The following is a 57,105-nucleotide window of genomic DNA, read 5'->3' as shown; positions in this document are numbered from 1 at the left end:
AGCGCCGCGCGTTGCTCGGGCTGTACCAGTCGTAGTTGGTCACCACCGAGGTCTCTGGTCCCAGCTCCTCGCTCCAGAAGCACTTGATGAAGTTCCAGTACAAGAAGCGCTGGATGTCGTAGCGCCCCCCCTTGATGCCCAGCGCCGGGATGTCGGGGGCGTCGAAGCTCACCTTCAGCTCGGAGAGTCTCTTGCCCAGCTCGGTCAACTGCTCCGACATCGCCCACAGTTCGTCGCTAGCCATCTCCTTGCAGCGCAGCCGGAAGTGATCGTCCAGAAGCTCGCGCGGCAGCGCCTTCTTGCGGTAGAAGTAGCAGGCGAACTCCCCTCCCCCCTTCCTGGTGATCCGGGTCAGCTCGGCGAAGGTCAGGTCCGGGTTCTGGGTGTGCATGATGACCTGGTCGCAGCTCACGTAGTCGACCGAGCCGTCGGGAAAAGGGGTGGCGGCTATGTCGCCTCGGATGAAGAACAGGTTGGGCAGATGGCGGTAGTTCTGCGCCGCCTGCCTGGCCGCGTCGGAGAAGTCGATGCCGATCACCAGGGAGTGCGGCGCCAGCTCCGCGAACCAGGCCGCCTTGTAGCCCAGGCCACAGCCGGCGTCGAAGATCACCCCGCGTCCCTCCAGGAAGGAGGCGAGATCCTCTTCCCCGGAGAAGCCGTAGAGGTCGAGGTACCACTTTCTCTGCATCTCGTAGAGCCGCTGCTTCTCCTCGCTCTGGTCGTAGCGCCCCCACTTGTCCGAGAAGGCGTCGTTGGTCTGCGACTGCTCGGCTGCCTCGGCCGTCGCAGCCAGCGAGGCGAAGTTGGCGCCCGGCGCGAACACCACCTTGTCACCCAAAAGTGCCTGCAGTTTGCCGGCGAACTCTTCCCTTGTCATTGCCCCTCCGCGTATTGCTTGAGCCACTGCTCCACGTTCAAAAGCGACCAGATGAACAGGCGCCGGTTCTGCCTGCCGCTTAGGTGGTCGTCCACGAGCTCGTGCACCACCTTGCGGTCCAGGTACTGGTAGATGAGGGGGTTCCCCTCCAGGAGGTTGCGGCGCACGTAGTCGATGCTCTCCCCCTTGAACCAGGAGGCGTCCGGGGCCGAGAACCCCTGCTTCTCCGCTTTGGTCACGCTGTCGGGGATGTAGCGCTCCATCACCCGGCGCAGGATGATCTTGCCGTCGTTGGTCTTCTGGAAGTACTTCTGCTCCTTGCCCGGCTCGTTCTCGTCGATGCGCACCACCTCTTCCAGGCTGCGCAGCTTGAAGGAGACCGGGATCTTCTGGGCGAAGTCGACCAGGTCGTTGTCCAGGAACGGGACGCGGGTCTCCAGGCTGTGCGCCATGCTGATCTTGTCCTCGATCACCAGGAGCCCGTGCAGGAAGGTCTTCGCCTCGAAGTAGAGCGAGTGGTTGATGTAGTCGGCCGGCGTCGAGAGCCGGTGTTCGTGCTTCTTGAAGACATTCGAGAAGATGTCGCGCGTCTGCACCCCGCTCACGTCGTCCCAGATGGGCTGGAAGACGCGGGTGACGTCCCTGGCCGGGATGAGCCGCTTCCAGTAGCGGAAGTACTTGTCGACGTAGTCTTCGAAGTTGTCGTTGTTCACCGCCCGGTAATAGCGCCAGGGGTAGCCACCGAAGAGCTCGTCGCCGCCGGCGCCGGAGAGGACGACCTTGACGAACCGTGAGGCGAGCTTCGCGGCGTAGTAGTTGGGGTAGCTCTGCCCCACCCTCGGCTCCTCGAGATGGTAGGTGAGCGTCGGCAGGCAGCGCTCCATGTCCCCCGCCTTCAGGACCATCTCGTAGTGCTCCGTCTTGAAGAGGTAGGACATGTGCTCCGCGCGCTTGCGCTCATCGAAGCCAAGTTCCAGCCCCGAGGCGGAACTGAGGTCGAAGCCGCAGGTGAAGGTCTTGATGTAGGGTAGCTGCGACCCGGCCACCGCGGTGATGGAGCCGGAGTCCATGCCGCCGCTCAGGTAGCAGCCGACGTCGACGTCGCTGACCAGCTGTCGGTTCACGGCCTGGCAGAAGAGCCGGTTCAGCTCCTCCAGGTACTCCGCCTCGCTAAGGGGATGTTCCGGCTCACCGAAGTCGTAGTCCCAGTACTGCACCGGGGCGAGCTGCGCGGCCGGGCGGTCCAGGGCGACCTTGGCCCAAGAGCCCGGGGGGAACAGCTTCACCCCCTGCAGCAGGGTGCGGTCGGTGAAGATGTTCTGGAAGGTGAAGTACTCGACCAGCGCCTCGCGGTCCACGGCGGGATTGAGCTCCGGGTGGGCGAGCAGGGCCTTCTGCTCGGAGCCGAACAGGAGCCACCGCGATGACAGCGCGTAGTAGAGCGGCTTGATGCCGTAGCGGTCCCGGGCCAGGAACAGCTCGCGGCGGCGCTTGTCCCAGATGGCCAGGGCGAACATGCCGTTGAAGCGCTCGACGCAGCGCTCCCCCCAGGCGAGATAGGCGTGGATCACCACCTCGGTGTCGGTCTTGGAGTGGAACTGGTGCCCCAGCGACTCCAGCTCGACCTTCAGCTCCTTGAAGTTGTACACCTCGCCGTTGTAGCTGATGACGTAATCGCCGCTGGCCATGGGCTGCTGCCCGGCCGGGGATAGGTCGATGATGGCGAGGCGGCGGTGCCCAAGCCCGAGCGGCCCGTCGACGTAGTGCCCTTCGCCGTCCGGGCCGCGGTGGGCGATGGCGTCGGTCATCCGGCGCAGGATGACCGGGGAGACCGGGGCCCGGTCGAAGTTGAGGATGCCGGCTATGCCGCACATATCAGGCGATGTCCTTCAGCGCCTGCACCACGTAGGCGTAGTCCTCGGCGGACATGCGGTTGTGCAGCGGGATGGCCATGGTGTGCGCGTCGCAGTCGCGCGCCCCGGGGAATTCTTCCGGCTTCAGGCCGAGGCGGTCGCGGTAGTAGCCGAGCATGTGCACGGCGTGGGTCCCGGGACGGGTGGCGATGCCGCGCTGCTGCAGCCGGTCCATGATCTCATTCCTCGCGTAGGGCGCGCGCTCCGGGTCGACGTAGGTGACGTAGGCCTGCCAGGCGTGCTCGTACCCCTGCGGGACCTTGGGGGGGCGGATCCAGCCGATCTTCTCCAGCTCCTCGCGATACCAATCCGCCCAGCGGCGCCGCTCGGCGAGGAAACCGTCCAGCTTGCCCAGCTGCACCAGCCCCACCGCGCCCTGCAGGTCGGTCATCCGGTAGTTGAAGCCGAGCAGGTTGAATTCCGGCAAGAGGTAGGGACGCGGCCCGAGGTGGCGCTGTTCCTCGGAGAGGCTGGCGCCGTGGTTTCTGAGCATGTTGGCGATCTCGGCCAGCTCCGGGTCGTTGGTGGTCAGCATCCCCCCCTCGCCGGTGGTGATCGACTTGCGCGGGTGGAAGGAGAAGGCGGCGCAGTCGCCCAGCCCCCCGGCGGGGGTCCCCTGGTAGGAGGCACCCGAGGCGCAGGCGGCGTCCTCCACGATGCGCACCCCTTTAGGGAGCACGGCGCGCAGGGCGTCCATGTCGGCGGTCAGGCCGAACAGGTGCACCGGGATGATGGCCTTGGTGCGCGGGGTCAGGCGCCGCTTGACGTCCTCGACGTCGATGTTGTAGGTGTCGCGCCTCACGTCAGCGAAGACCGGGGTCGCGCCGCAGTAGAGCACGGCGTTGGCCGTGGCGATCCAGGTGAAGGCGGGGACGATCACCTCGTCGCCCGGGCCGATGCCGAGCGCGGCGAGGGCCAGGTGCAGTGCGGTGGTGCAGGACGTGGTGGCGAGGGCGTGCGTGACCCGGTGCCGCTCGGCAAACCCCTTCTCGAAGGCGGCCACCTGGGGCCCCTGGGTGAGCCAGCCGCTCTCCAGCGGTCCGCGGCAGGCCTGCCACTCCTCCTCGCCGGTGCAGGGGAGCGAGATCTGGATGGTGCGCTTATCGGTTGCCATGGGCGTCCCTCCAGGCGATCAGTTTCTTGAGCCCCTCGCGCAGGGACAGCTGGTAGGTGAAGCCGAGGTCGGCCTCGGCGTTCTTGGGGCAGCCGATGCGGTTCTGCACCAGGGCCCGGGCGTCGTCGGCGCTGTAGGGGCGGTACTGGACCTTGAGGTCGCTCTGCTTTAACTCGAGGATCAGGTCGCACAGCTCGCGGATCGAGGTCTGCACCCCGGTCCCCACGTTGTAGAAACGGTCGGTCGCCTCCGAGATCAGGGCCTTGACGTTGCAGCGGGCCACGTCCTCCACGTCGATGAAGTCGTAGGCCTGGGAACCGTCGCCGTTGATCACCGGCTGCTCGTTGGCGTCGATCTTGTTGAGCATGATCGGGATGACCCCGGTGTAGACCGCGGTCTGGTCCTGGTGCGGGCCGTAGACGTTCATGTAACGCAGGCCGACGTAGTTCAGGCCGTAGCGGTCGAAGTAGGCGCGGCACATCGCCTCGCCGGCGATCTTGGTGGCGCCGTAGAAGTTGCGGTTGTTGAAGGGATGATCCTCGGTCATGGGGACCTCGACCGCGTCGCCGTACACGGAAGCGGAGGAGGAGTAGACGAGCTTCTTCACCTGGTTGCGCACGCACGCCTCGAGGACGTTGAAGGTCCCCTCGATGTTGACGTGGAAGGCGGTGCGGGGAAAGTCCCGGCAGTGCAGAAGCCACATGGCGGCGAGATGGATCACGTAGTCCGCCCCCTTGAGGGCGTCGTCCAGAAGGTCCACGTCGCGCACGTCACCGCCGTGCGGGTAGATGGTGCAGCGGGGGTCGGCCAGGTGCGGGTCGAGATTGGACATTTTGCCCCGGGTGAAGTTGTCGTAGACGACGACGGAGCCGACCTCGGTCTTCAGCAGTTCGCCCACCACGTGGGAACCGATAAAACCGGCGCCGCCGATTACCACTACCCTGCTTCCTTTGATCTCGTTCAATGCCATCGTTTTCCTCTTTGGTTGAATTCGGTTTATCTGGTCAGGCGCAGCACGTGCTCCGTGATGAAGGCAAGCTGCTCCTCGGTCAGGTACGGATGCATGGGTAGGCTCATCACCCGCTCCCCGGCCGTCTCGGAAACCGGGAAGTCCCCCCTTTGGTACCCAAGCCCTGCGAAGACCGGTTGCAGGTGCAGGGGGATCGGGTAGTGCACCGCGGTGGGAATGCCCGCCTCGGCCAGCCCCTTTTGCAGCTCCTCACGGCGCTCGACCGCTACCGTGTACTGCGCGTAGACGGAGCTGTTGCCGTCAGCAAGGCGCGGGGTGCCGACACCCCCCTGCAGCAGTTCGCTGTAGCGCGCACCGATGCGCCCCCGGGCCGCCACCTCGTCCTCGAAGACCTCCAGCTTGGCGAGCACGATGGCGGCCTGGAGGGTGTCCATGCGGCCGTTGATCCCCAGGGTGGGGTGATGATACCTGCGGTCCTGCCCGTGCAGGCGCACCTGGCGCATCTTCACGGCCAGTACGTCGTCGTCGGTGAAGCAGGCTCCCCCGTCGCCGTAGCAGCCAAGCGGCTTGGACGGGAAGAAGCTGGTGCAGCCGATGCTGGAAAGGGCACAGGAGCGCCGGCCGCGATAGGTGGCGCCGAAGCTCTGGCAGGCGTCCTCGATCACCGGGAGGCCATGGGCCGCAGCGATCGCGTTGATGGCGTCGAAGTCGGCGCACTGGCCGTAGAGGCTCACCGGCATGATCGCCCTGGTGCGGGGGGTGATGGCGGCCTCTATGCGTGCGGGGTCGAGGTTGTAGGTGACCGGGTCGATGTCGACGAAGACCGGCGTCGCAGCGAGGAGCGCGATCATCTCACCGGTCGCGATGAAGGTGAAGGGCGAGGTGATCACCTCGTCGCCGCGTCCTATGCCCAGGGCCATCAGCGCCACCAGCAGGGCGTCGGTGCCGCTCGCCACCGTGATGCAGTGCCTGGTTCCTGCGTAGCGGGCCAGCTTCTCCTCTAATTCCGCCACCTCCGGCCCCATGATGTACTGCCCGTGGGCCAGCACCGCCTTCATGCGCCGCTCCAGCTCGGGCATGATGCGCTGCTGCTGGCTCTTCAGATCGATGAATTCGAGCTTGGTCACGGTCTAGGCGCCCCCTTTCAAGGCATCGTAGAAATCCTTCCCTACCGCCAGCTCGGGTGGCAGCGGGGCCTCCTCGTCCAGGTCGAGGCAGCGCAGCACCCCCGGCTCGACCTCGCGGTAGCGCAGCCCGCTCTCGGGGCAGGTCATCACCCCTTCCCGGTCCGGGTTCTTCAGCAGGTGCCCGTGACGGCTCATCCACCCCTTCTGGCGGGCGGGGACGCCGACCATGAGGGCGTAATCGGGGACGTCCTTGGCCACCACCGCCCCGGCCGCCACGAAGGCGTAGCGCCCGAGGGTGATGCCGCAGACCACGGTGGCGTTGGCCCCGATTGAACAGCCGCGCTTGAGCAGGGTCCTCTCGTAGAGGGCGCGGCGCAGCACCTGCGACCTCGGGTTGGTGACGTTGGTGAGCACGCAGGAGGGACCCAGGAAGACGTCGTCCTCGATCACGGTCCCCTCGTAGATGGAGACGTTGTTCTGCACCTTCACGTTGGAGCCGATCACGACCCCCGGGGAGACCACGCAGTTCTGGCCGAAGCTGCAGCGCTCGCCGATGGCGGCCCCGGACATGACGTGGCAGAAGTGCCAGATCTTGGTGCCGGCGCCGACCGTGGCCCCGTCATCGACAAAGGATGATTCATGTACGAAGTAGTCCATCTCTCCTCCTGAGAATGGGGAGCTATTACCGGCCTACAATCTCCAAAGCCGGATGCCCTGTTCTGCCAGTTGCTCGGGCTTAAAGATTCCTTTCACGTCGATGACGAGCGGCGAACCGTTCATCATCCCCTTGATCTGTTCCGGAGACAGCGCCCGGTACTCCTTGTGTGCTACGGCCACCACGACCGTCTCGGCGATCTGCAGCTTTTCGGCAGGGACGAGGGTGACGCCGTATTCGTGCGCGGCCTCCTCAGGGTCGGCCAGAGGATCGCAGACCTGGACCTCGAGGCCGTAGTCCTTAAGTTCGTGAATGATGTCGATCACCTTGGAGTTGCGCAAGTCGGGGCAGTCCTCCTTGAAGGTCAGGCCGAGCACGGTGACGCGGGAGCCAAGCACGTTGTGCCCGGACCGGATCATCTCCTTCACGGTGCGCTGCGCGATGAACTTGCCCATGCCGTCGTTGATGCGCCGGCCCGCCAGGATCACCTGCGGGATGTAGCCGAGCTTCTCTGCCTTGTGGGTCAGGTAGTAGGGGTCGACCCCGATGCAATGCCCCCCCACCAGGCCCGGCTGAAACTTCAGGAAGTTCCACTTGGTTCCTGCCGCCTCCAGCACGGAGTTGGTGTCGATTCCCATGCGGTCGAAGATGAGGGCCAGTTCGTTCATGAGGGCGATGTTGAGGTCGCGCTGGGTGTTCTCGATGACCTTGGCGGCCTCGGCGACCATGATGGAGGGGGCCCGGTGCACCCCGGCGGTGACCACCGACTCGTAGACCTGCGCGACGATCTCCAGGGTGGCGGCGTCCTGCCCGGATACCACCTTCTTGATCTTGGTGAAGGTGTGCTCCTTGTCGCCGGGGTTGATGCGCTCCGGGCTGTACCCCACGCAGAAGTCGGTGCCGCAGGCGAGGCCGGAGACCCGCTCCAGGATGGGGACGCATTCTTCCTCGGTCACCCCAGGGTAAACCGTCGACTCGTACACGACGATGTCCCCCTTCTTGAGGGCCTTCCCTACCGTCTCGGACGCGCGCAGCATCGGGGTCAGGTCGGGCTGATTGGCCGAGTCGACCGGGGTGGGGACGGCCACGATGTGGAAATCCGCCTCCCGCAATACATCGATGCTGTCGGTGAAGACGATGTGGGCCTCCCGAAGTTCGCCCGGGGTTACTTCCTCGGTACGGTCGTGCCCACTTTTAAGCTCTTCTATGCGTGCTGCATTGATATCGAACCCATACGTCTTTTGCACCTTGCCAAACGCGACCGCCACCGGCAGGCCTACGTAGCCCAAACCTATGACGGAAATAATACGATTGTGATTCATCTAAGATGGTCTCCCCAGCAGTGGATTTCACAACAAAATGGTCATTGAAGTACAGCCTGCACCTACGAGATTGCCCCCGGTCACCCGGGCGAGCCAGCCCCCGTATCCGAAACGACTTACTCCACAGCAGCTTTCATGCCGTGTTCCTATTCTCAGCGAAAAAAAAGAAGTCACAGGTACAGCACACGGATGAGAACTGTTTGAAGCAGCAGCTGTGTCCTATTTTTCATTGGTGCAGGCTCAGTTGGCGGGGGGACAGTGTATCAGAAAAAACTAACAAAGGACCAGTCTAAAAAGATCGGGAAGGGTCATAGGCAAGGGGAGTGAGGAGAGCGCGTCAAAAAAGCGAAGGGATGTCCAAATGTTGACATCCCTTCGTTTGAAGCAGGAGGATGAAGAATGTTCTAGCCCGGGGTTGTAACTTCATGGGCTGGTGGAAAAGAGCAACTAGTCCGTCGGAGGACGCTTCGACAATCTACCCAGAGTTACATTACATCTGCACGAATTGCAAAAGTATCTGTTGCTTGGGCGGTAGGATCTGTGGTTCAGACGTAATACCTGGAGGTCACGCTCTCCCAGGTTCCCTGTGCCTTGAGGATCAGGTCGCAGAGTTCGCGCACCGCCCCCCAGCCGCCGCGGTTTCTGGCAACGAAGTGGGCGAAAGGAAACACCTCCTGGACGGCATCGGCGGGTGCCGCGGCGAATCCGACCCGCTTCAGAAGCGGTATGTCGATGACGTCGTCGCCCATGAAGGCGACCTGCTCGTCGGAAAGACCGGTGGCCTCCAGCATCTGGCGGTACGGCACCAGCTTGTCCAGGGACTTCTGGTAGACCTGCCCGATACCAAGCTCCACGGCCCGGTTGTAGACCACCTGGGATTCCCGGCCGGAGATGATGCCGACCTCGATGCCGGAGCGCTGCAGCATCTTGATGCCGTGGCCGTCCTTCACGTTGAAGAACTTGCTTTCCACGCCGTTGGAATCAAAGATGATGCGCCCGTCGGTGAGGACGCCGTCCACGTCGAGTATCAAGAGCTTGATCTTTTTCAGTCTTTCTTCCATGAAAACCTCACACATTCAAACAGGGATCAAAGGGATCAAAGGGATAAATCAAAGCCTTTTTGAACGCAATGACGCAAAGAAATTCAGGCATCGTCCAAATACAGGAACATGAAGACTGAAGTAATCCCATGCCTACCGGTTTGTTTTTATGTTTTCTCTGCGCCTTTGCGGCTTTGCGTTAAATAAAAGGATTTTTGCCTGTATCCCCTGTATCCCTTTTACCCCTGTTGATTGTTTTGTCTAAGCGATGCCGGCCTTCAGCAGGTCGTGCAGATGCACGATGCCGACCGGGGCGATGGCGTCGTCGTCGGAGAAAACGAAAAGCGAGGTGATGGAGTACTGCTCCATCTGCTGCAGGGCGCGCGCCGCCAGTTCGTCGCGGCGAATGCGCTTGCCCCCCTTCTTCATCAGCGCCGATGCCGGCAAATTGATGATGTCGAGTCCCTGCCCCAGCGCCCGGCGCAGGTCGCCGTCGGTGATGACTCCCACGAGGGCGCCGTCCTCGGAGGTGACGCCGGTAATGCCCAGCCCCTTCGAGGTGATGGTGAAGAGCGCCTCGCGCATCAGGGTCCCGGAGGTGACCAGCGGCAACTCCTCGCCGGAGTGCATGATGTCCTCGACCTTCAGCAAGAGCCTCCGCCCCAGTGCGCCACCGGGGTGGAACATGGCGAAGTCCTCGGCCTTGAAGCCGCGACTCACCAGGAGCGCCACGGCAATGGCATCGCCCATGGCCAGCGTCACGGTGGTGGACGCGGTCGGGGCGAGCCCCAGCGGGCAGGCCTCCTCCTTCACGGAGATGTCGAGGAAGATGTCGCCGCTTTTGGCCAGCGTGGAGTTGGGGTTGCCGGCCATGGCGATCAGGGACGCGCCCAGACGCTTGATGATCGGAAGGATGCGCACCACCTCGTCAGTTTCGCCGGAGTTGGAGATGGCGATGACGACGTCCCCTTTCATGATCATGCCCAGGTCGCCGTGGATCCCTTCCGCCGGGTGCAGGAAAAAGGCCGGGGTGCCGGTGGAGGCCATGGTGGAGGCGATCTTCTGGCCGATGAGGCCCGACTTGCCCATGCCGGTGACGACGACGCGCCCGGTGGTGTTGAGTATCATCTCGACGGCCTTCTCGAAAGCCACGTCTATGGAGGCTTCCAGGTGCAAAAGCGCCTCGGCCTCGACTCTAATTACCCGCTTTGCTTCTTCTAAAATCAAGATCAACTCCTTAAACCTATTAAACAGGGATAAAAGGGATAAAATGGATAAAACCAAAACAAAAGATTCTGGTTTAAACCAAAAGCCCGGCGTTTTGATCCTACTCTTTGCGTCCTTGCGGCTTTGCGTTAAGATCGCTTTTCCGCCGTTATCCCTTTTATCCCCTTTATCCCTGTTCGAATCGGTTTTATGCCTGTTTCACGATGGCATCGATGGCCTTCAGCTTGTTCAAAAGTGCCGGCAGGTCGTCCAGACGCACGGAGTTCGGGCCGTCGCACAGGGCGCGCTCCGGGTCCTCATGCACCTCCATGAAGATGCCGTCGATGCCGGCTGCGACTGCCGCGCGGGAGAGGAATTCCACGTACTCGCGCTGGCCGCCCGACGAGGTCCCCTCCCCTCCCGGGAGCTGGACGCTGTGGGTGGCGTCGAAGATGACCGGATAGCCGGTGGAGCGCATGATGGGGAAGCTGCGCATGTCCACGACGAGGTTGTTGTAGCCGAAGGAGGCGCCGCGCTCGGTGAGGATGATGTTCTCGTTCTCGCAGGAGCGGATCTTGCCGACCACGTTCTTCATGTCCCACGGCGCCAGGAACTGTCCCTTCTTCACGTTGATGACCTTGCCGGTCTTCGCGGCGGCGACCAGGAGGTCGGTCTGGCGGCACAGGAACGCCGGAATCTGCAGCACGTCGAGCACGTCTGCGGCCGGTTCCACCTGCTCGATGGAATGGATGTCGGAGAGCACGGGCACGCCCAGCGCTTCCTTGACCTTGGCCAGGATCCTGAGCCCCTCTTCCATGCCCGGACCGCGGAAAGCGGTGACCGAGGTGCGGTTCGCCTTGTCGTAGGAGGCTTTGAAGATGAGCGGGATGCCGACGCCGTTGCAGATGCTCATCAGGCGCTCCGCGTGACGCAGCGTCGCCGTTTCGTTCTCTATCACGCACGGCCCCGCGACCAGCACGAGCGGCCTGTTCCCGCCAATCTTTATGTTACCTACAGAGACCTCATGGACCATGATCTACTCCTTTTTTATCGTCTCACGCTCTTTAACTTCGCTCACCAAAGCGGCAAAGACGCAAAGTGAAGCAAAGCAAACCGTTTAACAGGGATGAAGCGGATAAAACAGGATAAAACGAAAAAAGATTTTGGGTCAAACAATAATCTGTATTTCGCTTTTATCCCTGTTATCCCTTTTATCCCTGTTCAGTGATTTGTTCTGCGGCTTTGCGTCTTTGCGTGAGACAGTTTGCTTAGCCTTTCCTCGCCTTGGTGGCGCCGATAAACGCCTTGAAGAGCGGGTGCGGGTTGAGCGGCTTGGACTTGAACTCCGGATGGAACTGGCAACCCAGGAACCACGGGTGGTCGGCGAGCTCGACGATTTCCACCAGGTTTCCTTCCTTGTAGATGCCGGAGATGATCAGCCCTTTCTCCTCGAGTGCGGCGCGGAAGGCGTTGTTGAACTCGTAGCGGTGACGGTGGCGCTCGGAGATCTCGGTGGCACCGTAGGCTTTCTGCGCGAAGGTCCCCTTGGTCAGCGAGCAGGGGTACGCGCCCAGACGCATGGTGCCCCCCTTCTTGTCGACACCCTTCTGCTCCTCCATCAGGTGGATCACCGGGCTGGTGCAGGCGGGTTTGAACTCGCTGGAGAAGGCCTCCGGGAGCCGGCACACGTTGCGCGCGAACTCGACGGCAGCCATCTGCATGCCGAGGCAGATGCCGAAGAAGGGAACCTTGTTGACGCGGGCATACTCGATGGCCTTGATCTTGCCCTCGGTGCCGCGCTCGCCGAAGCCGCCCGGAACCAGGATGCCGTCCACGTCGGCGAGGTACTTGTCAGCGCCTTCCTCCTCGATCTTCTCGGAGTCGAGGTAGACGAGGGTGACGCGGCAGTCGTTGGCGATGCCGCCGTGGGTGAGCGCCTCGGAGAGCGACTTGTAGGATTCCTTGAGGTCGACGTACTTGCCGACCACCGCGATACGGACCTCGCCGCAGCCCGGGTTGGTCAGCTTGGAGACCACCTGCTGCCAGTGGGAGAGGTCCGGCGCCTTGGTCCAGATGTTGAGCTTTTCGACCACCTGGTCGTCGAGCCCTTCCAGGTTCAGCGCCAGCGGCACCGCGTAGATGTGCTCGGCGTCGCGGGAGGTGATGACCGCCTTCTCCTCCACGTTGCAGAAGAGTGCGATCTTCGCCTTCATGTCCTGGGGGAGTTCCTGCTCGCAGCGGCACAAGAGGATGTCGGGCTGGATACCGATCTCGCGCAGCTCCTTGACCGAGTGCTGGGTCGGCTTGGTCTTCAGCTCGCCTGCGGTCCTGATGTAGGGGACCAGGGTGACGTGCAGGTAGAGCACGTTCCCCGCGCCGCGGTCGCTTTTCAGCTGGCGGATCGCCTCGAGGAACGGCAGCGACTCGATGTCGCCCACGGTGCCGCCGATCTCGACGATGGCGATGTCGCTACCCTTGGCGTTCTCGAGGATGTTGGCCTTGATCTGGTCGGTGATGTGCGGGATGACCTGCACGGTGCCGCCCAGGTAGTCGCCGCGGCGCTCCTTCTCGATGACCGAGAAGTAGACCTGCCCCGTGGTGAAGTTGCTCTTCTTGGAGAGCTTGCTGGAGGTGTAGCGCTCGTAGTGGCCAAGATCCAGGTCGGTCTCGGCGCCGTCGTCGGTGACGAACACCTCGCCGTGCTGGAACGGGGACATGGTGCCCGGATCGACGTTGATGTACGGATCCAGTTTCTGGATGGTGACCCGAAGCCCCCGTGCCTCCAGCAGAGCGCCCAAAGAAGCGGCGGCGAGTCCCTTACCTATGGAGGAGACAACGCCGCCGGTAACAAAGATGAATTTTGTCTTCACTGAAAAAACCTCCGAAATAGAAACCGTTCAACGTTCAAGGTTCAACGTTCGAGAGACTGCTGGTAAAACTCCAGCAGCACCGTGACGCGATCCTTCAGCGAAGAACCTGATACAGAAAACAGCGACAGCCAAAAACGTTGAACGTTGAACGTTGAACGGTTTAGCCTTTTAATTTTGCCAGCACCTTCTCCAGGTCGGCCGGGGTGTCCACCCCTATCGACTCGCACTCGGTCTCGACGATCTTGATGCGGTAACCGTTCTCCAGCACCCGCAACTGCTCGAGCTTTTCCGCCATCTCCAGGTAGCTCGGCGGCAGCGCGGCGAAAACGGGGAGGAACTCGCGGCGGTAGACGTAGAGCCCCACGTGCTTGTAGCACAAGAGCTTGCCGCAGCAGAAGGCGTCGTCCTTCAGGTCGTTCCACTTGTCGCGGAAAAACGGCAGCGGCGAACGGGAGAAATAGAGCACGTTCCCGCTGGGGTCGGAAACCACCTTCACCACGTTGGGCGAAAGGAAGTCGTGCAGCGTCTTGATGCGGCACTTGAGGGTCGCCATCGGGATGGACGGGTCTTCCAGCATCGGCGCGATGGCCTGGTCGATCATGGCCGGGTCGATGAGCGGTTCGTCACCCTGCACGTTGACGATGATGTCGGCATCGAGCCTTGCCGCCACTTCGGCGAGCCGGTCAGTCCCGGTCTCGTGGTCCACCGAGGTCATCTCCACACGACCGCCGAAGGCGCGCACCGCGGCGGCGATCCGCTCGTCGTCGGTCGCCACGATCACCTCGGAAACGAGGCTGGCCTTAGAAGCACGTTCATATACATGCTGCACCATGGGTTTCCCCATGATGTCCGCCAATGCCTTAGCCTCAAAACGCGTAGAAGCATACCTGGCGGGAATTACCGCGGTTATTTTCATTTGGCGTCTCAGTACGACCCGCACCGGTTCAGCGCCGGCATCGAGTCCTGGTTGCGGTTGTGGTTTGGTGATTTTTAGTGGCTGGCTTTTGCTGCGATTTTAGCCGGTGGAGCGCAGCCTGAACTGCGGGCTCCGTCCCTTGTCTGGCGGGACGAAACAAGTTACATCAAAAGAAAGGTTCGTGTCAAGGAGTGAAATTAGAGGGATGCACTCAGCTTGTCGGCCCACGAGAAGGTCTCCAGCTGCGCGGAAAGAAGCTGGTCCAGTTCCAGTTCGCAGATATCCAACTGCTCGCTCACGGCAGGGAAATCAGCCTGCTCCAGCAGTTCGGCCAACACGAGGAGTTCCCCCAGGTCCCCCTCGTGGTGCAAGAGCGCGCTCTTCACGTTCTCCACCAGGTTCAGCTTGCCGACCAGTTCGGCCATGGGGTCTTCAAACAGCACGTCGATGAGCGAGAGGATGCCAACCATGAAGCCCTGGTCGGCGAGTTCGGAAGCCCCCCGCCCCCGGGAGGCGATGATGAGCAGTTCCATCAGCTTGCCGCGCGTGGCCGCCATCTCCAAAAGCGGGCTTTGCACGCCGTTTTGATCGTTGCTGGCGTAAAGGGCCAGGGTGATCCAGCGCTTGAGCTGCTCCAGCCCGAGCACGGTGAGGGCGTGGCGCAGGGTCTTGATGCGCACACGAAGCCCGATGGCGACCGAGTTGACCAGGCGCAGCAGGTTGTAGGTGAGCCCCGGGTTCTGTTTGAAGGTCTCCTCGATCTCGCTCCACTCGGCATCAGCCATCACCTGCTTCATAAGCTGCATCATGGTGATCTTGCCGATGTCGATCTTGTTCTGCCGGAGCACCACCGGGCGGGCGAAATAGTATCCCTGGAACAGGTCGAAACCGAGTTGCGCGCAGAACTTGTAGTGTTCGGCGTTCTCGACCTTTTCGGCCAACAGGGTGAGACGCCACTTCCTGAGCTTTTCGACGATCTCCGGCAGCGACGCTGCCGGCGTTTCCAGCACGTCGACCTTCACGATGTCGACCAGCGGATAGATGTCGTGGAAGGCGGGAGAGTAGACGTGGTCGTCCAGGGCGAGGCTGAAACCGAGTTTCTTCAGGCAGCGGCAACGCTCGAAGACCTCCGCGTCGGCAACGATGCTTTCCAGCAGTTCGATGACCACGCGGTCCTTGGGGAGAAGTTCCACCGCGTCGCTCATCAGCACTTCGCGGGTCACGTTGAAGAAGCCCTTGTGCCGCCCGAGGACGTCCTGGATGCCGAACTGGGTCAGCGCGTTGACGATGACGCTGGCGCTGGCCATCTGCACGTCCAGAATATTGGCCGCGTTCAGGCTCTCCGGCGAGCGGAACAGGAGCTCGAACCCCATGATCTGCTGGGTCCGGTCCAGTATGGGCTGGCGCCCCAGAAAGAACTTTTCTTCAACCATGACAAACCCCAAAAGCGAAACACGTTCAAGGTTCAACGTTCAACGTTCGAGAAGGATCACTTCTTCGGCCTACCATACTGTGACTGCAACGATACTCACACGACGGGAAGACGTGGGCCACTCCACAACAGCCCAACGTCGAACGTTGAACGTTGAACGGCGGTTCGGCGGTTAATTGCACAGTTTGATCACCTCGCGGCTGATGGCGTCCAGGGGGCGGATGTAGTCGACGCCTCCCAGCTTGATCGCCTCGTTGGGCATGCCGAAGACGATGCAGCTTGCCTCGTCCTGGGCGATGTTGAGGGCGCCGGCCTGCTTCATCTCCAGCATGCCGTGCGCGCCGTCGTCCCCCATGCCGGTCATGATCACCCCTACCGCATTCTTCCCGGCATAGCGTGCGGCGGAACGGAACAGGACGTCCACCGAGGGACGGTGGCGCGACACCAGCGGGCCGTCCTTGACCTCGACGTAGTAGCGCGCACCGCTGCGCTTCAACAGCAGGTGGTGGTTACCCGGCGCGATCAGCGCCCGGCCGCGCACCACGGTGTCGTTGTTCTCCGCCTCCTTGACCGTGATCCGGCACAGCCCGTCCAGCCGCTGCGAAAAGGCGCGGGTGAACCCCTCGGGCATGTGCTGCACGATGACGATGCCCGGGCAGTCGGCCGGCAGCGACTCCAGGAACGTCCGCAGCGCCTCGGTCCCCCCGGTCGACGCGCCGACCACCACCACTTTCTCGGTGGTCTGCATCATCGCCTGGCTCTTGGGTTTTTCCATGATCACGTCGGCGGTCAGCTTGGGAGCCACCTGGTGGGGCACCGCGGAGACCCGCCTGAGCCTTGCCTGGCTCGCCGCCTTCACCGCGTCGCAGATCCTCACCCGGGACTCCTCCAGGAACGCCTTGGTCCCCAGGCGCGGCTTCTGGATGATCTCCACCGCCCCGTACTCCAGCGCCTTCAGGGCGGTCTCCGACCCCTTCTCCGTCAGGCTGGAGCACATCACCACCGGGATGGGATGCTGGCTCATGATCTTGTGCAGGAAGGTGATGCCGTCCATCCTGGGCATCTCGACGTCGAGGGTGATCACGTCGGGAACCTCCTGCCGGATGCGCTCCGCCGCGATGAAAGGGTCGCCGGCGGTGGACATCACCTCGATCTGCGGATCGGAGGAGAGGATCTCCACCATGGTCTGGCGCACCACGGCCGAATCGTCAACTATCAGTACCTTTACCTTCTTGGGCATCTAACAACCCCCTGTTTTCCTCATCCGTTTCAGAAGCACCTCTCCGGTGTGGGAGTGGAAGATGATCTTCCTGCCGAGTTCCCCTCCCAGGTCCTGCTTGGCCACCCGCACCGACTCGTGCGCCAGGATCCTGAGCGCCATCTCCGAATTCTGCCGCCCCACGCTGCGCAGCCTGCCGCGGGCATCGAACATGTCGGCACCGCCGAAGACCTTGGCCTCCAGTTCCCCGCGCAGCGCCCCCCGCTGCAGCAAGCGCTCCAGCATGGTCCTGATGGCGCTGTCGACGTACTTGCCGTGCGGCCCGTCCTGCAACCCGTCGAAGAGGTCGCCGGTGCCGGGAAGCTGGGCGTGGCAGATGGCCCCCATCCGGAGCCGGTAGTTGAAGAGGGTGACCGCGACGCAGGAACCGAGCAGGGTGGTGACCAGCACAGGCTCAGAGCTTACCATTATCTGGCCCGGTTTCAGGTAGACGACCTGTCCCTGCGTCTGCGGGATCATCTCGGCCGGCGGTACACCGTCGGGTAGACACTCACCAACGGCACGTCGAGGCCGCTCAACGTCTCCGAGTGCCCCATGAAGATGAAGGCGCCCGGCTTCATGTAGCGGTGGAAGCGCTGCAAGAGCCTTTCCTGGGTGGGGCGGTCGAAATAGATGATGACGTTGCGGCAGAAAATGATGTCCAGATGATCGCGCATGCCGAAGTCTTCGTCCATGAAGTTGAGGCGACGAAAGCGCACCTTCTCGCGCAACTCAGGGACGATGCGCACCACGCCGCTGGAGCGGTCCTTGCTGCGCAGCAGGTACTTTTTCTTGAGTTCCAGGGCGACCGGCTCGACCTGGCTCTCGGTGTAGATCGCCGTCTTCGCTTTATCCAGCACCCGAGTGGAGATGTCGGTCGCCAGGATCTTGAAATCGAACCCAGGGTTGCGCTGGGCGAACTCGGAGAGCACCATGCACAGGGTATAGGGCTCCTCGCCGGAGGAGCATCCCGCGCTCCAGACGGAAAGCGCGGCACCGGGATGCCGCTTGACCCACTCGGGAAGCACCGTGTGGGTCAGGTAGTTGAAATGGTCCGGCTCGCGGAAGAAGTCGGTCTTGTTGGTGGTGACCATGTCCAGCATCTGCACCAGTTCTTTCTCCATCCCCTCCGCGGAGAAGAGAAAGTCGCAGTAATCAGTGAAGCTGTGCATGCCGAGGCTTCTCAGCCGCTTCTGCAGGCGCGCCTCCAGCATGGTTTTCTTCACCTCCGGCATCTTGATGCCGCAGGTGTCGTAGATAAACCGGCTCAATCTGCCGAAGTCGCGCGCCGACAGGTTGGCGCTGTGCTCGATGACACCTGGTTCTGCCATGTTAACGGCCCTCGCTGCTTGCATAGGCGCTACGCCCCCCTACCCGTCAGTTCTGTTCCACCTCGGCCGCCTGCACCAGTTGCGGGACATCGAGGATCAGCGCCACGGAGCCGTCCCCAAGGATGGTCGCCCCGGAGATCCCCTCGGTGTCCTTATAGGCACGCCCGAGCGACTTGATCACCGTCTGGTGCTCGCCGATGACATGGTCCACCACGAACCCTACCCGTATCCCGTTCACCTGGGTGATCACGATCTGCTCGATCTCCGGCGGCTCACCGGTGATACGGAAATGCTGCCTGAGCGGAATGTACGGGACCAGGTGCTCGCGCACGTGGGCCAGGTTCCTGCCGTGGGAGCGCGCCACGTCTTCGCGGGTCAGTTCCACGCATTCGTCGACCAGTGCCAGCGGCAGCATGAAGGCATCGTTGCCGATCTTCACCAGCAGGCTCTCGATGATGGCCAGTGTGAGCGGGATCTTCACCGTGATGCGGGTCCCCTGGCCGCGCACGCTGGTGATGTCGATGCTGCCGCGCAAGGCCTCGATGGCCCGCTTCACGACGTCCATGCCCACGCCACGTCCCGAGATGGAGGAGACGGTCTTGGCGGTGGAGAAGCCCGGTGCGAAGATGAGGTTGAAAAGCTCTTTCTCGGAGAGTTCGGCGCTGGCGGAGATGATGCCCCGCTCGATCCCCTTGGTGCGGATCGCCTCCTTGTCCAGCCCGCCCCCGTCGTCGGCGATGGTGATGAGCACGCTGTCGCCGGAGTGGACCGCGGCCAGGTGCACCGTGCCGCGTGCCGGCTTGCCGGCCGCCTCGCGCGCCTCGGGCAGCTCGATGCCGTGATCGATGCTGTTCCTGATCAGGTGCACCAGCGGGTCGTTCAACTTCTCGATCACCGTCTTGTCCAGTTCGGTCTCTTCCCCTTCCGTGGTCATCTCGATCTGCTTGCCCAGCTCCGCGGAAAGGTCGCGCACCAGGCGCTTGAACTTGCTGAAGGTGCTGCCGATTGGGAGCATGCGGATGTTGAGGGCGCTGTCGCGCAGCTCGGCGGTCAGGCGCTCCACCTCTTCGGCTATGGCCATCAGTTCCGCGTCGTCACGCTGCGCCGCGGTCTGCGACAGGCGCGCCTGCACCGTGACCATCTCTCCCACCAGGTTCACCAGGAGGTCGAGCCGCTCGGCCGGGACCCGGATGCTGGAGGATGCGTCCGCGACCTGCTTCTCCTGGCGCACCTCTTTGACGTGCTTTTGTTCCGCCAGTGCGGAGTTGACCTTCCCTTCCGGAAGGATCCCCTCGGAGACGGCCAACTCGCCGAAACGCTTTTGCCGGGACAACACGGCCTTCATCTCGTCTGGCGTAATGTCCCCGCGCTCCAGCAGGATCTCGCCCAGCTTCTTGTAGTCCTGCTGTTCGTCGTAGCGGCTGTGCTCGGCCACCACTTCGATCTTCAGGTCGCAGTCGTCTTCCACGAAGATGAAGACGTCGCGCACCGCGTTCTCCCCCTGGTCCGTGGTGAGGATTATGTCCCAATAGACGTAGCATCCCTCGGGGTCCATCTCCTCCAGCGGCGGAAAGCCGTCGGTCTGCGCCACCACGGTGCAGGTTCCCAGTTCCTTCATCTCGGCCAGCAGGTTCAGCGGGTTGGTGCCGGTGACGAAGATGTCCCGGGAGGGTACGAAGCGGATCCGGTAGGTGACCGGGTCTTTTTTCTGCGGCGCCGCCTCCTCGTGGCGCTCGGGCGCAGCCTGGTCGCCGCCGCCGAAGCCGGCCAGTTCCCGCAGCCCCACGATGATGGCGGCGCTCGCCTGCAGGTCGGTGTCCGCACCGCTGTCGGCGGCATCGAGCATGGCCCGGATCTGGTCCCGGGCGGCCAAGGTCAGGTTCACCAGGCGGCTGGTGACGCTGAGCTTGCCGTTTCTCACCATGTCGAAGACGGTTTCCACCTCGTGGGTGAAGCTCGCGATGTCGTCGAACCCGAACATGGATCCGGAGCCCTTGATGGTGTGCATGGCGCGGAAGACCCGGCCGATCAGGTCCTGGTCATCGGGGCGCTCCTCAAGCTCCAGCAGCGAAGACTCCAGTTCCGTCAGGAGTTCGTATGCCTCTTCCTTGAATGCCTGCCGATGAAGGTCGATCATCCCAGCACCTTCTTCACAACGGCCATCAGTTGTTCAGGCTTGAAAGGCTTCACGATCCAGCCGGTAGCACCGGCAGCCTTTCCTTCCTGCTTTTTGGAATCCTGGGACTCGGTGGTCAGCATGACGATGGGGATGAACTTACAGCTGGCCAAGGCCCTCGCCCCCTTGATCAGCCCGATACCGTCCAGGTTGGGCATGTTCAGGTCGGTGATCAGCATGTCGACCTTGGTGTTGGCAAGCTTTTGCAGCGCGTCCTTGCCATCCACTGCCTCCACCACGTCGTAACCGCCTTGTTTCAGGGTGAAGGTCACCATCTGCCTTACGCTGGCAGAATCATCCGCTGTCATTATCACTTTGGCCATTAGCTCTCTCCTTCTACCCAGATGCAACTGCAAGCTCGATCTTGCGGACACCCGGTGTGCCTTTGAAATCCGGCGCCGTTCGCCGCTTCCCGGAAGGTGGCGTTGCCGCCGTCATAGACATGCAGGTTCTTGCCCCGGCGCAGCGCACTCTGGTGCGCCGAGCACAATAGCTGCAAACCGGTCAGATCGATCCCGGAAATAGCGGAGACATCGACCCGCACCTCCGACACCTCCTCGAGTGTCGCCAAGAGTGCGTCGCGGAAATCCCGCGCCTCGCAGATCGTGACGCTGCCGGTAACCATGAGTGTCTCCGTTGCCCCTTGCGGGTCTTTTACCCGTTCCAACTTCACCTCGTCCATATGGTCCTCGTCTCCGATCTAGAAAAGTTCCACGTTGCCGCCCAGTTCGTCCTCGTCGGCCGCCGGTGGCGGGGGCGCGGACAGGGTAGGCGTCCTCCCCCCGGTGGCGGGCCCGCTCAGCGACTCGTGGATCCTGCGTTCGCTCTGCATGGTGTAGCGCTGGGCCAGTTGGTCCAGGTTCCCCGCCACGCCGGCCGGAGCCAGCCTGCGTGCTTCGGTTGCAACGCCGGAGATGGCCCTGATCGACTCTTCCAGCACCTGGGCCACCTTGCGGTGCACCGTGATACCCGACACCACCTGCTCGATGTCGCTGGAGAGGCGGGTGACCGATTCGTCCATCTCGTGCAGCGAGTGCTGCAGCGTGTCGTTCACCTGCCTCAGGGTCTGCACCAGGTCGGACAGGGTCTGCACCATGCCGTGCACCTCGCCCTCCAGCCCGGTGGTCTCGACGTTCACCCCCTGGCTGAGCCGGTCGGTAACCCCGATGATCCCTTGCAGCGTTCCCGAGACCGCCCCGGTGTGATCGATGGCATCGATGGAAAGGCGCTGGATCGCCTCGGCAAGCACCCCGAGCGCCGCCCCCTCGTCACCGGTGTAGGCCGACTTGATCTGAGCGTTCAGGGCGATCAGCTTGATCTCTTCGCCGATCTTCTCGATGTCTCCTACGAAGGTGGCGATCTCCCCCACCGTCTCCGCCACGGTCCCCATGGCCAGGCACAGCGCCTGGTTCACCTTTGAGCTCTCCAAAAGCGCGTCGGAGACCACCGAGATGTCCCGTTCCATCCCCGTGAAGAAGCTTCCCCCGGCCTGGTCGGCGATGCCGGACATGCCGCTGGTCTGGGCGGAGAGGCCGGACTGCTTCCTGGCCACCTCACGCAGGCTCTCGATGATGATGCGCACCGCGCCGTCCAGTTCGTCGGAGGCGTGCCGCAACTGCGCCATCTGCAGTTCGCAGATGGTGGCCGTCGCATCCGCACCGCAGCTGCCGGCGTCCAGCCCCTGCTTCACCTCGTCCAGCGCCTCATGAACATGTTCGATCTGCTGGCGCACGATGTCGTGGGCCTGCATGGACATCACCACGTCGCCGATGGAGCGGTACACCTCGTCGGAGACGGCGGAGACCAGTGCCACCGAACTGGAACAGCGCGAGTTGATGTCGGTGAGCGACTGCAGGCTCTTCTTGGTCCGCGCCAGCACCTCGATGACCTTGTCATGCTGTTTCGCGCCAGCCTCCAGGACCCCGCTCAGGGTCTGCTCGATCTCCCGGGCCAGGTCGTCCTTTCTCTTCATGATGAAGGCGGCCTTGTCGTTGACCTGTACCGACAGTTCGCCGACGTCGCTGGCCAGGGTGTCGAACCCGGCGGCGCTTTGCCCCAGCCGGGCGCTCTCGATCTTGGTCGAGATCCCCAGCATGCGCAGCACCTTGTTCACCTTCTTGAACCCGGAGAGGGGATCGCCGACCTTTTCCAGGAGGCCGAGAATCTCGCGCAGCGTCTGCGCGCTCCCTTCGATCTCGTTCTGGGCCCGGTCCACGTAGTGCCCCATGTGGTCGAGCATCTCCCCGAGGCGGTCCATGGCGCCGGTGACGTGATCGCCGGCGACCTCACCCACCATGTCCGACGCAAGCCCTGAGATACCCAGGCCGCGCTGGTAGAAATCCTGCAGTCTGCCCCCGATCGCCAGGAACTCATCCTCCGTGGTCCCTGCAATCACGGCCAGTTCCACCGCAGTCCTGGCCAGGATCCCGGACCATCCCGGCGCCAGGGCCCTGACTTCCGAATCCCGGGTGCTGCTATCGTTGCCGCCAGCTATCATAGCGTTCCTTGTACTCTGTGAGGGTGGTCAACCACGGCCGTACGGGGCTTTCCCCCGACCGGTCCGGTTGAGTTATTTTATCGACAGCCGCGCAGAGATCTTGAAGCCTTTTTCTCATGTAATTCAAAACTTCCGCAATTTAATGGGGAAGTGTGCGCCCTCATTGGTGTTCTTCCCAGCGTCATCCCGCCCCGCCCCGCGGTAAAACGCCACATTACCTGTAATGTCGGGCACTTTAGACCACCAAAAAGCTGCTACGCAAAGGACGCAAGGTGTCAGCAGAAGGGACTGGCTCCGTTTAGGTGCCTGTCCCTTTAGCGGAACGCTCCATTCCGCCCAGCTACCTTACCCAAGCCTGATTCATGCCCTCTCCCTCCGGGAGAGGGTGCCCGAAGGGCGGGTGAGGGAGGTGCCACGAAGCGGGATCATTGCCTATTGCAGCGCCCTCACCCCAGCCCTCTCCCCGAGGGAGAGGGGGATGGGAAGATCGTCGCTAGTCAGGAAATAAAAAGGGCGCCCCCGATGAAGGGACGCCCTTGTTTGCTGCATGTGCGGTTGGGGCGGTCTAGCGCCGGACGAAGATCTCGCGCGCCATGGCGGAATCGATGGCGAATTCGGAGAAGCCGACCCTGAAGATGTAGGAAGGGAAGGCCTGCAACAAGGAGATCCGGTTGCCCGGGAGCACCCCCATCGCCATCAGCTTCTGCATCTTCTTGCTGTCCTCGGTCTGGATGTAGGCGATGTCGCCGTCGTCGCCGGGCTTCAACTCGGTGAGCGGCACCACGCCCAGGTCGCCGCTTTTGCGCGCCTCTTCGCAGCAGTCACCCGGCGGGATCGGCTTGCCGTGCGGGCAGGTGGCCGGGTGGTTCAGCATGGTGCAGACCTTGCTGTCCACCCCCTCGTTCAGGAGGTGTTCGAACTGGCAGGCCTTGACGTCACCGCTTTCGCCCCTGATGTTCAACACGTCCATCATCAGCCTTTCGGCCAGGCGGTGCCGCCTGATGGTCATGCGCCCTTCCTCGCGCCCCTCCGGGCGGAAGTAGATGCGCCCGTCCCTGATCTCGACCAGGGCCTGCGCGGAGAGTTCGTGATAGGCGGGGTCGCAGGCATCGATCTCCATCCGGTCCAGTTCGGCGTAGCCGGTCCCCCTCTCCTCCGACTCGATCCAGAGCGCCTCCAGTATCTCTTCCGCTTTGTCGCTAAGCTTCATGACTTCTCCTTTACCCTCACTCGGGGTCATCTAATTGCGGCCCACGGGCGCTATTCCCGGTCCTTCTTACTGAATATCTTCTTGAGTCCCTTAACGAGAGCCGGCTCGGGCGGATTCTCATAATTGCAGCGGGGACATTTTACCATCTTGCAGCCGGATGACATCGGGCAATTTTTGCACCCCACGTTTCCTTCGCTCTCCGCGAACTCATGTCCGCAAAATCCGCACCTCATGGGAACCTCAAAACCTGTTCAACGTTCTATGTTCGACGTTCTACGTTAAGCTTCCTGCCGCTCGCACACTTGTGCGGGCGCCCCACTCCTTCTGTTGGAAGCTAGACCAGGTGGGTCAGGAGCAGGAAGCGGTTCAACAGCCAGCCGGTGCCGAAGGCAAAGGTGGAGACGAACAGGCCGATACCGATGGCGACCTTCCAGCCCCGCTCCTTCTTCATGATCAGGAACTGCGCCACGCACGGGATGAACAGGGTCAGGGTAACAGCGGCGACGGTCAACTGGCGCGCGTCCATCAGCCCCTTGCTCTGCAGGTCGTACAGGCCGGCGGCACCGTAGTCGCGACGGAAGAAACCGAAGATGAAGGCAACGGCACTCTCCTTGGGAAGCCCCAGCGAAGCCATCACCGGGGTCATCGCCTCGATCATCTTCTCGAAGAAATGGGTGACCTTGCCCAGCCACAACAGCACCGAGGCCAGGATGAACAGCGGCAGGATCTCCATGAAGTACCACTGCATGCGGGTGTAGGTCTTGGTCAGGACGTTGGAGAACTGCGGCAGCCGCATGGGCGGGATCTCCATGTAGAACATCGGGGTGTCGCCCGGGAGCACCTTGGAAGCGAGCAGACCGACCAGCAGGAAGATCCCGAACAGGCACAGCCCCCAGACCAGGAGCGCACCGGGGGTCTTGGACAGAAGCGACATGATCACGCCCAGCTGCGCCGAGCACGGGATCGCCAGCGCCAGCAGCACCGTCGCGATGACGCGCTCACGCACCGTCTCCAGGGTCCGGGTCACCATGGTGGCCATGGTGTCGCAGCCGAAGCCGAGCACCATCGGGATGACGGCGCGGCCGGTGAGTCCCATGGTCTTGAAAACCCGGTCCACCAGGAGCGCCAGGCGCGGGAAATAGCCGCTGTCCTCCAGAACCGAGAAGAAGAGGAAGAAGGTGGCCACGATGGGGAGGATGATGCCGACGGCGTAGCGGAAGCCCAGGGTGATGATGCCGTACTCGCCGACGAAAAGTTCCTGGATGACGGGCCAGGGGACGTTACCCTTGACGACAGCAGTGATCCAGGGGTTGAAGAACTCCTCGAACCCCTTCCCTTCCAGGAAGTCAACCAGGGTCCCGGCGCCGAAGACACCCACGAACTGGTACAGGCCGAAGTAGAGCACGACGAGGAGCAGCGGCACCCCGGTGCTCGGACGCACGGTCAGGCGGGAAATGCGCTCGGCAAGCGTCACCACCCGCTTCTGCGGTGTCCGGAAAGCACCGTCCAGCACCTTCTTGACGATCGCCTTGCGCTCCATGGAGAGATCGAGGTGGAAGGACTCCCTGCGCTCGAAGCGCTTCTCCCTCACCGTGGCCTCGACCTGGGCAAATCCCTCCCCCTCGCTGTCGCGCACCAGATCGGCGACCTCGGTGTCGCCCTGCAACAGGAGCAGCGCCAGCGACTTCTTGGAGAGGATGTAGTCAGCCTTGAGGCAGCCGGCGATCCCGGCGATGTCGGTTTCCATGAGCCGGGAATATCCGAAGGGGGCGATGGTGCTCGCGCTGGAGCCGGCGATGGCGGCGCGGATTTCGGGAACGCCGACCTTTTTGGCGGTGGCAGCGCCGATGACGGGGATGCCCAGGCGCTGGGACAGCAGGGGGATGTCGATCTCCAGCCCCATGCGCGCCGCCTCGTCCATGATGTTCACCACCAGCACCACCGGCAGTTCCGCCTCGATCAGCTGCAGCGTCATGGGGAGCATGCGCTCCAGGTTGCGCGCGTCGAGCACGTGCAGCACCAGGTGCGGCCGCTCGGTAAGCAGGATCTCGCGGGCGACCCGCTCCTCCTCGGTGATGGGGAGGATGGAGTACATGCCCGGGGTGTCGATGACCTCGAACTCCTCGCCGTTGATGGTAGTGGTGCCGCGGGAGACCTCCACGGAGGTGCCGGGATAGTTAGAGACGGTGACGTAAGCGCCGGTCAGCGCGTTGAAGAGCACGCTTTTCCCGACGTTGGGATTCCCTACCAGGGCCACTTTCTTGGCGCCGGTACTGCTGACGGTTGGAGTTTCGTGACAGGAACCCTTCTTACCAAAAAATGACATGACTCTACCTACCCCTTTTTAACGTTCGTTTGCCAATGAAATGTCAATGAATGTCACTTTCATGATGGCGGGAATTTGCTTCCACAAAAGACAATTAACAGGGACAAAGGGGATAAAAGGTTTTTCATCCCTGGTATCCCTGTTAAACGCCTTTGTTACTTTCTGCAGTTGGCGCAGAGGCCGTAAATCTCGAGGCGATGCCGCTCGATGAGGAAGCCGCGGCTGTCGGCCACCTCGTCCTGCAGTTTCTCGATGGTTTCGTTTTCGAATTCTTCGATGTGGCCGCACCGGGTACAGACCAGGTGGTCGTGATGCTCCCCTTCGCTCACGTGCTCGTAGCGGGTCTGGCCGTCGCCGAACTGCATTTCGCGGGCAATGCCCGCCTCGGCGAAGAGCTTGAGGGTGCGGTACACGGTGGCGTAGCCGATGTTCGGGTGCTTGGACCTGAGCTTGAGGTACAGCTCCTCGATGCTCAGATGCCTGTCGCTGGAGAGGAAACAGTCGAGGATGATGTCGCGCTGTTTGGTCGACTTCAACCCCTTCTGGGACATGAAGTCAGCGAAAACTTTTTTCTTGGCTCGTTTCATGAGGACCCCAATTGAAAGTGGATGTCATGATAGCGAGCGGTACAGTTACTGTCAACTCTTTTTTCCGGGACTGAAGAAAGTGGGGAGGAGTCTGTGTCAGACAGATGGAGGGAGAAGCACAAGAGAGAAATGGCCCCCACCAGCCGGAGTCGCACGGGGGCCGGACAGAGATTGATTCGATTAACCTGGTTCCGGTTAGACAGAGTGCTGTACCGGGGAGCAGTTACGGGCCGGCAGTGAGTATAGCCGACGGCGTCAGGCTACAGCATCCCTGGCCGGCGTTCACTCAGGTGCAGGCTTGTTGGTGATCTCGGGAGGAATGTCCTCGGGGAGCGGCTGCACCGGGCGGCCGCACTTGCGGCAGCACTCCTCGCAGCCGGTTTCTTTGCCGGTGTCCTGTTCCAGGTGCGGCTTGATATCCTTCTTGGCCGCCCTGCACTTCTGGCAGCAGTCGCAGGCGTTCTCCTGGGTCGGACTTACCTCGACATCGCTCTGATCAGGGAGAAACTTGCCGTTGCCGCGGTGCACCAGTTCATCACCCGCCCCGAACGACCAGCAGGCCTGGGACAAAAGCAGCAACACGATGGCGATCGGCGTCTTGTTCATGGCGGCTCCTCCGATTTGAGGCAGGATGCGAGACCGGTCAACATTAACATCAGCCAACAAAGTGTCAAACGCCGCTTTGAAAAGGACCACCATGAAAAATGCAGGCATAACGCCACAGATGCTTTTCTCTGGTATACTCGCCGGATGAAAAAACTCTAACAGGAGGTGTCACATGCAGAGGCGTTTGGTGGCAACAATGGCAATCTTGGCACTGGTAACCGGCGGCGTGATGGGCTGCAAGAAGAAGAGCGAGGAACAGGCTCAACCTCCACAGAGCGTGATGTCGACGTCCAAGGCGGCAACGTCAGCCGCCCCACCGGCGCCATCGGCGACCGGTCTCACCGGTGAGCAACTCTTCAAGCAACACTGCGCGGTCTGCCACCCCAATGGCGGCAACACCATCACCCCTTCCAAGACCTTGAGCGCCAAGGCCATGGCCGACCGGAGCAAGATCACCAAGCCCGAGGACATCGTCAAGATCATGCGCCACCCCGGCCCGGGCATGAACAAGTTTGACGAGGGGATGATCTCCAACGATGACGCCAAGAAGATCGGCCAATACATCCTGGCCACCTTCCCGTAAGCCGCAGCTCCGGTGGGGGCGCTCCCGCCCCCGCCGACTTGCACCCCTCGCCCTCCGGGAGTGGGCTGGGGGTGAGGGAACGTCCCGCTTTGTGACCCAGTTCACCTGCCCCGGAACACTAATGTAGTAAGGTGCCTGCATGACCTTTCTTCCGGCGCTTAAATCCCTGTACGCAGTGAACGGTTTTGTCGCGGTCCTGTTGTACCTGCCCCAAATAATGAAGGCATGGAGCGACCGCAACCATGCCCTTTCCCTTTCACCGCTCACCTTCGGTGGCTGGTGCATCGGCTCCCTCATCACAGCGCTCTACGCCTCCCTGTTGGTGCACGATCACATCTTCACCGCGGTCAGCCTCGGCAACGCCCTCGGCTCCGGCGCCCTTTTCCTCATCGTCCTTGCCAGCCGTATCGCCTCGCGGCGGGAATCCTCGCCATGCTGACCATCCTCCCCGCCGCTAGCGGCAGGGAACGAAGCGCACCGACTCGGCGGTCTCGCGCAGCAATTTAACCAGGCACGACAGCACGTAGTCGATATCTTGAGCGCTGTTGGACCACCCCAGCGAGAAGCGCACCGAACAGTGCGCCTGCTGAGGCGTGAGCCCCATGGCGATGAGCGCGTGGGACGGATCGGGATTGCCGGACTTGCAGGCCGAGCCGGACGAAAGCGCAATCCCCAGCCGGTCCAGGTGCAACACCAGCGACTCCCCGCGGAAGCCGGGGAGCTCCATGTTGAGCGTGTTGGGGAGGCACAGCAGCGCCGGCCCGTTGCGGCGCGCGCCCGGCAGCAGCTCGAGGATGCCCTGTTCCAGTCGGTCCCGCAGGTGGACCAACCGCGCCGCCTCGCCGGCGTGCAGTCTCTGCAGGGCCAGTTCCACCGCCTTGGCGAAGCCGACGATGCCCGGGACGTTCTCGGTGCCGGCGCGCAAGCCACGCTCCTGTCCCCCCCCGGTAATGATCGGCTCCAGCCGCACCTCCCGCCCGACGTAGAGCGCCCCTACCCCTTTAGGACCGTGCACCTTGTGCGCGGAGAGCGTCAGGAGATCCACCCCCAACTGTTCGACGTCGAGCTCCACTTTCCCCAGGGCCTGAACCGCATCACAGTGAAAGAGCGCGCCGTAGCGGTGTGCGATGGCCGCCAGTTCCGGCACCGGCTGCAGCGCCCCGGTCTCATTGTTGGCCAGCATCACGGAGACGAGCAGCGTGTCCGGACGCAGGGCCCGCTCCAGGGTCTCCGGCCGCAACACGCCCTCGGCATCCACCGGCAGCACAGTGAGCTGGTAACCGCTTCGCTCCAGCGCCCGGCAGGTGTTGAGGACGGCGGGGTGCTCGACGCTGCTGGTAACCAGGTGGCGCCGGGCACCGTCGCCGGCCAGGGCCGCACCGCGGATGGCGAGGTTGTCCGCCTCGGAGCCGCCGCCGGTAAAGACGATGCGGCGCGCGGTGCAGTTCAGGGCCTGGGCCAGGGCGCGCCGGGCCGCGTCGAGGGCGCTCCTGGCCCGGCTCCCCGCACCGTGGATGCTGGAGGGATTGCCGAAGTCATCGGTGAGCAGGGGGAGCATCGCATCGCGCACCTCCGGGTGCACCGGGGTGGTGGCGTTGTGGTCCAGGTAGACCAGGCGCTGCGGCGCGGACTCGAGGCGCCGGGGGGGGATGACCTCACAGGCACCACTGTTCACCTCTGCTTTCGGTATCAGCTGCCCCCCCTCCGCGCCGGCCTTGACGATACGGCACAGCAGGGTCTTGTAGACCGGGAACCCGGAGATGGGGTCGAAGCGGTTGGGGTCGGTGAGCTGGTTCACGTTGCACTGCTGCCATGCCTTCGGCCCTAGCGGCCCTCCCCCGCCCATGGCCGCGTCGATGCAGCCCGGCGCGATATCTTCAGTCACCTGGGCGCGGTACAGCGCCCTCCCCCGCGGCGTCTCCAACCAGACCCGCTCGCCGTCCGTCACACCGAGATCCGCCGCGTCCCGGGCGTTCAGCGTAACCGGCGGTTCCGGGAGCGGGTCGGAGAGGTCGGCCACGCCGTGGTGCTGGCTGCGAAAGTCGTGCAGGTTGCGCGCGCCGGAGTTGAATACCAGCGGATAGTCGCGCGCCAGCACCGGATCGGCCAACGGCCCCTCGCCGGGCTCGGTGTAGACCGGCAGCGCCGGGTAGCCGTGCTCGGCCAGGATGGATGAGGCAATCTCGAACTTGCCGCTGGGGGTGTTGAAACCGGGCTGCCCGTCGGGTCGCAGCAGCCCCTTTTCCCACTTCTTGTACTGCATCATTACCGTCGGCACCCGCGCCTCCCCTCCCGCGGCCCGAACCTCTTCGAGGGTAAACCCCGAACCGGCCAGCGCATAGCGGAGCAGGTCTTCTTCGTTTTGCGGGTACTGCTCGCCGTAGCCCAGTCGCCGGGCCAGTTCGGCCTGGATGAAGAAGTCGTTTCTCGCCTCCCCCTGCGGCGCGACCAGGCGCTCCCTCACCTTGAACAGCGGGCCGTAACGCATGTAGGAAACGTTCTCGTAGTAGGTGGTGGCGGGGAGGACGATGTCGGCATAGGCGGAATCGGCGCTGTGGTAGCGGTTGATGGTGACCAGGAAATCGAGCGACCCCAAGGTCCGGCGCCAAAGGTCCGGGTCGGGCCACGCCGTGATCAGCGAGCCGCCCAGGACAATCAGGGCACGGATCGGGTACGGTTTCCCCTCCAGCACCGCCTCGGGAAGCACCGAGGCGTGTGATTCGCCGCGATAGGAGCTGTAAACCGGGAAGCGGTCCCGCCCCAGCGCGCGCTTCAGGTCGGGGTTGGCGATGAGGTGGGAGCGGTTCTGGGGAAAGATGTTCTCCTTCATGCGGAACAGGAGCCCCCCCGGAACGTCCAGCTGCCCGGCCAGGGCGAACAGGGTGAAGACGGCGCGGATGGCCTGGACGCCGCTGTCGGAGTACTCGAGGCCGGTGTACATCACCGGCACGGCGCCCCGGGTCGCCGCCAGCTGCCGCGCCAGTTGCCGGATAGTGTCGGCGGGGACGCCGGTGATCTGCTGCGCCGCCTCGGGGCGGTAGTGCTGCACCAGGGCGCACAGTTCCTCAAAGCCCACCGTCCACTCCTTGGCGAAGCGCTCGTCGAATAGCTCCTCCTCCACCAGGACCTCGATCAGGGACAGTGCCAGCGCGCCATCGGTGCCGGGGCGGATCGGGATCCAGAGCGCCTGCGCCTCGCGCGCCGTCTCACCGCGGCGCGGGTCTATGGCCACGACCCTGGCGCCGCGCTGCCGCGCCTGGAGGATCTGCCGATGCGCCAGCGGCGGCGAATCGGTGGCCGGGTTCGCCCCCCATAGGACGATCAGCTCCGCCTGTTCCAGATCGGTCTCCATGGTGATCAGCATCTCGCCCATGGTCACGTGCGGGGCGATCATGGCGAAGGAAACGTAGCAGAGAGCGCCTACGCCGAGCGTGTTGGGGGAACCGAAAGGAAAAAGGACGCTGGAGGCGGAGGAGACCGCGGCGTCGGCAGGCTGGAACAGGTCGCACAGGGCCATATCGAAGCTGCCCCGGCCGGTGTAGATCGCCGCCGCTTCCGGGCCGCGCTCCTCTTTCAGCTCCTGGAGCCGGGTTACGATGGTGTCGAAGGCCTCGTCCCAGGTGACCCGCTCGAAGTCGTAGCCACCCTTGGCGCCACGGCGGCGCAGCGGATAGAGCAGCCGGTCCGGGTCGTGGACGATCTGCGGCGAATGTTGCCCGATGCGGCACAGCATGCCCAGCGGCGTCCCCGCCTGCGGTTCCACGCCGGTCAACCGTCCATCCCGCAGCGTTGCGGTGACGAAGCACCCGGCCGGACAGATACCGCACAAGCCGTCTCGTTTCTCCACGCCCTCCCCGCTCACAACGACCTCCTCCAGCCCCGACGCGGCGAGTATAGCGGCCGGCGGCGCAACAAGAGCAGTGCGAACCAGCCCTGGTCGTCGGTAAAGACCCGTTCGGCGGCAAAGCCGCATCCCTCCAGTTCCGGCATCACCCGTTCCAGTCGAAACTTCCGGCTGATCTCGGTGCGCACCAACTCCCCCTGCCCAATGGTGATCACCCGTCCCGGCGGCGTCAGCCGGAACGTCTGCTCCCGCGTAAAGCGTGCCGAGATCTCGACCAGTTCCTGGTCCTGGCGATACCAGGCCGCGTGCTCGATGGCGTCCAGATCGATGCCGGCGCCAAGTTCCCTGTTCATCCGGGCGAAGAGATTACGGGTGAAACGCGCGCTGACCCCGGCCTGGTCGTTGTAAGCGCCCTCCAGGATTGAGCGCTCCTTGACCAGGTCCAACCCGAGCAAGAAAAAGTCCCCCGGGCGCAGCGCCGCGGCCAGGGCGCGGACGAAGGCAAGCGTCTCCTGCGGGGTGAAGTTGCCGATGCTGCTCCCCAGAAAGGCAACCAGCACCGGGGAGAGCTGCGCCAGCACGGGGAAAGCCTCGCGGTACTGGCACTGAACGCCCACCACCTCCACCGTCGGAAACCTGGACCTGATACCGGCGCAGGCGGAGGAAAGCGCCGCGGCGCTGACGTCAACGGGGTAGTAGCGGGTGGGTCCGCCCTGCTCCAGCCAGGCCCTCAACAGGTGATCCGTCTTCTGGGCACTTCCCGATCCCAATTCCAGGATCCGCGTCGGTCCGGTCAACTCCCGGATCTCGGCGGCATGCGCGGCCAGGATCGCGGCTTCGGTGCGGGTTAGGTAGTATTCAGGCTGCCGGGTGATCTCTTCGAACAGCGCGCTCCCTTCTTCGTCGTAGAGAAAACGGCTTTCCATGCTGCGGGGATCGGCGTAGAACCCGCGCACGCAGGAGCGCGCGAAATCAATGAGCGGATCAAGATTTGGCTGAGACTGTACGATGGCGGGGGTGCGCTTCAGGCAGGCATCGCGCAAATTTCGGCACAGATGCGGCTCGGGCGAGGCAAAAAATGCATCCATGGTTCCCTCCTGGCTCATTGCCACTTGCAAAAAGATCAAAAGATTATAAATAACTAATCTTCTGCGTCAATGAACAGCTGACGACCAAGGGCTTTTGCAACTGGGCCCGACAACCGCTATGTAACCGGGAGCGCCGATTGATCAAGGGAGCCGACATGCACAGAGAAGAAAATGTCACTTTGGCGGGAGAGATCATGCTGGATTTCGCCGCGCTGACCGGGGTATCCAGGGAGGAGAAGCCGCAGCGCCGCTACCTCTGGACCGACGCCTTCGCGGTGTGCAATTTTCTGGAGCTGTACCACCGTACCCAGGATGAGCAGTGGCTGTTGCTGGCGCTGCGTCTGGTGGACCAGGTGCATCAGACCCTGGGGCGGCACCGGCCGGACTCCGCGAAAAGCGGGTGGCTCAGCGGTCTCGGCGCAGAGGAAGGGGAACGCCATCCCACCCGTGGCGGGCTGCGCATCGGCAAGAAGATGGAAGAGCGCGCACCCGACGAGCCGATGGACGAGCGCCTGGAATGGGAGCGGGATGGTCAATACTTCCACTACCTGACCAAGTGGATGCGGGCGTTGACCCGCACCAGCCGGGTCACCGGGGACGCCTGCTACCTGCGTTGGGGGATGGAACTGGCGCAGACGGCACACCGGGCCTTCCGCTTCAGCGGCCCGGACGGGGAGTTGGGACTGCATTGGAAGATGAGCGGCGACCTCCGGCGCTCCCTGGTCCCCTCGGTCGGTCAGCACGACCCGCTGGACGGCCTGGTCACCTGCTGCGAGATGCTCTGCGCTGCGCGACATTTTCCCGACCAGGAACTGCCCGACCTGGAGCAGGAGATCGGGGAGTTGACGCAGATGTGCCGCGGCAGGGACTTCAGCACCAGCGACAGCCTCGGCATCGGCGGCATCCTGGTCGATGCCTGCCGGACCGGCCAACTAATCGTCAACGAGGCATTCCAGGACCTCGCCCTGTTCCAGCGCATGGTGCACGACGCCATTTCGTCACTGGAAGATACGGGCAGCGGCTTTTTGGATCAGCCGGCCAAATACCGGCTGGCGTTTCGCGAGCTCGGTCTCTCCATCGGGCTGAAAGGAGCGGCGCGGCTTTTGCGGCTCTTTGAGGAATATCCGGACGTGCGCGGGGGCGAACTGGCAGAGTGGCTGCAGCCCCGGCTCGAAGAGATGCTGTGGTTTCACAAACTGTCGGGAAGGATCGAAGAGTTCTGGATCGAGGAAATGAGAAAGAGGACGGAGCACTGGAGGTCCCACGGGGACATCAACATGGTCATGCTAGCCACCAGCCTGGCGCCGGGGCAGTTCCTCCGGACCGACTGACCCAGCCAGCGCATCACAGTTGGTAGGTGGTGCCATCCTGCAACAGTTCCAGTCCCGGGATAGCAAGTGACTCTAGTTCGCTGCTGATAATCTCCTGGTACTGCGGCTTCAGGTGGGTGATCAGGACCCGGCGCGGAGGGCGCGCAAGCTTGGCCAGTTCTTTGGCCAGCAGGGCCGGGGTGAGATGACCGGTCAACAGGGCGATTTCCTCCATGGCACTCGGGAAGGAAACCTCCACCACCAGCGCGGCCAACTCGCCGGCCAACTCCCAGATGCGCTCCGTCGGTCCGGTGTCCCCGGTGTACAGCAGCGAGATGCCGTCCCGGGTGACGCGGTAGCCCAGCGCCGGAACCGGATGATTGACCCGGCACGCGAGCACCGCATAGTCGCCCACCTGAAACTCCTGTTCCACCGGGACTTCCCGGTAACGCAGTACCGGCTCCTGCGGCGTCGGAATCCTGGTGAAATCGGGCCAGATCAGCCCGTTCATGACATGGGTGCCGATGGCGGCGATAACTTCGGCGCTGCCGAGCACCTGCACCTTCTGAGATGAGCCCGATACCACGATATTGTCGGCAAGGAAGGGTATGCCGCGGACGTGGTCCATGTGGCAATGAGTTACCAGGATGTGCTCGATACTGCGCTGCTCCTCCTGGTCGAGCGCGGCCCCCACCGTGCCGGCGTCCAGCAGCAGGCAGCCGTCGATCAGGAACCCCGATGGGCTATGCCCGGGAAACTCGGCACCGGAACAACCTAGTACGCGTAACTTCACGGTCTCTCCTCTATTTGCCCCCCAGCGCGGCCAGCCTCTCCTGCGCCTGTTTCGCCACCGGGCTGTCCGGATACTTGGCCACGATTTCCTGGTACAGCTGTTTCGCATGCTCCCTGTTGTTCTGCTTCTCTTCGAATTGTGCCGTGTCGAAGAGCTCCTTCCCCTTGTCCCCGGCGCAACCACAAAGTGCTGCCACAAGCAGCGCACCCAGTACCACTCTCTTCATGCTGACCTCCTCCGGTTTCATCGCTGCGACAATCTATTCACACAGCTCCAACAGGAGGCACCATTACCATTAAGACAAGACCATGTAAATATCTTTTCCTGCCCGAGTGTCATCCCCTATTCCTGTCGGCTCCTCGCCTGCGAACTTGAGAGAATAAGGCACCGGCATCGCAACAGTTTCTCCCTCACCCCCGTTCCCCGTCCGTCACCGCACGCTGCGGGTAACTGCACTAACGGTGACGCCGGTCACAATCACCCAAAACATTAGATGGATATAATTCAAATGCCCAAAGGCCCTCATCACCACAACCGTGACAACGACCTCGGCCGCTGCGGCAGAGGCACAACCAGCTGTACGTGGAGGTGGCTATGAACATGATTGAGTTGAAAAATTTGCCCAAGGCAGTATGCACCGCTCTGCTGTTGGCCCTGGTGGCCGCCTGTGGTGGCGGTGGGGGTGGTGGTGACCAGCCGGTAGACCACTCCAAGTACACCGGCCAGACCGCCAGGGCGAGCATCACCACCGGTAACGCCGTCGCCTTCACCACCGATGCCTGGGCAGCCGGCAGTATCGGCTCATCCGCCAACGTCATCGGCGTCATGGTGCAAAACGACGCCAGTCCCGGCGGTAAGCTGATCACCCTCCCCGAGATCGCCGCCACCGTCCAAGGAAGCATCCCACAAGCCTTGGCGCGCGTGAAACAGGCCGCCCCGCTTCCCGGCGTGGCCGCCAGCAGCACGGTCTACGGTGCGGTCGGCGGATCGGCAGCGGTCAGCATGAACCTCAACGAGACGACCGGCAACTTCACCGGGAGCATGACCTTCAACAAGTACCAGAACCTCAGCAACGGCCCGACCATCACGGGGAGCGTCACCATGACCGGCATTTACAACCCGGCCACCGGCAGCTACGACTCCATCACGATGGATTTTGCCCCGCTTTCCGCCAACACCGCCAAGGGAACGGCCACCATGTACGGCTCCTTCGCCTTCAGTGCCACCGCCACCAGTGAGACGCTCAGGATGTCCTGCACGCTGAGCGTCAACTCCAGCCCCAACTACTGGATCAAGGACTGGACCTATACCTTCTCCAGAAACACGCTTGCCATCACCGGGGTCTACTTTCATCCGAGCTACGGATACGTAGAGGTGACAACACCGACACCGTTATCGGTAAGCTCATTCTCGGATGTGCCTATCGCGGGTGTATTCCAGGCAGCAGGCGCACATTGCACGAAAGCCAGGCTCACCTTCAGCTCGGCTGGCACCACAGTCACCGCCCTCACCAACGAGAGCAGTGAGTGGCAACTCTGTACCGAGTAGCCCGCACAGCATCACGGCCGCACCTCATAGAGCCCCCTTCCCCACGCTGGAGGAAGGGGGCTTCGCTTTTCAGCAGCTGCGCATTTATCTGCAGCAACGCCCCGCCTTGAACAAACTCCCTTTGTAGCCTAAAGTCATAGCTATGCCGCCATCCGCATTGAGACATTTCCACCCGCTGATCCAGCAATGGTTCATCGAGAACGTGGGTGATCCCACAGACGTCCAGTTGCGTGCCTGGGATGAGATCAGTCGACAGCGCCACGTCCTGGTCACCGCGCCGACCGGCAGCGGCAAGACCCTGGCCGCCTTTTTGTGGGCCATCAACCAACTGGTCACCGGCGCCTGGCCCCGCGGCGAAACGAAGGTGCTCTACGTCTCGCCCCTCAAGGCGCTCAACAACGATGTGCGCCGTAACCTGCTCGCCCCGCTAAACCAGCTGCGCGAGTTTTTCGCGGTCCGCGGGGAGAAGTTCCCCGCCATCGCCGTCCAGACCCGGAGCGGTGACACCCCGGGCGACGAACGGCGCAGGATGCTGCGTCACCCCCCTGAGATCCTTATCACCACACCGGAGAGCCTCAACATCCTGGTCACCTCCAAGGGGAGCAGGGCCACCCTCACCGGCGTGGCCACCGTAATCCTGGATGAGATCCATGCCGTCGCCGGCGACAAGCGCGGCACCCACCTGATCACCGCCGTGGAAAGGCTCACGCTGTTAAGCGGCGAGTTCCAGCGCATCGCACTGTCGGCCACGGTGCGCCCGCTGGAAACAATCGCCGACTTCGTGGCAGGCCTGCGCCTGGTCGGCCAGCGCCACCAGCCGCGCCCGATCTCGCTGGTCCGCGGCGAGCAGGAGAAGCGTTTCGAGTTGGAGATCAGCGCCCCATCGGCCGTGCTCTCCGGGGCGGATGAAGAATTCTGGCCCGCGCTGGTGGAACGCTTCACCGACATCATCACCAGGCACCGTTCCACACTCTTCTTTGCCAACAGCAGGAGGACCACGGAAAAGGTGACCCGGCTCATCAATGAGCTTTCCGGGGAGGAGCTTGCCTACTCGCACCACGGCTCGCTGTCCCGCGAGATCCGCCTCGCGGTCGAGGAGCGCCTGAAACGCGGTGAACTGAAGGCGATCGTCGCCACCAACTCGTTGGAACTGGGCATCGACATCGGCAAGCTGGACAGCGTGGTCCTGATCCAGACGCCGCGCTCCATCTCCTCCGCCATCCAGCGCATCGGCCGTTCCGGTCACGGCGTGGGCGAGGTCAGTAGCGGTATGCTCTTTCCCACCTACGGCATGGACTTTGTCTGCGCCGCCGTCATCGCGCGCGCCATTGCCGAAGGGGAGATCGAGGAACTGCACCCGGTCGAAGCCCCCCTGGACCTGCTGGCCCAGATCATGCTCGCCATGGGACTCCCCGAGTTGTGGCACCTGGACGAGCTCTACGATTTCCTCCGCTGCAGCTACCCATACCGTAACCTGTCCCGACAGCAGTTCGATCTCGTCGTCGGGATGCTGGAGGGGAAGTACGCCGATTCGCACGTACCGGAGCTGCGCCCCCGCGTCACGGTGGATCGGCTGGAAGAGACCATCGTCACCCGCCCAGCCCTCTCCATGCTGGTCTACCTGGAAGGAGGGACCATACCGGAGCGGGGCTACTTCGAGTTGCGCCTGAAGGAGAGCGGAGCCAAGATCGGCGAACTGGACGAGGAATTCGTCTGGGAGAGAAGGCTCGGCGACACCTTTGCGCTCGGGGCACAGGTCTGGCAGATCACCGAGATAAGTCACAGCACGGTTTTGGTGGTCCCGGCCCGCAAGTCCCAGCAGATCATCCCCTTCTGGCGCGCAGAGGAACTGGATCGCGACATCTTCTACTCCGAGAAGATCTCCTCCTTCCTGGAATCCTGCAATGAACGGCTGGGCCGGCAGGACCTGGTCGAAGAGCTGATGCGGCGCCACTTCATGGATGAGGGTGCAGCCAAGGCACTGGAGAGTTATCTCGAACTGCAAAGGGAAGCGACGGGCGCTCCCCTGCCCCACCGCCACCACCTGTTGGTGGAGCACTTCCGCGACCCGGTCGGCGGGGCCGAAACGGAGCAGATCATCCTGCACACCCTGTGGGGCAACACCGTCAACCGCCCGTTCACCTTCGCGCTGGTCGCCGCCTGGGAGCGGCGCTACGGCTACCCGCTGCAAGCCTTCTACAACAACGACGGCATCGCGCTGCTGCTCCCCCACGAAATGGAGCAACTGGACGAAATCCTCGAGTTGGTCACACCGGATAACATCGAATCCCTGCTCAGGGAATCGCTGGAAGGGACCGGCTACTTCGGCGCCCGGTTCCGCGAGAATGCCGGGCGGGCGCTGCTCCTGTCCCGGAGCAATTTCAAAAGAAGGATGCCGCTTTGGCTGAACCGGCTCCGCTCCAAGAAGCTCCTTGCCTCGGTGCTGCGCTACCGTGACTTCCCGGTGCTGCTGGAAACCTGGCGCTCCGCCCTCAAGGACGATTTCGACTTGGCCAACCTGAGGCGGGTATTGGAGGAGATCCAGGACGGCACCATCGAGGTCAGCCGGGTGCACACCAAGCAAGCGTCTCCCTTTGCCAAGGGGCTGATCTGGCAGCAGACCAACAAGTACGTGTACGAGGACGAAACCTTGGGGGGCGGCCGGAAGTCGGCCATCGGCAGCGATTTCTTGAAGGAACTCGCACTCTCACCGCACCTGCGCCCGCATCTTCCCCCCGAACTGGTGCGCCAGTTCCAGGAGAAACGGCAGCGGCTGGCGCCGGGATACGCCCCGGACTCGGCACGTGAGTTGATCGACTGGGTCAAGGAAAGATTGCTGGTTCCACTCCGGGAATGGCCGGATCTGTTGCGGTCGGTAGCCCGTGATGGCGGCCCGGGCGAAGAGGAGTCGCTGCTGCAGGTCGCGCAGCGGCTGGTCCTTGTGGAATTCCCCGGTGCGGAGGCCCCAATGGTCTCGGCGCTGGAGATGATCCCGGAAGTTGCTGAAGGGCTCGGGTGCAGCAGGGACGAAATAACCATCGCGCCGCTGATTGCCGTTCCGGATTTATCCGGCCTGCTGCAGCAGTCGCTCGACAGGCTGTGGCAACGCACGACGGCTGCGGCGGAGATTGGGGACGAAGAAGAACCCGGCGCGGCGAGAATTGTCGGGCGGTGGCTTGGCTACTACGGCCCCATGGAGTTGGCCGTGCTGCAGCGTACCCTGGGGCTTGAAGAGGGCCTGCTGCGCGACGCGCTGCAAAGCCTGGAGGAAACTGGCAGCGTGCTGGTGGACCGGTTCACCGGGGGGGGGGAAGAGCCGCAGGTATGCGATGCGGTGAACCTGGAGGCGCTGCTACGGATGCTGCGCAGGTCGAGAAGACCCGCCTTCGAGGCGCTGGACCTCGCCCAGCTCCCGCTGTTCCTGGCGCAGTTCCAGGGGATCGTGCAACAGGGGAGCACCCCCGACGACCTGCGGGACCGGCTCGAGCAACTGCTCGGCGCACCTCTTCCGGTGGGACTCTGGGAGGAGGACGTCCTTCCCGCCCGCCTGGCTCCCTATCTTGGCGCATGGCTGGACAGCCTGATGCAGAGCAGTGACCTGCTTTGGTTCGGCTGCGGCCCCAGACGGCTCTCCTTTGCTTTCCCGGAAGACCTCGACCTGTTTCAAGAGCAGGATGACAGCGGGACCGGGGCAACGGAACCGGAGCACCCGGCACTTATTCCGGATGACCGGGGTCACTACAACCTGAGCGCGATCTGCTCCATAGCGGGAGTCACGGCGGCAACGGCAACGACGGAACTTTGGCAGGCAGCCTGGAAGGGAGCGGTGAGCAACGATTCCTTCGCCGCCGTGCGCAAGGGAATCCTGAACCGTTTCGAGTTGCCGCAGGGGGATGCGGGGCACCGGCATCCAGTGCACGGACGGCATCCGCGACGGCTCCCCGGTAGTCGCTGGAACCGCGCCCAGGAAGGTCCGGGCAACTGGTTCGTGCTCCCCGAACCGCAAACGGAAATAGATGTGTTGGAAAAGGAGGAAAGAACCAAGGATCGCGTGCGGGTGCTGCTGGAGCGCTACGGCATCCTGTTCAGGGAGCTTTTGACGCGGGAACTCCCCGCCCTGCAGTGGAGCCGCCTGTTCAGGACGCTGCGCATCATGGAGATGTCCGGCGAACTCATCTCCGGCAACTTCTTCGACGGTATTCCCGGGCTGCAGTTCGTCTCGCAGGAGGCGTACCGATTGCTGGAGCGTGGCCTGCTCCAGGATGAGATCTTCTGGGTCAATGCCGCCGACCCCGCCTCCCTGTGCGGCAGCGGCCTGGAAGGCCTGCGCGAGGCGCTCCCTTCCCGCATCCCGTCGACCCACCTGGTCTACCACGGGTCGCACCTGGTCCTCATCTCACGACGTTACGGCAAGGAACTGGAGTTCAGAACCGGGGCGGACGACTCACGGTTGGAGAGCTACCTTGCCTTATTCAGGACCCTGGTCAGCCGCGACTTCAACCCGTTGAAACGCATCACCGTCGAACGTATCAACGGCGATCCCGCCAAGGAATCAGAGTACGCCGAGGCACTCAGGCGCTTCGGCTTCCAGGAATCGTACTCCGGGTTGGAATACTGGCGCCAGTACCCCTAACGTCCATATCTCCCCCCCCTCGCCCTCCGGGAGAGGGGGCCCGCAGGGCGGGTGAGGGAGATGCCACGAAGGGAGTTGGTTGCCATTGGCAACGCCCTCACCCCTGCCCCTCTCCCAGAGGGCGAGGGGGGAACCTTCCGGGGAGTCCCCTCCCGTTCCGACGATCTTGCTTACGAGGTCATCGCCGCTGTGAAGCCGCCCCCATCCGCCGGCACCAGCTCCATGCTGTTCTCGATGCACGGGATCCTATCCTCGGCGTGGTGGTTCACGTAAAGTATCTGCGTATTGCCGGTGCGCCCCAGGTGATCGATCAGTTTCAGCACCATCTCACGGTTCACGTCGTCCAGTCCCTGGCACGGCTCGTCCAGAATCAACAGGTCCGGCTGCTTCGCCATGGCGCGGGCGAGCAGTACCAGCCGCTGCTCCCCATAGGAAAGGTCACGGAAAGCATGTTCCCTTCGGTGATCCATGTGCAAAAGTTTCAGCCACTCCAGTGCGATCTCCTGCTGGTGCAGGGTGTACTGGGAGTACATGCCGATGGAGTCGTACATCCCGGAGATGACCACGACCTTCACCGTCCCGCCGACCCGGTACTCCTGCTGCAGCGAGGTAGAGACCAGGCCGATGCGCTTCTTGATGTCCCAGACACTCTCCCCGCTCCCCTTCCTGCGGCCGAACAGGCTGATGTCGTTGGCGTAGGCCTGCGGGTTGTCGCCGCTGATCAGACTCAAGAGCGTCGACTTTCCCGAGCCGTTGGGCCCGCTGATCTTCCAGTGTTCACCGGCTTTGACCGTCCAGTTGACGCCGCTCAGGATGCACTTCTCGCCGTAGCGGACCGTCACGTCCTTCATCTCGATGAGCGGTTGACCTGGAACAAGCGGTGGCGCGCTGCGCGCCGTGTCGACCTCGGGTAGTGTATCCGGCAAGGTGTAATGAAAAGCATGGAAGCGTCGCAGCGCCTTCGAGCCCAGCATCTCCTCCTTGGTCCCCGACATGAGGATGCGGCACTCTTTAAGGTAAGCGATGTGGGTCGTTTCCGGCATGATCTCGCTGAAGCGGTTCAGGAGCAGCACCACCTGGATGCCGCGTTCGATGCAGCGGCTGATCAGTTGCCGCAGCACTTCCGAAGAATCCCGGTCCAGCCCGTCGAAGGGCTCGTCCAGCACCAGCAGTTCCGGTTCCTGCAGAAGCGCCTTGCAGATGAGAGTCTTGCGCATTTCACCGGTGGAGAGGAACTTGATGCCGCGCTCCAGGATCTTGGTGAAGCCAAGCTCCTGCGCCAGTTCAGACAGTCGCTTTTCGTCGGCGTCTGTGCCGGAGAGGATGAACGTGTCGACACGGGTCCCTTCGGTCACGTAGCCCAGGAAATCCGAGTCGTCGTTATAACGCTCCTTTTCCAGGATCTCGTCGATCTTCTCGAAGGAAACGAAGCCCGAGCGGGCAGGAACGCGGGTGGTGCCCGAGATCACCGGCAGGTCGTTGCAGAGGAGTTTTCCGAAGGCCGACTTCCCCGACCCGTTCGCCCCGACCACAGCCCAGTGCTCGCCTGCGTCAATCTGCATCGTTATCTCTTCCAGGAACTTCACTTCAGTTATCCTGGCTTTTACGTTGTCCAAAACGATTTCGACCACTTTTTTCCCTCTATGCCCCACTATGGAATGCCTCCGACGGCTTGCGTTGACGTCATGGCGTCACTGCGTTATGCTCGGTGCGGAGGTACAGACATGTGTGCGCTAACTAAAAGAACAACTATTTACCTCGACCCTGCCATGCATCGGGCGCTGCAGCACAAGGCACTAGAAACATCGCGTTCTGTTTCCGATCTGGTTAATGATGCCGTCCGCAACACCCTTGCCGAGGACGCCGAGGATTTGGCCGCTTTTGAGGAGCGGGTCAACGAACCGCTGCTGACATACGAATCAGTACTTAAACAACTAAAGAACGATGGCCGTCTATAGCATTCTGCTGAGGGATTCCGTGCGGAAGGATCTTGAGTCGATCCCGAAAACAGACTTGCAAAGGATCATGAGCCGCATCGCATCTCTTGCCACCAATCCACGGCCGATCGGCTGTGAGAAACTGTCTGGCCAGGACCGCTATCGCATTCGCCAGGGAAAATACCGCATCGTGTACTCCATTCAGGATTGGGAGCTTACAGTCTGGGTGGTAAAGGTCGCGCACCGCCGTGAGGTTTACCGATAGCCTGTGAAGCAGACAGATCAATGACAACGAACAAGGGGTGAGCAGAACATGCTCACCCCTTTTCTTTTGTTCCCGGTATTACCAAGCCGGGGCTGTGTCCCCCCGAAGTGCTGCACGAGCCCTGACGTTCCCCCCTTTCGCGAAGGGGGGACAGGGGGGATTTGCCTTACTTGTTCAAGAACTCCCGCCCAAACGGCGACATCGCACGCAGACGGGAGATGATGGGCGGCAACGCTTCGATTACCGCATCGATGTCGTCATCGGTGGTGAACCTGGACAGCGAGAAGCGGATGGAACCGTGAGCGCAGGTGAAGGGAACACCCATGGCGCGCAGCACGTGGGACGGCTCCAGCGACCCGGAGGTGCAGGCACTGCCGGACGAAGCACAGATTCCCTTCTCCGAGAGCAGCAGCAGGATCCCCTCCCCTTCCACGAACTCCATGGCGATGGAAAGGGTGTTGGGAAGACGCTCGGTGCCGCCGCCGTTGATCCTGGTGTTCGGGATCAGCGCGGTCAGTTCGCGCTCCAGACGATCACGCATCTCGCGGACGCGCCCGGCCTCGTCCGCCATGTACTGCTCGGCCAGCTGACAGGCCTTGCCCATGGCGATGATGGAAGCGGTGTTCTCGGTGCCGGCCCTGCGGCCGCGCTCCTGGTGCCCGCCGACCAGCATCGGGCGGAACGGGGTGCCACGACGAACGTAAAGAACGCCGACGCCCTTCGGAGCGTGCAGCTTGTGCCCGGAAAGGGAGAGCATGTCGATGGCCGATTCGGCCATGTTCAGCGGGATCTTGCCTACTGCCTGCACCGCGTCGGTGTGGAACAAAGCACCCTTTTTCTTGACGATCTTGGCAGCTTCCTCAATGGGAAAGATGACGCCAGTCTCGTTGTTGGCGTACATCAGCGAGACGATGGCAGTATCTTCATCGACCAGCCGCTCCAACTCGTTCAGGTCGAGTTGGCCGTTGCCGTCCACGTTCAGTTCCGTGATGCGGTAGCCGCGCTTGGAGAGGTTGCGGCACTGGGTTAGCACCGCCGGGTGCTCGACGCGGCTGGTGATGATGTGACGCTTCTCCGGGAAGACCTCGAGCGCCGAACGGATGGCGGCGTTGTCGCTCTCGGTGCCGCAGGCGGTGAAGACGATCTCGTCCGGCAGGGCGCCTAAAAGCGAGGCGACCCGGGCGCGGGCCTCGTCCACCTTCTTTTGTACCTGGCCGCCGAAGAAGTGCATGGAACTCGGGTTGCCGTACAGCTCGCAGAAGTAGGGACGCATCTCCTCGAAAACCCGCTCGTCCACCTTGGTGGTGGCGTTGTTGTCAAGATAGATCTCTCTCATCCCTGAACCTCCTGTACGGTGATGTCGGGGGAAACCATCTCGCGCAGCTTCTGCTCGACGAACTTGGCGGTGTAGCCGGAGGAGGCACAACCCGCGCAGGCCTTCCTGAAGGCGACCTGGACGTTGGAGCCGTCGATGTCGATCAGTTCGAGGTCGCCGCCGTCAGCCCAAAGCTGCGGACGCACCTCGTTCTCCAGGGTCTCCTGGATCAGCTGCATCTTCCTGAGGTTGGTGAGTTTCGTCGGTTTCTCGGCAGCCACCTTCTTCTCTTCGCCCAGTACCTCGGCGATCAGCTCCTTGATCTTGGGAATGCAGCCGCCGCAAGCGCCGCCGGCCTTGGTGAAGTGGGTGACCTGCTCGGCGGTGGTCAGCTTGTTGGAGGCGATGACCTTCTTCAGAAAGACGTCGGTCAGGCCGAAGCACTTGCAGACCAACTCACCCTCGGTCTCGACGTGATCGTGGCCGTGGCCGTGCGCCGGCGCCTCAACGCCGCGGTACTTGGCGATAGCGGCCTCCAGCGCCTCCTGCCCCATGACCGAGCAGTGCATCTTCTCTTCGGGAAGCCCGCCCAGGAAATCGGCGATCTGCTGGTTGGTGATCTCGAGCGCCTCGTCAAGAGTTTTACCCTTCACCATCTCGGTCAGCGCCGAAGACGAAGCGATGGCGCTGCCGCAGCCGAAGGTCTGGAATTTGGCGTCGACGATGCGCTCTTTGTTCTCGTCCAGCTTTATAAACAGTTTAAGGGCATCGCCGCAGGCCAGGCTGCCAACCTCGCCGACCGCATCAGCATCCGTTATCTCGCCCACGTTCCTGGGGTTGAGGAAATGTTCTTTTACTTTATCGGTGTAGTCCCACATAGACCCTCCCTTCTAATTAGTCCGGTTATCATAGCGCAAAGCTTGCGAAAAGAACACCCCCTAAACGACCACAATGCACAGCTACGCGGTAGGGTACCCGGATTTACTTAACGTTTCCGCAAGGAACTGCAATTCCCGCTCCGCTTCAAGCCCCTTCCGCGCGGAAGACAATCATGAAGCGATAACTGCGGGAATATGCGAAGAAAGTTCTGCTGCTCGAGTGAGGGACTATTGCCGGTGCGTCCTCCGCCGTGCCGGCAACGTGGCCGTCGACTGCCCCACAAAAGAGCACCTGTAATAAAATGGGACGCAGTCATCGGCAGGCTGGAGGCCTGCACGCAACTGCGTCCCGGATGAAGGGGACTGGCTCCGCCAGGTGCCTGTCCCCCTTTAGTTGATCTCGTTCCCAAGGTCCGCCTTGGGAACGCAAAGCCTCTCCGAAGCTCCAGCTTCCCTCGAATGCAAAGCTGGAGCTTTGCGCCACATGGGGTTCCCAAGCTGGAGCTTGGGAACCAGGAAAAGGTGGCTGAGCAAAAAGAAGCGTTCCGCTAGAGGGACAGGCACCTAACGGAGCCTGTCCCTTCTGCGCGGTTACCCCTTGCCCAGAATGAACTCGCGGCCGGCGTCCACCAGCGCCTGCAGGCGCTCCTCGCTGGACGCTTCACAGTACAGGCGCACCACCGGTTCGGTGCCGGATTTGCGGAACAGGAGCCAGCTGCCGTCCTGGAGGATGAACTTGTTGCCGTCGACGGTGATCTTCTCCTTGACCGGTTCCCCGGCGAAGCTGGCCGGCGTCGCTGCAATCCGCTCCGGGAAGATCTCTTCCAGCTCCGGAGAAAGGGTGAGGTTGACCCTCTTGGTGAGGTAACGGCCGACCTTGCTGTAGAGACGCTCCAAAAGCGCCTTGACCGGCATCCCCTCGCGGGCCACCATCTCGGCAACCAGCAGACAGGCCAGGATGCCGTCCTTCTCCGGGACGTGCCCCTTGATGGTAAGACCGGCGCTCTCTTCGCCGCCAATGATGATCTTGTCCTGCGCGATCAGCTCGCCGACGAACTTGAAGCCGACCGGCGTCTCGTAAACCTTGATGTCGTGCATCTTGGCGACCGCGTCGACCAGGTGGGAAGTGGCGACCGAACGTCCAACGCCTCCTTTCACCCCCTTGACCCGGACCAGGTAGTCGAGCAGCAGCGCAATGATGTAGTTGGGTTCGATGAAGGTGCCGTCTCCGTCCACGATACCGAAGCGGTCCGCGTCACCGTCAGTGGCGATACCGAGAGCGATCTCAGGATCCTGCTGCACCAGCTTGATGAAATCCTGGATGTATTTTTCGCTCGGCTCAGGAGGGAAGCCGCCGAAGTAGGGATCGCGGTTCGCATTCATCTGCACCACTTTCACCCCGTGCGCCTTGAGCGGCTCGGCGAGATATCCGCGCGCCGTTCCGTAGAGCGGGTTGACGGCGATGGTGCCCAATTTGGCGATGGCGGCGAAATCGACCTTCTTGGCCAAGTCGTCCAGGTAATCCTGCATCGGATCGATCTCGACGAGGAGCCCTTTCTTTACGGCATCGTCAATGGAGCACTCGTTGTAGCAGATCTCACCCAGCATCTCGTTGGCTCGGCGCTCGATGTCGTTGGTGGTCTCAGGCAGGGCGGGTCCCCCCCAGGAGGGAGAGAACTTGATGCCGTTGTACTCGGGAGGGTTGTGGCTGGCGGTAAAGTTGATGGCGCCGGCGGCTTTGCGGCGAAGGATCTCGAAGGAGATGACCGGTGTCGGGGTATCACGGACACAGAGGAAGGTGGTGATGCCGGAGCCGGTGAGGACGCGGGCTGCTTCTCGGGCGAAGGCCTCACCCATAAAACGGGAGTCGTACCCGACAATGATTCCCTTGCCCCCCTCCCCGTTACTCTTAACATGGTCGGCGATGGCTTGGGTCACTACCTTGACATTCTCAAAGATGAAATCTTCACACAAGATGCCGCGCCAGCCGGAAGTGCCGAAAGTAATCCGCTGCATAATCCCTCCAGGGTGATCGATAGTAAGGTCACCTCGATCTGGCACATCCCCCACTAGCTATCGATAACCTATCGAAAACAGGAGTACCAGGCGACCCGAATAAATAATTACTAGAGATTAATCCAGACCTCAGAGAGAGTCAAGTTTTAGCGAAAAAAGTGGGTTGACATTTTTCTTTCGAAATTGGTAGAGTGTTCTCTATCAACCGATTACGAAGCAATTGAGGAGGCTTTAAACATGCAATGTCAAACCGTACTTCCTGGTGCAGAGTGCACTTTCTGGGGTAAACAGGGTTGTGTATTCACCGAAGGTTCCTGCCAACTGATCGTGGAGAACTGCGAAGGTTGTGACAGGATCGTAGACGGCTCCATCGGGAAGGTTTGCAGCGCATACCCGGCTCCCGAGAAGAAGTGGGTCGGCGGTATCTGCAACTTCGCTACCCACGTCAAGGTCGAGCTCAAGACCGACGACGCCAAGATCAACCCGCTCAAGGCTTCCAAGAAAGCTGCAGGCGCCAAGAAGAAGAAGTAGTACCCACAGTTTTTTGCTGTACCCTAAAAAGGGAGGACTCAGGTCCTCCCTTTTTTTTACCCACAATTCCAGAACTGGAGGTGCCCGATGCCTTTCGACTTCCTGGCCTGCCCCGCTTGCGGGGCCAAGGTGAAACAGTACAAGAATCCTCTGCCGACCGTGGACGTGATCGTCGAACTCCCGGAAGGGATCGTGCTCATCGAGCGCAAGAACGAGCCCTTGGGTTGGGCCATCCCCGGCGGCTTTGTCGATTACGGAGAGAGTCTGGAACATGCAGCGGTGCGGGAGATGCGGGAAGAGATTTCCGTCCAGTTGGAGGAGAAGGACTTGAGGCTGCTGGGATGCTACTCCGATCCCGCCCGCGACAAGCGCAGCCACAACATCTCGACCGTCTACGTCGCCAAGTCTACGGACACACCCAAGGCCGGCGACGACGCCGCCGCCTTCGCCATCTTCCCCATTGACGCCCTACCGGAGCCGCTTTGCTTCGACCACGCCCGGATTCTGTCTGACTACCGCAGCAGGAAAGAGGCGGGAGAAATTTAAAAAAGGATCAGCTCTCGGCGAGAGGGGTTAAACTTCAGATTCCGATGCTCAAAAGAAAAAAATTCGCGACAAACGAATCGGAAACGCGTCCAAAACATTAAATTGAAGTTCAAAACATTAAAATCGAAGTTAAACTCCAAAAAATATGCGACAACTTCGAAAACCGGGAGATGAACTTCAAAAATAAAAGTTTAGACGCAAAAAAATTGCGACAACTCCACGGACCGACGTCTTAACTTCAAAAAGAAAAAGTTAAGCACGAAAAAATTTTGCACAACTCCAGAAAGCGCGCGATAAACTCCAATTTTAATGTTTAAAAACATTAAAACGTTGCGAAAACTTCTCGGACCGGCGCTCAACTTCCGAAAAGAAAAGTTAAGCACGAAAAAAAAATGCTTAACTTCCAAAAGCCCGCGCTAAATTCCAAAATTGATGTTTCAAACAAATAAAATCCTGCGAAAACTTTTCTGACTGACGCTTAACGTCAAAAAAAAGAAGTTGAGCGCCCAAAAAAACCGCTCAACTTCTAAAACTGCATCTTGTCTTCGCCTCCCCTCCTACTACTCAAAAAACCGCAACTCCGGCAGACTCGGTATGAGTCCCATCTCGAACGCGTACCGGAAGAAAAGCCGAGCACCTTCGAGGTGCGCGTCGGTCAACTCGTAGGAAATCGTCTGCCAGTAATCGACCAGCGCCTCCTCGCTAAGCCAAGCCCGCTCCTCGCACTGCGCCGCGATGTCGGCGTAGCTTGCGTAGGCTAGTTTCTTGGCCGCCACAAGGTCATGGGCGAGTGCCGCCAGTTCGGCCCGTTTATCCCGCGCCGCCTCGCGCCGGACGATCCAGAGGGCGAAGACGAAGGGGAGCCCGGTGAACTCATGCCACAGCGCGCCGAGGTCGTAGCAGAAAAACCCGGAACCGGACGCGGCCCCTTTCAGCGCGGCATCACCAATCAGCAGCAGGCCGGGATACTGCTCCAAAGCCTCGACAAGCGACAGCGTGGTGCGCTCGAAGCTGTTGCTGAAGCCAAACTTCCTGGCCAAAAGCACTTTCAGGAGGTTTACCGAGGTGTCGGATTCGGCGGTGAGTCCGATGGCGGCGCCGTCCAGTTCCTCGACCGGGACGCGGGAGAAGAGGAACACGCTCTTCACGGGACCGATGGCGCTGATGGAAAGCCCCGGGAGCAGGCAGTACTGCTCGTGCGCCGTGGCGTACTCGATGGAGGAAGAAGGGCTGAGGTCGATCTCGCCGGCGCGCAGCATGGCGTTCAGTCGTGCCGGTACGCCGTCGACGAAGCGGTAGCCGGTGCAGTCGAAATGGGAGGCGAGAGCGGTGAAGATGGGGGTGCAGTTCGCGTACTTGATGTGTCCGATGTTGATGGTCACGGCAAAACTCCGGGGTAAGGCTGTCCTGTTGCTCCCCCCTTTGCGAAGGGGGGCCGGGGGGGATTTGCCTCTCTACAACCGAAAGCAAATCCCCCTAAATCCCCCTTCGCAAAGGGGGACTTTTGGATCGCTAACCAGAGGGGAGAGGGACCTGGCGGAGCCAGCCCCTTCAAACAAAACCAGGGGGACAGGCACCTGGCGGAGCCAGTCCCCTCGCAAAGGAAAAGGCGAGAGGAACTCTCGCCTTTTCAGGTCTATCTCAAACAAGTAACGGTTAATCTTCGGAAACGGAAACGGTGTCCTCGTACAGTTCAGCGGACATGAGGAGGTTCAGCTCCTCGGCATCGGCCATCTCGATGACAACCAGCCAGCCGCCGTCATAGGGATCGTCGTTGACGAACTCCGGGGCGGTGCCCAGCTCGGAGTTGACCTCCAGCACGGTGCCGGAAAGCGGAGCGTAGAGATCCGCTACCGTCTTTCTCGCCTCGATGGAGCCGAACGAGTCGTCCTGCTCCAGTTCATCCCCCGGCTCAGGGAGCTCGACCGAAGTGACGTTGCCCAACTCGACCTGCGCGTAGTCGGTGACCCCGATTACGGCACGGTCACCCTCAACGCGGACCCACAGGTGTTCTTTGCTGTACTTAAGCTCTTCTGGAAAGTCCATAGCTTACTCCAATACCAGCCTTTCGATGAAGCTGGTGTCTATGTTCCCTTCTATGAAGTCTTTGTTGGCCATGATCCGCTTGTGGAACGGGATGGTGGTCTTGATGCCGTCGACGATGTACTCGTCCAGCGCGCGTGCCATGCGCTTGATGGCCTCATCCCTGGTGTCGGCATGCACGATCAGCTTGGCGATCAGGGAGTCGTAGTGCGGCACCACGCTGTAGTTGGTGTAGACGAACGAGTCGACGCGAACGCCGAGACCGCCCGGGGTGTGGTGATCGGTGATCTTGCCCGGGCACGGGGTGAACTTGACCGAGTCTTCCGCGTTGATACGGCACTCGATGGCGTGACCCTTGATCTTGATGTCGTCCTGGGTGTAGCGGAGCTTTTCGCCGTAGGCGGAGCGGATCTGCTCCTTGACGATGTCGACGCCGGTGACCATCTCGGTGACCGGATGCTCCACCTGGACGCGGGTGTTCATCTCCATGAAGAAGAAGTTGTTGTTCTTGTCGACCAGGAACTCCATGGTGCCAACGCTGTTGTAGTTGACGGCCTTGGCAGCGGCGACCGCAGCCTCGCCCATCGCCTTCCTGAGCTCGGGGGTGGTGACGGTGGAGGGAGCCTCCTCGATCACCTTCTGGTGACGGCGCTGAATGGAGCAGTCGCGCTCGCCCAGGTGGATGACGTTGCCGTGCTTGTCGGCCAGGACCTGGATCTCGACGTGGCGCGGGTTTTCGCAGTAGCGCTCAATGTAGACTTCCGGGTTGCCGAAGCCGGTCTGCGCCTCGGTCCTGGCGGTCATGAACGCGTTGGGAAGTGCCGCCGGGGAGTGCACGATCTTCATGCCGCGCCCGCCGCCGCCCGCCGTCGCCTTGATGATGACCGGGAAGCCGATTTCCTTGGCGACCTTGACCGCCTCGTTGACGTCGTGGACCCCTTCTTTGGTGCCCGGCAGAATGGGTACGCCGACCTTGATGACCGCCTGGCGGGCGGAAATCTTGTCGCCCATGATGCGCATGCTCTCGGCGGTGGGGCCGATGAAGGTGATGCCGCACTTCTCGCAGATCTCGGCGAACCTCGGGTTCTCAGACAGGAAGCCGTAGCCCGGGTGGATCGCCTCGGCGTCGGTCAGTTCGGCCGCAGAGATGATGGCGTTGATGTTCAGGTAGCTGGAGAGGCTGGGAGCCGGGCCGATGCAGACGCTCTCGTCGGCCAGTTTCACGTGCAGCGACTCGGAGTCGGCCGAAGAGTAGACGGCGACCGTCTTGATCCCCATCTCCTTGCAGGTCCTGATGATACGGAGGGCGATCTCCCCCCGGTTTGCGATAAGAATTTTATGAAACATGATGTCTCCGGAAAACAGATAAAGATTAAGACTAAGACTGAGATTGAGGCTAAGACTAAGACCACAACTGCTTTGCCTTAATCTTTATCTTTATCTTAATCTGTTTTACAGCTTCTCGACCACGAACAGGGTGTCGCCGTACTCGACCGGCTGCGCGTTCTCCTTGCAGATCTTGAGGATCTTGCACTTGAACTCGGCCTCGATCTCGTTCATCAGTTTCATCGCCTCGACGATGCAGAGGACCTGCCCCTTCTCGACGATCTGGCCGACTTCCACGAAGGGAGCGGCGTCCGGAGCCGGAGCGCGGTAGAAGGTGCCGACGATGGGGGAGGTGATCACGTCGCCCTGCTCTTTCTCGGCAGCAGCCGGAGCGGCAGCGGCAGCGGCAGCCGGAACTGCCGGAGCGGCGATGGGAGCAGCCGGAGCGTACTGGTAGGCGACGGGCGCCTGAACCTGGAACTGGGCGCTGCTGCAGCCCCTCTTGATGACGACTTTGTCATCGGCGTTCTCCAGTTCGAACTCGGTGATGTCGGTCTCCGTTACCATCTTGATCAGCATCTTCAGGTCTTTTATATCCACATCATTCTCCTTTTCTTCACTTTATTGCATGGTTAAAGGCCTACCGATCGATGCCGGACAGGCCGCTTGAAACTCTCAGAGGACCATCAATTCCTTGGGGACCCTGGTGATGGGCCGGCAGCAGTTCTGCTCGACCACCACGGTGTCCTCGATGCGGACCCCGCCCCACCCGGGGATGTAGATCCCGGGTTCGATGGTGAACACCATCCCCTCCTGGATCACGTGTTTGCTGCGCGGCGAGGCCGTGGGGTGCTCGTGGATGTCGATGCCGACCCCGTGCCCCAGGCCGTGCCCGAAATACTCGCCGAAGCCTTTCGCACCGATGTAGTCGCGCGCCTTGGCGTCGAGGTCCCGGAAACTGAGGCCGGGATGGACCGCTTCCAGGGCCGCCCACTGGGCCGCCAACACCGTTTCATACACCTCGCGCTGCTTCGGGTCCGGCTGTCCCAGGCATACCGTCACCGTCTCGTCGGAGCAGTAACCGCGGTAGATGGCGCCGTAGTCGATGGTGACCAGCTCTCCCGCCACCAGCTTCTTCTCCGAGGCGCGACCGTGCGGCAGGGCGCCGCGCTCGCCGGAGGCGACGATGAAGTCGAAGGATTTCCCCTCTGCTCCCCTCTCCCGCATGGCGACTTCCAGCATCCAGGCGACTTCGCTTTCGGTCATGCCGGGCTTCAGACGCGCCACGGTCTCCAGGAGCGCTTCCGAGGCGATGGCCGCCACCTGCTCGAGGATCTCCAGTTCGCCGGCGTCCTTCACCGTTCTCAGGCCGACCATCTCCGTGTCGGCGGAGATATACTCGATCCCCGGCGTCCTGGCGCAAAGCTCCTGGTAGAAAGCGACTGTGGTGGAGCCGGCTTCGAAGGCCACCCTGGTCGCGCCGCTTTGCTGCAGCAGTTCGACCAGCGTATCCATCCGGTTGGAGAACTCGATAACCTTGGCGCCCGTGACCTCGGCGCCAGCCTGTGAGGTGTAACGGGAGTCGGTGAGAAACCACCCGTCGTCTGGAGAGAGTAGCAGCAGCCCCTCGCTGCCGGTGAACCCGGCGAGGTACCGGATGTTGCTCAAATTGAGGACCAGCAACAGTTCGGCATCCAGACGTTTCAGGCATTCTCGGGCCGCAAGGATTCTGTTACCTATCATAATTCCGCCCGTATGACAATCTATTTTCCCAGCCGTTTGGCAAGGGCGCGCAGCCCCAAAAGGTAGCTGTCAGGGCCGAAACCGCAGATCTGTCCGACCGCTACCGGGGCTATGAAACTGTGGCTTCGGAAGGGCTCCCGGGCATGCACGTTGGAGAGGTGGACCTCGACGGCGGGGAGCGCTGTGGCGGCGATGGCGTCACGGATGGCGACGCTGGTGTGAGTATAGGCTGCGGGGTTGATGAGGATGCCCTGGCAGGTGCCCATGGCTCCCTGGATGGCGTCCACCAGTGCTCCTTCGCTGTTGCTCTGGACGATGTCGAGTTCCAGCGACAGTTCAACCGCCAGTTCCCGGAGAGCCTGATTGATCCCCTCCAGCGTGGTGGTGCCGTAGACGCCCGGCTCGCGTACCCCCAACAGGTTCAGGTTCGGACCGTGCAGGACCAGGATCTTGGCGGCACTCATTGCAGCGACTCCCGGAATGCCGGCGCAGCGCGCTTCAACAGGAAGCGGGCCTTGCCGAAGTTGCCGTCGGAGGCAAGCACCAGCGCCGCAAAGAAGTCTTCGCTGATGCCACGCACGATGACGCAGCACTTCTCGGTGATGATGGAAACCTCTTCCAGTTCACCGGTCTTGAGCACGCCCACCGTTCTCTTGATCTCCTTGAGCACCGAAGCGTACTCGATGGTCATGGTCTGCACGTCCAGCCCGGCCGCATCGCGCAGGTACTCCTCGATGGCGATGCCGTCGTACCCCATGATGACCCCGCCCAGGCCGCAGCTTTCGTCGACTATCTGCTTCAGAATCCCCTTAAACCCCATCTTTTCTTCTCCTTATGTTTTCCAGCCAGCGCTGCAGCGAGCTCTCCAGGTCGCCGTCCTCGACGGGCTCCTCCGGCACATGGGGCTGCTCCAACGGCGCCGCTTCCTGCTGCGCCGGCGACTCCATCCCGGCTACGGCAGCGGGGACGGCGACTTCCTCGAAACTGATGGGCACATCCATCGCGGCGGGTGCTTCGTGCGCAGCAAACGCGGGTGGGGCTGCAGGTGCTGCGGCAGCGGAAACTGCCGCCGCGGCTGCGGGAGCAACTGGAGCCGCCGATGCTGCCGGTGCTGCTGCGGGAGCAGCAGGTGCTGCAGCAACCTCGGCCGGAGCCGGCTGTGCCGACGCTGCCTGCTGCAACTGCTGCTGTTCCACGATTTCATCGCATCGGAGCCGGTACTGCTGGTTGCCGGGGTGCGCCGCGATCAGCTCGCGGTAGATCCCAAGCGCTTTGTCCAGGAAGCCCTGCGATACGTACAGTTCGGCCAGGGTCGCCGTCGTGAGCGGATCGGGAACGGCGGCACGCGGTTGGGCTGCAGCGGGCGCTTCGGCGACCTCTTCAAGGTCCTCGATGGCCCAGATGTCTTCCGATGCGTCAACAGCGGGAGGTGCTGCTGCCGCGGACACGGCGGCCGGCGCTGGCGCAGGCGCCGCGATCACCTCTTGCTCCGGCTCATCGTCGAGCACTTCGAGCTCCTCGATGATCTCGAGCTCTTCGATCACTTCCTCTTCTGCCGCCGCTGCGGCGGGAGCGGCCGGAGACGACCCGATCGAGCTAAGCAGCATGCTGCTCTCCATGTCCTCAGGATCTTGCTTCAGCACCTGCCCCAGTAGCTGGCGGGCCAGCGTCAGTTCGCCGAGTTCGACATAGAGCTGGCTCAGCACCTTCATGGCCTGGATGTGGTCCGGCTTGAGGGCCACGGCCTTTTCCAACGCCTGTCGCGCTTCCGGGGCCATGCCCTTGGCGTAACAGGCGTTGCCCAGCGCGACGAACCCCAGCGCGTATTCGGGATGCGCGGTACATCCTTTCTGGGCCACGGAGACGGCATCGTCCAAAAGGCCAAGTTTCCGGTACAGGTCGGAAAGCGGTGCGAAGCAGAGCGATTTTGCATCCGCCGCCAGCATGTCTTCGTAGCGCTGAATCTCAGTCCAAAACGACAACGCGTCCTCTACCATGTCACGCTCCTATGCGCAGATCTCCAGCAGTGCTTTGAGGTCGGTGACCCTTTCCATCTTGTAAGCGCCGATGCCGCGGTTGCAGATGAAGAGCAACCCCTTGTCGCGCACCTTCTTGTCGTGGGAGAGAGCCTCCACGTACTTGTCCGGCGGGAATGCGGGAAGCTCGGCGGGGAGTCCCAGCGCGGCGATGAGCGCCTCGATCCGGTCCCGGTCGGCCTGGCTGCAGTAGCCGAACCGCTGCGAGATTTTCGCCGCCTGCACCATGCCGATGGCGACCGCCTCGCCGTGCAGGTACGTGGTGTATTCGGTGAGGGTCTCGACGGCGTGGCCCAGGGTGTGCCCGTAGTTGAGCACCGCGCGTACCCCCCCTTCCCTCTCGTCCACCGCCACCACTTTCGCCTTGATGGAACAGCTGCGGGCGACGGCCTCGATCAGGGCGTCCTTGTCCCGCGCCAGCAGCGCATCGACGTTGGACTCGAGAAACCTGAAGAAGTCGCCATCAAGGACGGCGCCGTACTTGACGATCTCGCCCAGGCCGGCGCGGAACTCGCGCTCAGGCAGTGTGTCCAGCGTCATCACGTCGATCAGCACCGCCTTGGGCTGGTAGAAAGCGCCAATCAGGTTTTTGCCGCGGGGATGGTTGATGCCGGTCTTGCCCCCTACGCTGGAGTCGACCTGGGACAAAAGCGTGGTGGGAAGCTGGACGAAGGGGATGCCGCGCAGGTAACTTGCCGCTGCGAAACCGGCCATGTCCCCGATCACCCCGCCGCCCAGGGCGAGGATGAAGGAGCCACGATCGAGCGAGGCGTCGACGAGGGCATCGTAAATCAGGTTCAGCGTGGCGCTGTTTTTATAAGCCTCGCCGTCGGGGAGCGAGACCAGGCACACCTGGTATCCTGCCTCCTCCATGGCGGCGCGTACCGTCTCGTAGTAAAGCGGTGCGACGGTGGTGTTGGACACCACGGCCGCGGTGCCGGCCAGTCCCAGTTCGCGGCAGAGGGTGCCTACGCTCCCCAGGATACCTGCGCCAAGTTGTATGTCGTAGCTCCGCTCTCCGAGAGCCACTTTGATCTGTTGGACGTTCACAAGGACCCCTTGCAGAAATCTAGTACTTCGTCGGCAACCGCAGCGATCTCCTTGCCGGTGGTGTCGATCCGGACGTCGGCGTCGGCGTAGAACTGCTCGCGGCCGTCCAGCATGGTGCGGATCTTCAAAACGGACGCGTCGTCCGCCAGCAAGGGGCGCTCGCTGTCGCCGCTCACCCGCTGGGCGA

52 protein-coding genes (2 of these 52 running past the window's edge) are annotated in these 57,105 nt (G+C 62.2%); 9 read left to right on the top strand and 43 right to left on the bottom strand.

The window, feature by feature from the left end; genetic code table 11:
- The 25 genes from JFN91_RS05590 to JFN91_RS05475 form a co-directional block, all read right to left on the bottom strand.
- Window positions 1-877, bottom strand: partial view of a class I SAM-dependent methyltransferase gene (locus JFN91_RS05590; RefSeq protein ID WP_199388200.1) — the 5' portion only. It extends 101 nt beyond the left edge of the window; only the first 877 of its 978 coding nucleotides appear in the window; it begins with the start codon at window positions 875-877; its stop codon lies off the left edge, out of view.
- The gene (gene asnB, locus JFN91_RS05585; protein WP_199388199.1) at window positions 874-2,751 is read right to left on the bottom strand and encodes an asparagine synthase (glutamine-hydrolyzing); all 1,878 of its coding nucleotides are present in this window, start codon (window positions 2,749-2,751) and stop codon (window positions 874-876) included. Before asnB ends, JFN91_RS05590 begins: the two co-directional genes overlap by 4 nt.
- Before the next feature lies 1 nt (window position 2,752).
- On the bottom strand, window positions 2,753-3,904 hold the full coding sequence (locus JFN91_RS05580; protein ID WP_199388198.1) for a DegT/DnrJ/EryC1/StrS family aminotransferase: 1,152 nt from the start codon (window positions 3,902-3,904) through the stop codon (window positions 2,753-2,755).
- Window positions 3,891-4,874 carry an NAD-dependent epimerase/dehydratase family protein gene (locus JFN91_RS05575; RefSeq protein WP_199388197.1) on the bottom strand — a complete coding sequence of 328 codons (984 nt, stop codon included), beginning with the start codon at window positions 4,872-4,874 and terminating at the stop codon, window positions 3,891-3,893. The genes JFN91_RS05580 and JFN91_RS05575 overlap by 14 nt, the downstream gene beginning before the upstream one ends.
- Before the next feature lie 26 nt (window positions 4,875-4,900).
- Window positions 4,901-6,001, bottom strand: coding sequence for a DegT/DnrJ/EryC1/StrS family aminotransferase (locus JFN91_RS05570; protein ID WP_328745893.1), 1,101 nt, complete (start codon window positions 5,999-6,001; stop codon window positions 4,901-4,903).
- Window positions 6,002-6,004: 3 nt separating this feature from the next.
- Window positions 6,005-6,658, bottom strand: coding sequence for an acyltransferase (locus JFN91_RS05565; RefSeq protein ID WP_199388196.1), 654 nt, complete (start codon window positions 6,656-6,658; stop codon window positions 6,005-6,007).
- Between the two features lie 33 nt (window positions 6,659-6,691).
- Complete coding sequence (locus JFN91_RS05560; protein ID WP_199388195.1) at window positions 6,692-7,978, bottom strand: nucleotide sugar dehydrogenase; 1,287 nt, start codon at window positions 7,976-7,978, stop codon at window positions 6,692-6,694.
- 545 nt (window positions 7,979-8,523) lie between these two features.
- Window positions 8,524-9,039, bottom strand: coding sequence for a KdsC family phosphatase (locus JFN91_RS05555; RefSeq protein WP_199388194.1), 516 nt, complete (start codon window positions 9,037-9,039; stop codon window positions 8,524-8,526).
- Window positions 9,040-9,279: 240 nt separating this feature from the next.
- Window positions 9,280-10,245: a KpsF/GutQ family sugar-phosphate isomerase gene (locus tag JFN91_RS05550; protein ID WP_199388193.1), complete on the bottom strand. Its 966-nt coding sequence runs from the start codon at window positions 10,243-10,245 to the stop codon at window positions 9,280-9,282.
- 187 nt (window positions 10,246-10,432) lie between these two features.
- On the bottom strand, window positions 10,433-11,257 hold the full coding sequence (kdsA, locus tag JFN91_RS05545; protein WP_199388192.1) for a 3-deoxy-8-phosphooctulonate synthase: 825 nt from the start codon (window positions 11,255-11,257) through the stop codon (window positions 10,433-10,435).
- A gap of 235 nt (window positions 11,258-11,492) precedes the next feature.
- The gene (locus tag JFN91_RS05540; RefSeq protein WP_199388191.1) at window positions 11,493-13,094 is read right to left on the bottom strand and encodes a CTP synthase; all 1,602 of its coding nucleotides are present in this window, start codon (window positions 13,092-13,094) and stop codon (window positions 11,493-11,495) included.
- A gap of 160 nt (window positions 13,095-13,254) precedes the next feature.
- Window positions 13,255-14,010: a 3-deoxy-manno-octulosonate cytidylyltransferase gene (gene kdsB, locus JFN91_RS05535; protein ID WP_199388190.1), complete on the bottom strand. Its 756-nt coding sequence runs from the start codon at window positions 14,008-14,010 to the stop codon at window positions 13,255-13,257.
- A 197-nt stretch (window positions 14,011-14,207) separates the two neighbouring features.
- A complete protein-coding gene (locus JFN91_RS05530; RefSeq protein ID WP_199388189.1) occupies window positions 14,208-15,443 on the bottom strand; it encodes an EAL and HDOD domain-containing protein in 1,236 nt (411 codons plus the stop codon).
- Window positions 15,444-15,614: 171 nt separating this feature from the next.
- Window positions 15,615-16,682 carry a protein-glutamate methylesterase/protein-glutamine glutaminase gene (locus tag JFN91_RS05525; protein ID WP_199388188.1) on the bottom strand — a complete coding sequence of 356 codons (1,068 nt, stop codon included), beginning with the start codon at window positions 16,680-16,682 and terminating at the stop codon, window positions 15,615-15,617.
- On the bottom strand, window positions 16,683-17,180 hold the full coding sequence (locus JFN91_RS05520) for a chemotaxis protein CheD (RefSeq protein ID WP_199388187.1): 498 nt from the start codon (window positions 17,178-17,180) through the stop codon (window positions 16,683-16,685).
- Complete coding sequence (locus JFN91_RS05515) at window positions 17,177-18,031, bottom strand: CheR family methyltransferase (protein ID WP_407932147.1); 855 nt, start codon at window positions 18,029-18,031, stop codon at window positions 17,177-17,179. The genes JFN91_RS05520 and JFN91_RS05515 overlap by 4 nt, the downstream gene beginning before the upstream one ends.
- Before the next feature lie 46 nt (window positions 18,032-18,077).
- Window positions 18,078-20,168: a chemotaxis protein CheA gene (locus JFN91_RS05510; protein WP_199388185.1), complete on the bottom strand. Its 2,091-nt coding sequence runs from the start codon at window positions 20,166-20,168 to the stop codon at window positions 18,078-18,080.
- Complete coding sequence (locus JFN91_RS05505; RefSeq protein WP_183346687.1) at window positions 20,165-20,530, bottom strand: response regulator; 366 nt, start codon at window positions 20,528-20,530, stop codon at window positions 20,165-20,167. The genes JFN91_RS05510 and JFN91_RS05505 overlap by 4 nt, the downstream gene beginning before the upstream one ends.
- Window positions 20,530-20,889, bottom strand: a complete 360-nt coding sequence (locus tag JFN91_RS05500) for an STAS domain-containing protein (RefSeq protein WP_199388184.1) — start codon at window positions 20,887-20,889, stop codon at window positions 20,530-20,532. The genes JFN91_RS05505 and JFN91_RS05500 overlap by 1 nt, the downstream gene beginning before the upstream one ends.
- Before the next feature lie 18 nt (window positions 20,890-20,907).
- Complete coding sequence (locus JFN91_RS05495; protein WP_199388183.1) at window positions 20,908-22,704, bottom strand: methyl-accepting chemotaxis protein; 1,797 nt, start codon at window positions 22,702-22,704, stop codon at window positions 20,908-20,910.
- Between the two features lie 565 nt (window positions 22,705-23,269).
- Window positions 23,270-23,914, bottom strand: a complete 645-nt coding sequence (locus JFN91_RS05490) for a metal-dependent transcriptional regulator (RefSeq protein ID WP_199388182.1) — start codon at window positions 23,912-23,914, stop codon at window positions 23,270-23,272.
- A 50-nt stretch (window positions 23,915-23,964) separates the two neighbouring features.
- A complete protein-coding gene (locus JFN91_RS21985) occupies window positions 23,965-24,147 on the bottom strand; it encodes a hypothetical protein (protein ID WP_236014972.1) in 183 nt (60 codons plus the stop codon).
- A 101-nt stretch (window positions 24,148-24,248) separates the two neighbouring features.
- Window positions 24,249-26,240 carry a ferrous iron transport protein B gene (gene feoB, locus JFN91_RS05485; protein WP_199388181.1) on the bottom strand — a complete coding sequence of 664 codons (1,992 nt, stop codon included), beginning with the start codon at window positions 26,238-26,240 and terminating at the stop codon, window positions 24,249-24,251.
- Between the two features lie 155 nt (window positions 26,241-26,395).
- Window positions 26,396-26,827, bottom strand: coding sequence for a Fur family transcriptional regulator (locus tag JFN91_RS05480; protein WP_199388180.1), 432 nt, complete (start codon window positions 26,825-26,827; stop codon window positions 26,396-26,398).
- A 282-nt stretch (window positions 26,828-27,109) separates the two neighbouring features.
- Window positions 27,110-27,433, bottom strand: a complete 324-nt coding sequence (locus JFN91_RS05475; protein WP_199388179.1) for a hypothetical protein — start codon at window positions 27,431-27,433, stop codon at window positions 27,110-27,112.
- Window positions 27,434-27,629: 196 nt separating this feature from the next.
- Between JFN91_RS05475 and JFN91_RS05470 the strand changes: the two genes are divergently transcribed.
- Both JFN91_RS05470 and JFN91_RS05465 read left to right on the top strand, forming a co-directional pair.
- Entirely contained in the window at window positions 27,630-28,016 is a 387-nt protein-coding gene (locus JFN91_RS05470) for a c-type cytochrome (RefSeq protein ID WP_236014971.1), read from the top strand.
- 139 nt (window positions 28,017-28,155) lie between these two features.
- Window positions 28,156-28,455, top strand: a complete 300-nt coding sequence (locus JFN91_RS05465; protein ID WP_199388177.1) for a PQ-loop domain-containing transporter — start codon at window positions 28,156-28,158, stop codon at window positions 28,453-28,455.
- 15 nt (window positions 28,456-28,470) lie between these two features.
- Here JFN91_RS05465 and JFN91_RS05460 read toward each other — a convergent pair whose 3' ends face one another.
- Complete coding sequence (locus JFN91_RS05460) at window positions 28,471-31,878, bottom strand: IscS subfamily cysteine desulfurase (RefSeq protein ID WP_328745879.1); 3,408 nt, start codon at window positions 31,876-31,878, stop codon at window positions 28,471-28,473.
- Entirely contained in the window at window positions 31,875-32,948 is a 1,074-nt protein-coding gene (gene egtD, locus JFN91_RS05455) for an L-histidine N(alpha)-methyltransferase (RefSeq protein ID WP_199388175.1), read from the bottom strand. Before egtD ends, JFN91_RS05460 begins: the two co-directional genes overlap by 4 nt.
- 155 nt (window positions 32,949-33,103) lie before the next feature.
- Here egtD and JFN91_RS05450 point away from each other — a divergent pair, with 155 nt between their 5' ends.
- On the top strand, window positions 33,104-34,279 hold the full coding sequence (locus tag JFN91_RS05450) for a hypothetical protein (protein ID WP_199388174.1): 1,176 nt from the start codon (window positions 33,104-33,106) through the stop codon (window positions 34,277-34,279).
- Between the two features lie 13 nt (window positions 34,280-34,292).
- Here the strand turns inward: JFN91_RS05450 and JFN91_RS05445 are convergent, their stop codons facing one another.
- On the bottom strand, window positions 34,293-35,051 hold the full coding sequence (locus tag JFN91_RS05445) for a 3',5'-cyclic-nucleotide phosphodiesterase (protein ID WP_199388173.1): 759 nt from the start codon (window positions 35,049-35,051) through the stop codon (window positions 34,293-34,295).
- A gap of 10 nt (window positions 35,052-35,061) precedes the next feature.
- Entirely contained in the window at window positions 35,062-35,277 is a 216-nt protein-coding gene (locus JFN91_RS05440; protein ID WP_199388172.1) for an outer membrane protein assembly factor BamD, read from the bottom strand.
- A 368-nt stretch (window positions 35,278-35,645) separates the two neighbouring features.
- On the opposite strand from JFN91_RS05440, the gene JFN91_RS05435 reads away from it, so the two are divergent.
- Window positions 35,646-36,599 carry a hypothetical protein gene (locus JFN91_RS05435; RefSeq protein WP_199388171.1) on the top strand — a complete coding sequence of 318 codons (954 nt, stop codon included), beginning with the start codon at window positions 35,646-35,648 and terminating at the stop codon, window positions 36,597-36,599.
- A 142-nt stretch (window positions 36,600-36,741) separates the two neighbouring features.
- Window positions 36,742-41,232 (top strand): DEAD/DEAH box helicase, encoded by a 4,491-nt coding sequence (locus tag JFN91_RS05430; protein ID WP_199388170.1) that lies wholly within the window; start codon window positions 36,742-36,744, stop codon window positions 41,230-41,232.
- A 170-nt stretch (window positions 41,233-41,402) separates the two neighbouring features.
- Here the strand turns inward: JFN91_RS05430 and modF are convergent, their stop codons facing one another.
- Entirely contained in the window at window positions 41,403-42,863 is a 1,461-nt protein-coding gene (gene modF, locus JFN91_RS05425) for a molybdate ABC transporter ATP-binding protein ModF (RefSeq protein WP_199388169.1), read from the bottom strand.
- Between the two features lie 93 nt (window positions 42,864-42,956).
- Here modF and JFN91_RS05420 point away from each other — a divergent pair, with 93 nt between their 5' ends.
- Window positions 42,957-43,190, top strand: a complete 234-nt coding sequence (locus tag JFN91_RS05420; protein WP_199388168.1) for a ribbon-helix-helix protein, CopG family — start codon at window positions 42,957-42,959, stop codon at window positions 43,188-43,190.
- Window positions 43,177-43,434, top strand: a complete 258-nt coding sequence (locus JFN91_RS05415) for a type II toxin-antitoxin system RelE family toxin (RefSeq protein ID WP_199388167.1) — start codon at window positions 43,177-43,179, stop codon at window positions 43,432-43,434. Before JFN91_RS05420 ends, JFN91_RS05415 begins: the two co-directional genes overlap by 14 nt.
- Before the next feature lie 166 nt (window positions 43,435-43,600).
- Here JFN91_RS05415 and nifS read toward each other — a convergent pair whose 3' ends face one another.
- The 3 genes from nifS to JFN91_RS05400 form a co-directional block, all read right to left on the bottom strand.
- Window positions 43,601-44,770, bottom strand: coding sequence for a cysteine desulfurase NifS (gene nifS, locus JFN91_RS05410; RefSeq protein ID WP_199388166.1), 1,170 nt, complete (start codon window positions 44,768-44,770; stop codon window positions 43,601-43,603).
- On the bottom strand, window positions 44,767-45,627 hold the full coding sequence (nifU, locus tag JFN91_RS05405) for a Fe-S cluster assembly protein NifU (RefSeq protein ID WP_199388165.1): 861 nt from the start codon (window positions 45,625-45,627) through the stop codon (window positions 44,767-44,769). Before nifU ends, nifS begins: the two co-directional genes overlap by 4 nt.
- 591 nt (window positions 45,628-46,218) lie before the next feature.
- Entirely contained in the window at window positions 46,219-47,643 is a 1,425-nt protein-coding gene (locus JFN91_RS05400; protein WP_199388164.1) for a phosphoglucomutase/phosphomannomutase family protein, read from the bottom strand.
- Between the two features lie 237 nt (window positions 47,644-47,880).
- Here JFN91_RS05400 and JFN91_RS05395 point away from each other — a divergent pair, with 237 nt between their 5' ends.
- The gene (locus JFN91_RS05395; protein ID WP_199388163.1) at window positions 47,881-48,174 is read left to right on the top strand and encodes a PxxKW family cysteine-rich protein; all 294 of its coding nucleotides are present in this window, start codon (window positions 47,881-47,883) and stop codon (window positions 48,172-48,174) included.
- A gap of 87 nt (window positions 48,175-48,261) precedes the next feature.
- A complete protein-coding gene (locus tag JFN91_RS05390) occupies window positions 48,262-48,720 on the top strand; it encodes an NUDIX domain-containing protein (RefSeq protein WP_199388162.1) in 459 nt (152 codons plus the stop codon).
- Window positions 48,721-49,280: 560 nt separating this feature from the next.
- Here JFN91_RS05390 and JFN91_RS05385 read toward each other — a convergent pair.
- The 10 genes from JFN91_RS05385 to JFN91_RS05340 form a co-directional block, all read right to left on the bottom strand.
- Entirely contained in the window at window positions 49,281-50,102 is an 822-nt protein-coding gene (locus JFN91_RS05385; protein ID WP_199388161.1) for a menaquinone biosynthetic enzyme MqnA/MqnD family protein, read from the bottom strand.
- Between the two features lie 274 nt (window positions 50,103-50,376).
- Window positions 50,377-50,766: a glycine cleavage system protein GcvH gene (gene gcvH / locus JFN91_RS05380; RefSeq protein ID WP_183346711.1), complete on the bottom strand. Its 390-nt coding sequence runs from the start codon at window positions 50,764-50,766 to the stop codon at window positions 50,377-50,379.
- A gap of 3 nt (window positions 50,767-50,769) precedes the next feature.
- Window positions 50,770-52,110 (bottom strand): acetyl-CoA carboxylase biotin carboxylase subunit, encoded by a 1,341-nt coding sequence (gene accC / locus JFN91_RS05375; RefSeq protein ID WP_199388160.1) that lies wholly within the window; start codon window positions 52,108-52,110, stop codon window positions 50,770-50,772.
- Window positions 52,111-52,215: 105 nt separating this feature from the next.
- Complete coding sequence (accB, locus tag JFN91_RS05370; RefSeq protein ID WP_199388159.1) at window positions 52,216-52,689, bottom strand: acetyl-CoA carboxylase biotin carboxyl carrier protein; 474 nt, start codon at window positions 52,687-52,689, stop codon at window positions 52,216-52,218.
- A 75-nt stretch (window positions 52,690-52,764) separates the two neighbouring features.
- Window positions 52,765-53,832, bottom strand: a complete 1,068-nt coding sequence (locus JFN91_RS05365) for a M24 family metallopeptidase (protein ID WP_199388158.1) — start codon at window positions 53,830-53,832, stop codon at window positions 52,765-52,767.
- 20 nt (window positions 53,833-53,852) lie between these two features.
- Window positions 53,853-54,296, bottom strand: coding sequence for a type II 3-dehydroquinate dehydratase (gene aroQ, locus JFN91_RS05360; RefSeq protein ID WP_199388157.1), 444 nt, complete (start codon window positions 54,294-54,296; stop codon window positions 53,853-53,855).
- A complete protein-coding gene (locus tag JFN91_RS05355) occupies window positions 54,293-54,652 on the bottom strand; it encodes a roadblock/LC7 domain-containing protein (RefSeq protein WP_199388156.1) in 360 nt (119 codons plus the stop codon). The genes aroQ and JFN91_RS05355 overlap by 4 nt, the downstream gene beginning before the upstream one ends.
- Window positions 54,642-55,829, bottom strand: coding sequence for a tetratricopeptide repeat protein (locus JFN91_RS05350; protein ID WP_199388155.1), 1,188 nt, complete (start codon window positions 55,827-55,829; stop codon window positions 54,642-54,644). The genes JFN91_RS05355 and JFN91_RS05350 overlap by 11 nt, the downstream gene beginning before the upstream one ends.
- Window positions 55,830-55,838: 9 nt before the next feature.
- Window positions 55,839-56,918, bottom strand: a complete 1,080-nt coding sequence (gene aroB / locus JFN91_RS05345; RefSeq protein ID WP_199388154.1) for a 3-dehydroquinate synthase — start codon at window positions 56,916-56,918, stop codon at window positions 55,839-55,841.
- Window positions 56,915-57,105, bottom strand: partial view of a shikimate kinase gene (locus JFN91_RS05340; RefSeq protein ID WP_328745865.1) — the 3' end only. Its footprint extends 325 nt past the window's final position; 191 of the gene's 516 nt are visible here — the last part of the coding sequence; the start codon falls outside the window, past its right edge; the stop codon is at window positions 56,915-56,917. The genes aroB and JFN91_RS05340 overlap by 4 nt, the downstream gene beginning before the upstream one ends.

This window comes from Geomonas anaerohicana (genome assembly GCF_016458305.1).
In the GTDB taxonomy this organism is placed as follows: domain Bacteria; phylum Desulfobacterota; class Desulfuromonadia; order Geobacterales; family Geobacteraceae; genus Geomonas; species Geomonas anaerohicana.
Note: the sequence above shows the minus strand (reverse complement) of the source record. Positions and strands in the feature narration are given on the sequence as shown.

Excerpts from the sequence above, each read along its gene's own strand:
- asnB (WP_199388199.1), bottom strand. The coding sequence starts at position 2,751 with ATGTGCGGCATAGCCGGCATCCTCAACTTCGACCGGGCCCCGGTCTCC.
- JFN91_RS05580 (WP_199388198.1), bottom strand. The coding sequence starts at position 3,904 with ATGGCAACCGATAAGCGCACCATCCAGATCTCGCTCCCCTGCACCGGC.
- JFN91_RS05575 (WP_199388197.1), bottom strand. The coding sequence starts at position 4,874 with ATGGCATTGAACGAGATCAAAGGAAGCAGGGTAGTGGTAATCGGCGGC.
- JFN91_RS05565 (WP_199388196.1), bottom strand. The coding sequence starts at position 6,658 with ATGGACTACTTCGTACATGAATCATCCTTTGTCGATGACGGGGCCACG.
- JFN91_RS05560 (WP_199388195.1), bottom strand. The coding sequence starts at position 7,978 with ATGAATCACAATCGTATTATTTCCGTCATAGGTTTGGGCTACGTAGGC.
- JFN91_RS05555 (WP_199388194.1), bottom strand. The coding sequence starts at position 9,039 with ATGGAAGAAAGACTGAAAAAGATCAAGCTCTTGATACTCGACGTGGAC.
- kdsA (WP_199388192.1), bottom strand. The coding sequence starts at position 11,257 with ATGGTCCATGAGGTCTCTGTAGGTAACATAAAGATTGGCGGGAACAGG.
- kdsB (WP_199388190.1), bottom strand. The coding sequence starts at position 14,010 with ATGAAAATAACCGCGGTAATTCCCGCCAGGTATGCTTCTACGCGTTTT.
- JFN91_RS05530 (WP_199388189.1), bottom strand. The coding sequence starts at position 15,443 with ATGGTTGAAGAAAAGTTCTTTCTGGGGCGCCAGCCCATACTGGACCGG.
- JFN91_RS05525 (WP_199388188.1), bottom strand. The coding sequence starts at position 16,682 with ATGCCCAAGAAGGTAAAGGTACTGATAGTTGACGATTCGGCCGTGGTG.
- JFN91_RS05520 (WP_199388187.1), bottom strand. The coding sequence starts at position 17,180 with ATGATCCCGCAGACGCAGGGACAGGTCGTCTACCTGAAACCGGGCCAG.
- JFN91_RS05515 (WP_407932147.1), bottom strand. The coding sequence starts at position 18,031 with ATGGCAGAACCAGGTGTCATCGAGCACAGCGCCAACCTGTCGGCGCGC.
- JFN91_RS05510 (WP_199388185.1), bottom strand. The coding sequence starts at position 20,168 with ATGATCGACCTTCATCGGCAGGCATTCAAGGAAGAGGCATACGAACTC.
- JFN91_RS05505 (WP_183346687.1), bottom strand. The coding sequence starts at position 20,530 with ATGGCCAAAGTGATAATGACAGCGGATGATTCTGCCAGCGTAAGGCAG.
- JFN91_RS05500 (WP_199388184.1), bottom strand. The coding sequence starts at position 20,889 with ATGGACGAGGTGAAGTTGGAACGGGTAAAAGACCCGCAAGGGGCAACG.
- JFN91_RS05495 (WP_199388183.1), bottom strand. The coding sequence starts at position 22,704 with ATGATAGCTGGCGGCAACGATAGCAGCACCCGGGATTCGGAAGTCAGG.
- JFN91_RS05490 (WP_199388182.1), bottom strand. The coding sequence starts at position 23,914 with ATGAAGCTTAGCGACAAAGCGGAAGAGATACTGGAGGCGCTCTGGATC.
- JFN91_RS21985 (WP_236014972.1), bottom strand. The coding sequence starts at position 24,147 with ATGAGGTGCGGATTTTGCGGACATGAGTTCGCGGAGAGCGAAGGAAAC.
- feoB (WP_199388181.1), bottom strand. The coding sequence starts at position 26,240 with ATGTCATTTTTTGGTAAGAAGGGTTCCTGTCACGAAACTCCAACCGTC.
- JFN91_RS05480 (WP_199388180.1), bottom strand. The coding sequence starts at position 26,827 with ATGAAACGAGCCAAGAAAAAAGTTTTCGCTGACTTCATGTCCCAGAAG.
- JFN91_RS05475 (WP_199388179.1), bottom strand. The coding sequence starts at position 27,433 with ATGAACAAGACGCCGATCGCCATCGTGTTGCTGCTTTTGTCCCAGGCC.
- JFN91_RS05470 (WP_236014971.1), top strand. The coding sequence starts at position 27,630 with ATGGCAATCTTGGCACTGGTAACCGGCGGCGTGATGGGCTGCAAGAAG.
- JFN91_RS05465 (WP_199388177.1), top strand. The coding sequence starts at position 28,156 with ATGACCTTTCTTCCGGCGCTTAAATCCCTGTACGCAGTGAACGGTTTT.
- egtD (WP_199388175.1), bottom strand. The coding sequence starts at position 32,948 with ATGGATGCATTTTTTGCCTCGCCCGAGCCGCATCTGTGCCGAAATTTG.
- JFN91_RS05450 (WP_199388174.1), top strand. The coding sequence starts at position 33,104 with ATGCACAGAGAAGAAAATGTCACTTTGGCGGGAGAGATCATGCTGGAT.
- JFN91_RS05440 (WP_199388172.1), bottom strand. The coding sequence starts at position 35,277 with ATGAAGAGAGTGGTACTGGGTGCGCTGCTTGTGGCAGCACTTTGTGGT.
- JFN91_RS05435 (WP_199388171.1), top strand. The coding sequence starts at position 35,646 with ATGAACATGATTGAGTTGAAAAATTTGCCCAAGGCAGTATGCACCGCT.
- JFN91_RS05430 (WP_199388170.1), top strand. The coding sequence starts at position 36,742 with ATGCCGCCATCCGCATTGAGACATTTCCACCCGCTGATCCAGCAATGG.
- JFN91_RS05420 (WP_199388168.1), top strand. The coding sequence starts at position 42,957 with ATGTGTGCGCTAACTAAAAGAACAACTATTTACCTCGACCCTGCCATG.
- JFN91_RS05415 (WP_199388167.1), top strand. The coding sequence starts at position 43,177 with ATGGCCGTCTATAGCATTCTGCTGAGGGATTCCGTGCGGAAGGATCTT.
- nifS (WP_199388166.1), bottom strand. The coding sequence starts at position 44,770 with ATGAGAGAGATCTATCTTGACAACAACGCCACCACCAAGGTGGACGAG.
- nifU (WP_199388165.1), bottom strand. The coding sequence starts at position 45,627 with ATGTGGGACTACACCGATAAAGTAAAAGAACATTTCCTCAACCCCAGG.
- JFN91_RS05400 (WP_199388164.1), bottom strand. The coding sequence starts at position 47,643 with ATGCAGCGGATTACTTTCGGCACTTCCGGCTGGCGCGGCATCTTGTGT.
- JFN91_RS05395 (WP_199388163.1), top strand. The coding sequence starts at position 47,881 with ATGCAATGTCAAACCGTACTTCCTGGTGCAGAGTGCACTTTCTGGGGT.
- JFN91_RS05390 (WP_199388162.1), top strand. The coding sequence starts at position 48,262 with ATGCCTTTCGACTTCCTGGCCTGCCCCGCTTGCGGGGCCAAGGTGAAA.
- gcvH (WP_183346711.1), bottom strand. The coding sequence starts at position 50,766 with ATGGACTTTCCAGAAGAGCTTAAGTACAGCAAAGAACACCTGTGGGTC.
- accC (WP_199388160.1), bottom strand. The coding sequence starts at position 52,110 with ATGTTTCATAAAATTCTTATCGCAAACCGGGGGGAGATCGCCCTCCGT.
- JFN91_RS05365 (WP_199388158.1), bottom strand. The coding sequence starts at position 53,832 with ATGATAGGTAACAGAATCCTTGCGGCCCGAGAATGCCTGAAACGTCTG.
- aroQ (WP_199388157.1), bottom strand. The coding sequence starts at position 54,296 with ATGAGTGCCGCCAAGATCCTGGTCCTGCACGGTCCGAACCTGAACCTG.
- JFN91_RS05355 (WP_199388156.1), bottom strand. The coding sequence starts at position 54,652 with ATGGGGTTTAAGGGGATTCTGAAGCAGATAGTCGACGAAAGCTGCGGC.
- JFN91_RS05350 (WP_199388155.1), bottom strand. The coding sequence starts at position 55,829 with ATGGTAGAGGACGCGTTGTCGTTTTGGACTGAGATTCAGCGCTACGAA.